At 46.9% G+C, this 56,249-nt stretch carries 61 protein-coding genes (1 of these 61 only partly in view); 36 read left to right on the forward strand and 25 right to left on the reverse strand.

Annotation, left to right across the window (positions count from 1 at the left end; genetic code table 11):
- Window positions 1–8: 8 nt before the first annotated feature.
- Window positions 9–722, reverse strand: coding sequence for a YebC/PmpR family DNA-binding transcriptional regulator (locus EXG77_RS06865; protein ID WP_035397006.1), 714 nt, complete (start codon window positions 720–722; stop codon window positions 9–11).
- Between the two features lie 194 nt (window positions 723–916).
- Here EXG77_RS06865 and EXG77_RS06870 point away from each other — a divergent pair, with 194 nt between their 5' ends.
- Complete coding sequence (locus tag EXG77_RS06870; RefSeq protein WP_035397008.1) at window positions 917–2,689, forward strand: glycoside hydrolase family 13 protein; 1,773 nt, start codon at window positions 917–919, stop codon at window positions 2,687–2,689.
- 55 nt (window positions 2,690–2,744) lie between these two features.
- On the opposite strand, the gene EXG77_RS06875 is transcribed toward EXG77_RS06870, so the two are convergent.
- The 6 genes from EXG77_RS06875 to EXG77_RS06900 all read right to left on the reverse strand — a co-directional run bounded on the left by EXG77_RS06875 (window position 2,745) and on the right by EXG77_RS06900 (window position 7,460).
- Window positions 2,745–3,947 carry a DUF1015 domain-containing protein gene (locus tag EXG77_RS06875; protein WP_035397010.1) on the reverse strand — a complete coding sequence of 401 codons (1,203 nt, stop codon included), beginning with the start codon at window positions 3,945–3,947 and terminating at the stop codon, window positions 2,745–2,747.
- Window positions 3,948–3,960: 13 nt separating this feature from the next.
- Window positions 3,961–5,118: a phosphoglycerate dehydrogenase gene (locus tag EXG77_RS06880; RefSeq protein WP_035397012.1), complete on the reverse strand. Its 1,158-nt coding sequence runs from the start codon at window positions 5,116–5,118 to the stop codon at window positions 3,961–3,963.
- On the reverse strand, window positions 5,119–6,183 hold the full coding sequence (gene serC / locus EXG77_RS06885) for a 3-phosphoserine/phosphohydroxythreonine transaminase (RefSeq protein WP_035397014.1): 1,065 nt from the start codon (window positions 6,181–6,183) through the stop codon (window positions 5,119–5,121).
- A gap of 124 nt (window positions 6,184–6,307) precedes the next feature.
- Window positions 6,308–6,673 carry a nuclear transport factor 2 family protein gene (locus EXG77_RS06890; RefSeq protein ID WP_023468530.1) on the reverse strand — a complete coding sequence of 122 codons (366 nt, stop codon included), beginning with the start codon at window positions 6,671–6,673 and terminating at the stop codon, window positions 6,308–6,310.
- Between the two features lie 82 nt (window positions 6,674–6,755).
- Window positions 6,756–6,956 carry a cold-shock protein gene (locus tag EXG77_RS06895; protein ID WP_023468529.1) on the reverse strand — a complete coding sequence of 67 codons (201 nt, stop codon included), beginning with the start codon at window positions 6,954–6,956 and terminating at the stop codon, window positions 6,756–6,758.
- A 243-nt stretch (window positions 6,957–7,199) separates the two neighbouring features.
- Entirely contained in the window at window positions 7,200–7,460 is a 261-nt protein-coding gene (locus tag EXG77_RS06900; RefSeq protein WP_035397016.1) for a hypothetical protein, read from the reverse strand.
- A 144-nt stretch (window positions 7,461–7,604) separates the two neighbouring features.
- On the opposite strand from EXG77_RS06900, the gene EXG77_RS06905 reads away from it, so the two are divergent.
- The 5 genes from EXG77_RS06905 (at window position 7,605) to egtD (ending at window position 12,159) form a co-directional block, all read left to right on the forward strand.
- Window positions 7,605–8,162: a GNAT family N-acetyltransferase gene (locus EXG77_RS06905; protein ID WP_035397018.1), complete on the forward strand. Its 558-nt coding sequence runs from the start codon at window positions 7,605–7,607 to the stop codon at window positions 8,160–8,162.
- Entirely contained in the window at window positions 8,149–8,655 is a 507-nt protein-coding gene (locus tag EXG77_RS06910) for an NUDIX domain-containing protein (RefSeq protein WP_052017109.1), read from the forward strand. The genes EXG77_RS06905 and EXG77_RS06910 overlap by 14 nt, the downstream gene beginning before the upstream one ends.
- A gap of 160 nt (window positions 8,656–8,815) precedes the next feature.
- Window positions 8,816–9,799, forward strand: coding sequence for a GMP reductase (guaC, locus tag EXG77_RS06915; RefSeq protein WP_023468525.1), 984 nt, complete (start codon window positions 8,816–8,818; stop codon window positions 9,797–9,799).
- Window positions 9,800–9,922: 123 nt separating this feature from the next.
- Window positions 9,923–11,203: an ergothioneine biosynthesis protein EgtB gene (gene egtB / locus EXG77_RS06920; RefSeq protein WP_035397020.1), complete on the forward strand. Its 1,281-nt coding sequence runs from the start codon at window positions 9,923–9,925 to the stop codon at window positions 11,201–11,203.
- A complete protein-coding gene (gene egtD, locus EXG77_RS06925; protein WP_035397022.1) occupies window positions 11,203–12,159 on the forward strand; it encodes an L-histidine N(alpha)-methyltransferase in 957 nt (318 codons plus the stop codon). The genes egtB and egtD overlap by 1 nt, the downstream gene beginning before the upstream one ends.
- A gap of 79 nt (window positions 12,160–12,238) precedes the next feature.
- Here the strand turns inward: egtD and EXG77_RS06930 are convergent, their stop codons facing one another.
- Both EXG77_RS06930 and EXG77_RS06935 read right to left on the reverse strand, forming a co-directional pair.
- Window positions 12,239–12,562, reverse strand: a complete 324-nt coding sequence (locus tag EXG77_RS06930) for a hypothetical protein (RefSeq protein WP_035397023.1) — start codon at window positions 12,560–12,562, stop codon at window positions 12,239–12,241.
- A 42-nt stretch (window positions 12,563–12,604) separates the two neighbouring features.
- Window positions 12,605–13,723 carry an FAD-binding oxidoreductase gene (locus tag EXG77_RS06935; protein ID WP_035397025.1) on the reverse strand — a complete coding sequence of 373 codons (1,119 nt, stop codon included), beginning with the start codon at window positions 13,721–13,723 and terminating at the stop codon, window positions 12,605–12,607.
- 284 nt (window positions 13,724–14,007) lie between these two features.
- Here EXG77_RS06935 and EXG77_RS06940 point away from each other — a divergent pair, with 284 nt between their 5' ends.
- From EXG77_RS06940 to EXG77_RS06950, 3 genes are all read left to right on the forward strand, one after another.
- Complete coding sequence (locus EXG77_RS06940; RefSeq protein ID WP_023468520.1) at window positions 14,008–14,556, forward strand: hypothetical protein; 549 nt, start codon at window positions 14,008–14,010, stop codon at window positions 14,554–14,556.
- Window positions 14,557–14,872: 316 nt separating this feature from the next.
- Window positions 14,873–15,823 (forward strand): magnesium/cobalt transporter CorA, encoded by a 951-nt coding sequence (gene corA / locus EXG77_RS06945; protein ID WP_035397027.1) that lies wholly within the window; start codon window positions 14,873–14,875, stop codon window positions 15,821–15,823.
- Between the two features lie 12 nt (window positions 15,824–15,835).
- Window positions 15,836–16,744 (forward strand): LysR family transcriptional regulator, encoded by a 909-nt coding sequence (locus tag EXG77_RS06950; RefSeq protein ID WP_023468518.1) that lies wholly within the window; start codon window positions 15,836–15,838, stop codon window positions 16,742–16,744.
- A 55-nt stretch (window positions 16,745–16,799) separates the two neighbouring features.
- On the opposite strand, the gene EXG77_RS06955 is transcribed toward EXG77_RS06950, so the two are convergent.
- Both EXG77_RS06955 and EXG77_RS06960 read right to left on the reverse strand, forming a co-directional pair.
- Window positions 16,800–20,387: a dynamin family protein gene (locus tag EXG77_RS06955; RefSeq protein ID WP_035397276.1), complete on the reverse strand. Its 3,588-nt coding sequence runs from the start codon at window positions 20,385–20,387 to the stop codon at window positions 16,800–16,802.
- A gap of 121 nt (window positions 20,388–20,508) precedes the next feature.
- Window positions 20,509–21,933 (reverse strand): NAD(P)H-binding protein, encoded by a 1,425-nt coding sequence (locus tag EXG77_RS06960; protein ID WP_035397029.1) that lies wholly within the window; start codon window positions 21,931–21,933, stop codon window positions 20,509–20,511.
- 159 nt (window positions 21,934–22,092) lie between these two features.
- Here EXG77_RS06960 and EXG77_RS06965 point away from each other — a divergent pair, with 159 nt between their 5' ends.
- Window positions 22,093–22,482, forward strand: a complete 390-nt coding sequence (locus tag EXG77_RS06965; protein WP_035397030.1) for a hypothetical protein — start codon at window positions 22,093–22,095, stop codon at window positions 22,480–22,482.
- A gap of 244 nt (window positions 22,483–22,726) precedes the next feature.
- Window positions 22,727–24,076, forward strand: a complete 1,350-nt coding sequence (locus tag EXG77_RS06970; RefSeq protein ID WP_035397031.1) for a phenylacetate--CoA ligase family protein — start codon at window positions 22,727–22,729, stop codon at window positions 24,074–24,076.
- Window positions 24,077–24,131: 55 nt separating this feature from the next.
- Here the strand turns inward: EXG77_RS06970 and EXG77_RS06975 are convergent, their stop codons facing one another.
- Window positions 24,132–24,986: an AraC family transcriptional regulator gene (locus EXG77_RS06975; protein ID WP_035397033.1), complete on the reverse strand. Its 855-nt coding sequence runs from the start codon at window positions 24,984–24,986 to the stop codon at window positions 24,132–24,134.
- A 172-nt stretch (window positions 24,987–25,158) separates the two neighbouring features.
- Between EXG77_RS06975 and EXG77_RS06980 the strand changes: the two genes are divergently transcribed.
- Window positions 25,159–26,511: a phenylacetate--CoA ligase family protein gene (locus tag EXG77_RS06980; RefSeq protein ID WP_035397034.1), complete on the forward strand. Its 1,353-nt coding sequence runs from the start codon at window positions 25,159–25,161 to the stop codon at window positions 26,509–26,511.
- Window positions 26,512–26,642: 131 nt separating this feature from the next.
- Here EXG77_RS06980 and EXG77_RS06985 read toward each other — a convergent pair whose 3' ends face one another.
- Window positions 26,643–26,993, reverse strand: coding sequence for a hypothetical protein (locus EXG77_RS06985; RefSeq protein WP_029341898.1), 351 nt, complete (start codon window positions 26,991–26,993; stop codon window positions 26,643–26,645).
- Window positions 26,994–27,102: 109 nt separating this feature from the next.
- Between EXG77_RS06985 and EXG77_RS06990 the strand changes: the two genes are divergently transcribed.
- Both EXG77_RS06990 and EXG77_RS06995 read left to right on the forward strand, forming a co-directional pair.
- The gene (locus tag EXG77_RS06990) at window positions 27,103–27,834 is read left to right on the forward strand and encodes a DUF5694 domain-containing protein (RefSeq protein ID WP_035397037.1); all 732 of its coding nucleotides are present in this window, start codon (window positions 27,103–27,105) and stop codon (window positions 27,832–27,834) included.
- Window positions 27,835–28,431, forward strand: a complete 597-nt coding sequence (locus EXG77_RS06995; RefSeq protein ID WP_035397039.1) for a hypothetical protein — start codon at window positions 27,835–27,837, stop codon at window positions 28,429–28,431.
- Here the strand turns inward: EXG77_RS06995 and EXG77_RS07000 are convergent.
- Window positions 28,413–29,339, reverse strand: a complete 927-nt coding sequence (locus tag EXG77_RS07000) for a zinc-binding alcohol dehydrogenase (protein WP_052017110.1) — start codon at window positions 29,337–29,339, stop codon at window positions 28,413–28,415. The genes EXG77_RS06995 and EXG77_RS07000 overlap by 19 nt on opposite strands.
- A 122-nt stretch (window positions 29,340–29,461) precedes the next feature.
- On the opposite strand from EXG77_RS07000, the gene EXG77_RS16305 reads away from it, so the two are divergent.
- From EXG77_RS16305 to EXG77_RS07015, 4 genes are read left to right on the forward strand one after another with little or no spacing between them, the layout of a single operon-like run.
- Window positions 29,462–29,629 (forward strand): hypothetical protein, encoded by a 168-nt coding sequence (locus tag EXG77_RS16305; RefSeq protein WP_023468507.1) that lies wholly within the window; start codon window positions 29,462–29,464, stop codon window positions 29,627–29,629.
- Window positions 29,630–29,641: 12 nt separating this feature from the next.
- Entirely contained in the window at window positions 29,642–30,055 is a 414-nt protein-coding gene (locus EXG77_RS07005; protein WP_035397041.1) for an RDD family protein, read from the forward strand.
- On the forward strand, window positions 30,045–30,770 hold the full coding sequence (locus EXG77_RS07010) for an alpha/beta fold hydrolase (protein ID WP_052017111.1): 726 nt from the start codon (window positions 30,045–30,047) through the stop codon (window positions 30,768–30,770). The genes EXG77_RS07005 and EXG77_RS07010 overlap by 11 nt, the downstream gene beginning before the upstream one ends.
- Entirely contained in the window at window positions 30,742–31,200 is a 459-nt protein-coding gene (locus EXG77_RS07015; RefSeq protein WP_035397043.1) for an NUDIX hydrolase, read from the forward strand. Before EXG77_RS07010 ends, EXG77_RS07015 begins: the two co-directional genes overlap by 29 nt.
- Window positions 31,201–31,253: 53 nt before the next feature.
- On the opposite strand, the gene EXG77_RS07020 is transcribed toward EXG77_RS07015, so the two are convergent.
- On the reverse strand, window positions 31,254–31,994 hold the full coding sequence (locus EXG77_RS07020; RefSeq protein WP_052017112.1) for an SDR family oxidoreductase: 741 nt from the start codon (window positions 31,992–31,994) through the stop codon (window positions 31,254–31,256).
- Between the two features lie 197 nt (window positions 31,995–32,191).
- Here EXG77_RS07020 and EXG77_RS07025 point away from each other — a divergent pair, with 197 nt between their 5' ends.
- A complete protein-coding gene (locus EXG77_RS07025; RefSeq protein WP_035397048.1) occupies window positions 32,192–32,581 on the forward strand; it encodes a thiol-disulfide oxidoreductase DCC family protein in 390 nt (129 codons plus the stop codon).
- A 158-nt stretch (window positions 32,582–32,739) separates the two neighbouring features.
- Here EXG77_RS07025 and EXG77_RS07030 read toward each other — a convergent pair whose 3' ends face one another.
- Complete coding sequence (locus EXG77_RS07030; protein ID WP_064299743.1) at window positions 32,740–33,045, reverse strand: hypothetical protein; 306 nt, start codon at window positions 33,043–33,045, stop codon at window positions 32,740–32,742.
- 371 nt (window positions 33,046–33,416) lie between these two features.
- Here EXG77_RS07030 and EXG77_RS07035 point away from each other — a divergent pair, with 371 nt between their 5' ends.
- On the forward strand, window positions 33,417–33,818 hold the full coding sequence (locus EXG77_RS07035; protein ID WP_035397050.1) for an Rrf2 family transcriptional regulator: 402 nt from the start codon (window positions 33,417–33,419) through the stop codon (window positions 33,816–33,818).
- A 327-nt stretch (window positions 33,819–34,145) separates the two neighbouring features.
- Window positions 34,146–34,574 (forward strand): hypothetical protein, encoded by a 429-nt coding sequence (locus EXG77_RS07040; protein ID WP_035397052.1) that lies wholly within the window; start codon window positions 34,146–34,148, stop codon window positions 34,572–34,574.
- A 44-nt stretch (window positions 34,575–34,618) separates the two neighbouring features.
- Here EXG77_RS07040 and EXG77_RS07045 read toward each other — a convergent pair whose 3' ends face one another.
- Window positions 34,619–35,002, reverse strand: a complete 384-nt coding sequence (locus EXG77_RS07045; RefSeq protein WP_238987922.1) for a VOC family protein — start codon at window positions 35,000–35,002, stop codon at window positions 34,619–34,621.
- Between the two features lie 129 nt (window positions 35,003–35,131).
- Here EXG77_RS07045 and EXG77_RS07050 point away from each other — a divergent pair, with 129 nt between their 5' ends.
- The 3 genes from EXG77_RS07050 to EXG77_RS07060 are packed head-to-tail and all read left to right on the forward strand — an operon-like array spanning window position 35,132 to window position 37,064.
- Entirely contained in the window at window positions 35,132–35,944 is an 813-nt protein-coding gene (locus EXG77_RS07050) for an MBL fold metallo-hydrolase (RefSeq protein ID WP_035397054.1), read from the forward strand.
- Window positions 35,941–36,435 (forward strand): AAA family ATPase, encoded by a 495-nt coding sequence (locus tag EXG77_RS07055; protein WP_035397056.1) that lies wholly within the window; start codon window positions 35,941–35,943, stop codon window positions 36,433–36,435. The genes EXG77_RS07050 and EXG77_RS07055 overlap by 4 nt, the downstream gene beginning before the upstream one ends.
- Window positions 36,432–37,064 carry an HAD hydrolase-like protein gene (locus EXG77_RS07060; RefSeq protein ID WP_035397058.1) on the forward strand — a complete coding sequence of 211 codons (633 nt, stop codon included), beginning with the start codon at window positions 36,432–36,434 and terminating at the stop codon, window positions 37,062–37,064. The genes EXG77_RS07055 and EXG77_RS07060 overlap by 4 nt, the downstream gene beginning before the upstream one ends.
- 230 nt (window positions 37,065–37,294) lie before the next feature.
- Here the strand turns inward: EXG77_RS07060 and EXG77_RS07065 are convergent, their stop codons facing one another.
- On the reverse strand, window positions 37,295–38,680 hold the full coding sequence (locus EXG77_RS07065; RefSeq protein WP_023468496.1) for an MFS transporter: 1,386 nt from the start codon (window positions 38,678–38,680) through the stop codon (window positions 37,295–37,297).
- Window positions 38,681–39,003: 323 nt separating this feature from the next.
- Here EXG77_RS07065 and EXG77_RS07070 point away from each other — a divergent pair, with 323 nt between their 5' ends.
- Entirely contained in the window at window positions 39,004–39,345 is a 342-nt protein-coding gene (locus EXG77_RS07070; RefSeq protein WP_023468495.1) for a hypothetical protein, read from the forward strand.
- A 92-nt stretch (window positions 39,346–39,437) separates the two neighbouring features.
- Here the strand turns inward: EXG77_RS07070 and EXG77_RS07075 are convergent, their stop codons facing one another.
- Together EXG77_RS07075 and EXG77_RS07080 are read right to left on the reverse strand one after the other, a co-directional pair.
- Window positions 39,438–39,893 (reverse strand): hypothetical protein, encoded by a 456-nt coding sequence (locus EXG77_RS07075; protein WP_023468494.1) that lies wholly within the window; start codon window positions 39,891–39,893, stop codon window positions 39,438–39,440.
- Between the two features lie 18 nt (window positions 39,894–39,911).
- On the reverse strand, window positions 39,912–40,622 hold the full coding sequence (locus EXG77_RS07080; protein WP_035397060.1) for a GntR family transcriptional regulator: 711 nt from the start codon (window positions 40,620–40,622) through the stop codon (window positions 39,912–39,914).
- Between the two features lie 163 nt (window positions 40,623–40,785).
- Between EXG77_RS07080 and EXG77_RS07085 the strand changes: the two genes are divergently transcribed.
- From EXG77_RS07085 to EXG77_RS07095, 3 genes are all read left to right on the forward strand, one after another.
- Window positions 40,786–42,678: a beta-glucoside-specific PTS transporter subunit IIABC gene (locus EXG77_RS07085; protein ID WP_035397062.1), complete on the forward strand. Its 1,893-nt coding sequence runs from the start codon at window positions 40,786–40,788 to the stop codon at window positions 42,676–42,678.
- Window positions 42,679–42,702: 24 nt separating this feature from the next.
- Window positions 42,703–44,160, forward strand: coding sequence for a 6-phospho-beta-glucosidase BglA (gene bglA / locus EXG77_RS07090; protein WP_035397067.1), 1,458 nt, complete (start codon window positions 42,703–42,705; stop codon window positions 44,158–44,160).
- A gap of 104 nt (window positions 44,161–44,264) precedes the next feature.
- The gene (locus tag EXG77_RS07095; RefSeq protein WP_052017113.1) at window positions 44,265–44,810 is read left to right on the forward strand and encodes a DUF402 domain-containing protein; all 546 of its coding nucleotides are present in this window, start codon (window positions 44,265–44,267) and stop codon (window positions 44,808–44,810) included.
- A 16-nt stretch (window positions 44,811–44,826) separates the two neighbouring features.
- Here EXG77_RS07095 and EXG77_RS07100 read toward each other — a convergent pair whose 3' ends face one another.
- A complete protein-coding gene (locus EXG77_RS07100; protein ID WP_035397069.1) occupies window positions 44,827–46,038 on the reverse strand; it encodes an MFS transporter in 1,212 nt (403 codons plus the stop codon).
- Between the two features lie 130 nt (window positions 46,039–46,168).
- Here EXG77_RS07100 and EXG77_RS07105 point away from each other — a divergent pair, with 130 nt between their 5' ends.
- Together EXG77_RS07105 and EXG77_RS07110 are read left to right on the forward strand one after the other, a co-directional pair.
- Window positions 46,169–46,738, forward strand: a complete 570-nt coding sequence (locus EXG77_RS07105) for a GNAT family N-acetyltransferase (protein WP_035397071.1) — start codon at window positions 46,169–46,171, stop codon at window positions 46,736–46,738.
- A 3-nt stretch (window positions 46,739–46,741) separates the two neighbouring features.
- A complete protein-coding gene (locus tag EXG77_RS07110; RefSeq protein ID WP_052017114.1) occupies window positions 46,742–47,365 on the forward strand; it encodes a zinc dependent phospholipase C family protein in 624 nt (207 codons plus the stop codon).
- Here EXG77_RS07110 and EXG77_RS07115 read toward each other — a convergent pair.
- Window positions 47,348–47,653, reverse strand: coding sequence for a hypothetical protein (locus EXG77_RS07115; protein WP_035397073.1), 306 nt, complete (start codon window positions 47,651–47,653; stop codon window positions 47,348–47,350). The two genes, EXG77_RS07110 and EXG77_RS07115, sit on opposite strands and share 18 nt — an antisense overlap.
- A 247-nt stretch (window positions 47,654–47,900) precedes the next feature.
- Between EXG77_RS07115 and EXG77_RS16605 the strand changes: the two genes are divergently transcribed.
- The 3 genes from EXG77_RS16605 to EXG77_RS07130 are packed head-to-tail and all read left to right on the forward strand — an operon-like array spanning window position 47,901 to window position 49,868.
- The gene (locus tag EXG77_RS16605; RefSeq protein WP_023468485.1) at window positions 47,901–48,119 is read left to right on the forward strand and encodes an AbrB/MazE/SpoVT family DNA-binding domain-containing protein; all 219 of its coding nucleotides are present in this window, start codon (window positions 47,901–47,903) and stop codon (window positions 48,117–48,119) included.
- Between the two features lie 24 nt (window positions 48,120–48,143).
- Window positions 48,144–48,644 carry a cation:proton antiporter regulatory subunit gene (locus tag EXG77_RS07125; protein ID WP_023468484.1) on the forward strand — a complete coding sequence of 167 codons (501 nt, stop codon included), beginning with the start codon at window positions 48,144–48,146 and terminating at the stop codon, window positions 48,642–48,644.
- Between the two features lie 3 nt (window positions 48,645–48,647).
- On the forward strand, window positions 48,648–49,868 hold the full coding sequence (locus EXG77_RS07130; protein WP_035397077.1) for a cation:proton antiporter: 1,221 nt from the start codon (window positions 48,648–48,650) through the stop codon (window positions 49,866–49,868).
- Window positions 49,869–49,918: 50 nt separating this feature from the next.
- Here EXG77_RS07130 and EXG77_RS07135 read toward each other — a convergent pair whose 3' ends face one another.
- Window positions 49,919–50,443: a dihydrofolate reductase family protein gene (locus EXG77_RS07135; RefSeq protein WP_035397079.1), complete on the reverse strand. Its 525-nt coding sequence runs from the start codon at window positions 50,441–50,443 to the stop codon at window positions 49,919–49,921.
- Window positions 50,444–50,526: 83 nt separating this feature from the next.
- Here EXG77_RS07135 and EXG77_RS07140 point away from each other — a divergent pair, with 83 nt between their 5' ends.
- Together EXG77_RS07140 and EXG77_RS07145 are read left to right on the forward strand one after the other, a co-directional pair.
- The gene (locus EXG77_RS07140; RefSeq protein ID WP_035397081.1) at window positions 50,527–51,435 is read left to right on the forward strand and encodes a YafY family protein; all 909 of its coding nucleotides are present in this window, start codon (window positions 50,527–50,529) and stop codon (window positions 51,433–51,435) included.
- 56 nt (window positions 51,436–51,491) lie between these two features.
- Window positions 51,492–53,507, forward strand: coding sequence for a Na+/H+ antiporter (locus EXG77_RS07145; RefSeq protein ID WP_023468480.1), 2,016 nt, complete (start codon window positions 51,492–51,494; stop codon window positions 53,505–53,507).
- Between the two features lie 85 nt (window positions 53,508–53,592).
- Here the strand turns inward: EXG77_RS07145 and EXG77_RS07150 are convergent, their stop codons facing one another.
- Window positions 53,593–54,036: an NUDIX hydrolase gene (locus EXG77_RS07150; protein ID WP_023468479.1), complete on the reverse strand. Its 444-nt coding sequence runs from the start codon at window positions 54,034–54,036 to the stop codon at window positions 53,593–53,595.
- 155 nt (window positions 54,037–54,191) lie between these two features.
- On the reverse strand, window positions 54,192–55,607 hold the full coding sequence (locus EXG77_RS07155) for an NAD-dependent succinate-semialdehyde dehydrogenase (RefSeq protein ID WP_035397083.1): 1,416 nt from the start codon (window positions 55,605–55,607) through the stop codon (window positions 54,192–54,194).
- Window positions 55,608–55,800: 193 nt separating this feature from the next.
- Here EXG77_RS07155 and EXG77_RS07160 point away from each other — a divergent pair, with 193 nt between their 5' ends.
- On the forward strand, window positions 55,801–56,249 hold the beginning of the coding sequence (locus tag EXG77_RS07160) for a polysaccharide deacetylase family protein (protein ID WP_238987923.1). The gene runs 799 nt beyond the window's last position; the window shows 449 of its 1,248 coding nt (coding positions 1–449); its start codon is at window positions 55,801–55,803; its stop codon lies beyond the right edge, outside the window.

Genomic DNA, 56,249 nt, shown 5'->3' on the forward strand with positions numbered 1-56,249 from the left:
TTNTTTGATTATAGTTCTACGTTGTGGTAGACCTGTTGCACATCCTCAAGATCTTCCAGTGCATCGATCATTTTTTCGAATTGGGCGACGTCGTCTTCAGACAACGCGACTTCGTTTTGGGCGAGCATGACGAGTTCGGCAAGTGAGAACTCAGTAATGCCTGCAACTTTCAACGCTTCTTGTACAGCATGGAATTGTTCCGGCTCAGCGTAGATGATGACAGATTCGTCTTCTTCGAGGATATCGCGCACATCAATATCCGCTTCCATCATCAATTCGAGAACGTCATCTGCAGTTTTACCTTCAAAGGCAAAGATTGCCGTCGCATCGAACATATAAGCGACGGATCCGCTCACGCCCATGTTTCCGCCATTTTTTCCGAACGCAGCACGAACGTCAGAAGCCGTCCGGTTAACGTTGTTCGTCAACGTTTCGACGATGACCATTGAACCGCTTGGACCGAACCCTTCATAACGCAAGACATCGTAGTTTTCTTCCGCTCCACCTTTTGCTTTTTCAATCGCCCGATCGACGATGGCACGTGGCACGTTGTATGTCTTCGCTCGTTCGAGAACGACCTTTAATGCTTGGTTTGATTCTGGATCGGGTTCACCTTGTTTAGCCGCTACATAAATCTCACGACCGAACTTTGCGTAAATCCGACTCGTATTTTTGTCTTTTGATGCTTTTTTTTCCTTGATGTTATTCCATTTACGACCCATTTCGTATCCACTCTCTTTCCGTAATGTCAGAAATCCGTGATTTCCTATGCGTTATCAGTATACCTTAAACTACCTGACAGACTGAACTAAAATGTCGGTGGAACAGTTGAATTTCTACTAAATACGTTTAAGCGATGCGGAAGAAAGGAACTTTACCGATAGAGAAATATCAATTTAAGGGAGAGTGGCAGAATTTGAATCAGGCTGGAGTAGTTCATCGCGCATTATCACCGTTCGTTTATGCCTATGATCAAGAAACCGTCCATGTCCGACTTATGACGGCTAAAGGAGATATTGAAAAAGTTGAATTGATATATGGTGATCCGTATGAATGGGAAGCGGAAAAAGAAGAAGACCGAGATTGGAATTTTGATCCGGAGAAAGAAAAATCATGGAAAGTGAAACGGACGCCGATGCAACACAATGGAAGTGATGCGACGTATGACTATTGGTTCATTGCAATCCGTCCAGAACGGAAGCGGGTACGGTATGGGTTTGAGGTTCATGGCGATAAGATAGCCGTTTTAACCGAGCGCGGCTGGTATGACGAAGCACCACTCGATCATCCAGGCTATTATTTTTCTGTGCCATATGTTCATGCGACGGATGTCTTTGATACACCGGATTGGGTGAAGGATACGGTCTGGTATCAAATTTTCCCGGAACGATTTGCGAATGGTGACCGGGCGAATGATCCAGCGGGAACGAAGGAGTGGGGAAGTGAAGCACCGGCTTTTCAGAATTTCTTCGGTGGAGATTTTCAAGGGGTCATTGATCACGTCGATCATTTACAACGTCTCGGCGTCACGGGTGTCTACTTCTGCCCAGTCTTTGAAGCACCATCCAATCATAAATACGATACGCTTGATTACTTGAAGCTTGATCCTGCGTTCGGTGACGAGAAAACGTTCCGCAAGATGATCGATGTGCTACATGAGAACGGTATCCGCGTATTACTCGATGCCGTCTTTAATCATATTAGTGAAGAGCACCCAGCATTTCAAGATGTCTTAGAAAAGGGACAAGACTCAAAATACGCCAACTGGTTTACGATTGATTCCTTCCCGGTCGATCCATCGATTCCAAACTATGAAGTGTTTGCATTTGAACGAAACATGCCGAAGTTGAATACTGCCCATCCGGACGTCAAAGACTATTTGCTTCACGTCGGACGTTACTGGGTCGAGGAATTCGGAATTGACGGCTGGCGTCTGGATGTCGCTAGTGAAGTCGATCATGCGTTTTGGCGTGAGTTTCGAAAGGAAGTCCGGGCTGCGAACGGAACATGTTATATCGTCGGCGAATGCTGGACGGATTCGCAACCATGGCTCCTCGGCGATCAATTTGATGCCGTCATGAATTACGGTTTGACAGAGAGCTTTTTGACTTGTTTTGCGACGGGCGAGACGAGCGTTCGTGATTTCTCACATGCAGTCAGCCGGAATTTAAACTGGCATTCTCAAAATGTCAACGAGGTCATGTTCAATTTGATTGACTCGCATGATACGCCGCGTGCTCTAACGCGTGCGAAAGGGAATATCGATCGAATGAAGTTACTCTTCACTACACTGTTGACGTTTCCGGGTTCACCCGTCATCTACTATGGCGATGAGATTGGAATGACTGGGGGGCAAGACCCGGCAAACCGTGCGTGTATGGAATGGGATGAGACGAAGCAGAACCGTGAGTTGTTCGATCACGTTGCACAGTTGATCGCTCTTCGAAAACAGCATCCGGTTTTAGCAAATGCCGGAACGTATCATTTCCAAAGGATCGATGATACAAAACAGACATTTGTCGTCGAGCGACGTCAGGGTGAACAGATTTACTTGCTCGTGGTCAACGTAAGTGAAGAGGCACAATCTCTTTCGCTTGAGGGAACGTATGAAAGTCTGTTAAATGCAACGACGTTGTCGGGAACTATTCAAGTAGAAGCTGTGTCGGCTCTTCTTTTGCGACACGTATAAGAAAAAGCAAGTCGTGGATATCGCATCCGCGACTTGCTTTTTTAGTGCGTGTGCATTATGAATCAAACGGATGGATCAGTAAACCGCTCCGAAGCTTCGGTTCGAACCAAGTCGACTTCGGCGGCATCACTTCTCCCGCATCAGCCACAGCCATTAAATCTTCGATCGAAGTCGGATGCAAGTGGAAGGCGACAGCGGCATGTCCAGAGTCCACGATCTGCTCAAGACCGGCATACCCCTTATGACCACCGACGAACTGGATCCGTGCGTCCGTCCGTGGATCTTCGATACCGAGTAACGGTGTCAACAACTCTTCTTGTAAAATCGAGACGTCGAGATTCGCTTTCGTCCCGATTCGTTCAGAATCGTACGAAAGGATATACCATTGCCGGTTGAGATACATCTCGATTTGGTGAGGCTTCGTTTGTTCGGCACGTCCTTTTGTGATCGTAAAGCGATGGGCTAATCGCTCGAGGAAATCAACGACGGATTGACCGTACAAATCTTCAACGACACGATGGTAACCGAGAATCCGTAATTGATCCTGCGGGAAGGAGACGCCAAGAAAACGTTGGGCTTCCTCCTGGTCCGTCCGACTGGCAGCGATGGCTGCTGCTGCAGCGCGGTGGTGACCATCAGCGATATAGAGAGCATCGTGACGGGCGAACTGGCTCCCGATCGTCAATAGATGATTGCGATCGGTGATTTTATAAATTCGATGCTTCACTCCATCGACGGTGAAATCATATAGGGGATCGCCAGCAGTAATCGTCGTGACGATTGCTTCGAGTTGTGCATCGGTTTGATGCGCAAGTAAAATCGGACCCGTATGTGCTTGTAACTGTTCGACGTGTCGGACACGGTCGCGCTCTTTATCAGGACGTGTGAACTCATGTTTACGAATTTGATTCGTCTCATAATCACTGACGGCAACACATCCGACGAAACCGGATTGCGTATGTGTCCCGTCTGACAACTGATAAATGTAATACGTCTCGTCTGCATCGAGCTGTAAGATGCCGTTTGTTTGACTCTCTTCGAAGGCAAGCGCTGCTTGCTGATAAACGCGTGGGTCATCTTCAGCGATTAATGACGGAAGAGTAGCTTCTGCTTTATCGATCCGTAAAAAAGACAGCGGATGACGTCGGATCTCGGAACGTGCTTCTTCGCGCGAATAAACATCATACGGTAAGGCGGCAAATTCTGCCGCATATTTTGAGTCCGGTCGTAACGCCGCAAAAGGTTCGAAAGTTGGCATGGGGTTCACTCCTTTAGAGTAGGCGTGTTTTCAAGACGCCAGGAATCTGATTCAGTCGGTCGAGCGAAATCATCTCGTCCGCATGGTTATCGATATCGATGATCGTATAGGCAATCGCATCTTTACTACCATTGATCATATTCGCGATATTGATCGACTCTTGCGCTAACACGGAGGCGATTTGACCGACCATGTTCGGAATGTTGTGGTGAGCAATCGTAATTCGTCGTTTTCCAGTGAACGGTAACTCGACGGCTGGGAAATTGACCGCATTGCGGATGTTTCCTGTCTCAAGGAACAGACGCAGTTGATCGACCGCCATGATGGCACAGTTTTCCTCCGCTTCACTTGTTGATGCCCCGATATGTGGTAAAGCAATGACCCGGGGGAGGGACAAGATGAAGGCGTTCGGGAAATCCGTCACATAATTCGCCAGGCGACCGGACCTGAGCACTTCGGCTAGCGCTTGTTCATCGACGAGTTCACCACGCGAGAAGTTGAGTAGGGTCGCGCCGTGTTTCATTTTTGAAAAGAGTGACGCATCGAGTAAACCCGTCGTCGCATCAACGAGCGGGAGATGCAACGTGATGTAGTCGCTTGTCGCGAGGAGATCCTCGAGCTGTGTTGCCCGCTGAATCTGATTCGAGACGCGCCAAGCGGACTCAACGGACATATGTGGATCATAGCCTGTGACGGTCATGCCGAGCTCGTGAAGGGTGTTGGCTAAGTTTGCCCCGATCGCCCCAAGTCCAACGATCCCGATTCGTTTCCCGAGTAACTCCGTTCCGACGAATTGTTTTTTGTTCGCTTCGATCCGCTCCGGAATATCCGGTCCGCGCAAGTTGTTCGTCCAAAGCAGACTCGGGACGAGTTTTCGCGCCGTCAGGAACAAACTACCGATGACAAGTTCCTTGACGGCATTCGCATTGGCACCTGGTGTCGAAAAGACGGGAATCCCGCGGTTCGCGAGTTGATCGAGTGGAATCGTATTGACACCGACGCCAGCTCGGGCGACGGCTTTGAGACTATCTGGAAAGCGCATGTCATGTAAATCCTTGCTGCGGACGAGAAAGGCGTCTGGTTGCTCCGTTTCTCGCTGGACGTGATAGTCGTCTGTAAATCGTTTTAATCCTTTGTCTGATAGATCATTCCATAGTTGGATGTGATACATTTAACGTTCCCCCTGTTCAAAACGGTGCATGATATGAAGCAGTGCCGTAACCCCTTCGGTCGGCATCGCATTGTAAAGACTCGCGCGCATTCCACCAATCGAGCGGTGACCGGCAAGATTGATCAAATCGTGACGCGCAGCGAAGTTCAAGAAAGCAGCGTCTTCCGATTCGCTTCCAGTCGAGAATGGAATGTTCATCCGGCTTCGATCCTTGACGGCTACATGGTTATGAAATAGATCGGATTGATCAATTGCTTCATATAACATGCGCGCTTGTGAGACGTTTCGTGCCGCGATCGTCTCGAGTCCCGTCTCTTCAATCCAATCGAGCACTAATTTCGTCATATAAAGACTAAACGTCGGTGGCGTGTTATAAAGAGATCGCTGTTTTGCATGGATGTCATACCGTAAGTAGGCACCGATCGTGTCAGGAACACGATCAAGCAACTCGTTCTTCACGATGACGACCGTTAAACCAGCGACACCAAGGTTTTTTTGAGCACCAGCATACAACACATCGAATGACTCGATTGGCAATGGTTCAGACAAAATCGATGACGAGACATCAGCGACGAGTGGCACACCGACATGAGGCGGTGTCTGATAAGTCGTCCCTTCGAGGGTATTGTTCCAAGTGATGTGCAAATAGTCGGCTGTTGACGTGAACGGACCTTCTGGAATGAAGCGATACCCGTGATCAGCGGAAGAGGCGAGCACGTTGACCGTGGCGTACAGTTTGGCATCTGCAATCGCCTTCGTCGACCAGCCGCCGGTATCGATGAAATCAATCCGTCCGGTCTTCGTCGCCAGATTTTGCGGTAACATCGCGAACTGAAGTGTAGCTCCTCCTTGAAGAAACAATACGGAGTACGAATCAGGAATCGACATCAGTCTCCGTAAGGATTGTTCAGCTGCCTCCCGAATCGATTCGAAGATTGGCGAACGATGACTCATTTCAAGAACGGATTGTCCTGAATTTTCATAATCGAGTAGCTCGGATTGAGCCTTCAATAGGACCGGGGCAGGAAGGACTGCTGGACCGGCAGAGAAGTTATAAACCGTCATGAGGAACACTCCTTCTTGAATTTTCAGAAAATATGTACCACTCAAGTGTAACGGAATGAAAAATGAGAAGCAATTCCAACTGACGATGAATGGAAAATGAAAACAAAAACATCCCTTGAATCCGTTACGACGGATCAAGAGATGTCAATTGACCAAAGTGCCATTTCCAACCATCTGACGTAGCACGATAGATGGATACGATCCGGAAACGACCAACGTATTGAGTTGTCCCGTATTCAAATCGGTCTTCTGTCAAACTATACTGGATTGCCGTATCTTCGAAATGATCAATGTATGAAAAATCATCGGTCCGGGATAACCAGCGGATGTTTGCAGGATCCACGTAATGATCGAGGTAGGTCTCGGCATCAAATGACCGCCCTAATGCATCGATGAACGTAAATTCGGGAGATAATAGATGCGAGACTTGTGATAAATCTCCTTTTAGCATAGCATCTTGAAGGTGTTGCATCGTTTGTTCGAGTGTCATGTTACATCTCCTTTCTTCCTGAATCGCTAGTGTAGCATATATAAACAAAAAAAGACCCTGCGTGAGCAGGGTCTAAAAGAAATTAAAGTTTTACAACGTTAGTTGCTTGTGGTCCACGTTGACCTTCTTCAACTTCGAAAGAAACCTCTTGACCTTCGTCAAGTGATTTGAAACCTTCAGATTGGATTGCTGAGAAGTGTACGAATACGTCGTCTCCGCTTTCGCGCTCGATGAAGCCGAATCCTTTTTCTGCGTTAAACCATTTTACTTTACCTTGTTCCATGTGTATTGCCTCCTGCGTGTGACTGGCACACTGATTATTACTACCGTGATCAATTTCATCGAATATAAAGTGAAACACTTCGTATCTCCACCGAACAACAATAATTACTTAATAATATAGCATGCCTGAATCGAAAAAGAAAGGACAAAACAAAAAAAGAACAAACGAAGCTGTTCTTCTCTGAATAAAGCATGCAATTAAAGGGTTCATTCTACTTGTGTCGAAAGAGTATAACTGATTCTTTCAACGAGTCGGAATATGTTCTCTTTTACTACTGAGTTGTCGTAATGTATGCAAAATGAATCCTTGGAAATTCGGATAACGTGTCGGTTGTTCCCAAACGGTACGAAACAATTGCGTCATCGCGGCATGAATGAGTGCATCCTCGACTTGTGTGCGACGGAATAGAAGAAAGAGTGTTTTTTCGTAACGATCGTATAATCGTTCTAACGCGACGGAATCGCGTTGTTTGATTTGATTGAGCAAATCAATGTCTGAATACATAGGTCACTCCTTCTTCGACAGTTTTCTCTATAGTATGCTGTCACTGTAATGTAATGAAACTATTATGTAGATTCCCGCTATATGAATTATGAAACACCCAAACTTCTTGAACTAAAGATAATAATGGAAATGGAGGAACGTTATATGTTTCCTATATACATTCGCCCGTACATCTTGGAGGATGCAGCGGCGATCCTTGATGTGAATTTGCGAAACCGTGATCACTTTGAATACTGGATGCCTATCAAGCCGTCACCTGAACAATACACGATAGAAGGGCAACGAGAACGGATTCATCGTCATCTAGAGTTGATGCGTCAAGATGCTTATTATGCGTATGGTGTTTTTTTATCCGAGACGGACCAGTTGATTGGGGATGTTTCGGCGATGTTCGTTCAACGTGGACCAGCGGAGACGTGCATGATTGGCTACCAGTTGGATGCCGCCTTTTCAGGACGAGGATATATGGCACAAGCGGTCGGATTGTTCGTGGATCATTTATTTGATGTCCACCAGTTCCACCGGATCCGAGCTGAAGTCATGCCAGAGAATATCGGCTCGATCCGTGTCCTTGAAAAAGTCGGATTTCGTAAAGAAGGAATCGCGAAACAAAATCTCTTCATCAACGATGCCTGGGAAGACTTTGTTTTGTTTGCCCTATTAAAAGAAGACCGAAAGGAGTCACGTCATGCCAATCTCTAATTATTATGCCAATCTGCGCCAACTTGTCGGAACGCAGCGTCTTTTTACACCATGCGTCGCAGCGATCATTCGAAACGAAGCAGGTCACATCCTCTTTCAGGATCCAGGAGGTCCGTTTTGGAGTTTGCCTGCTGGAGCAATCGAACTGGGGGAATCACCGGCACAGGCAGTCATTCGCGAAGTCTATGAAGAGACGGGTCTATTCGTCCGACCGGTCCGTCTGATTGCGACCTTCGGTGGAGAGTCGTTCCGTTTGACGTACCCAGATGGAAACGAAGTTGAATATGTAGCGACGGTATTCGAGTGTAAGGTAGTCGGCGGAACGCTCGAAGCCATCGATGGCGAATCAAAGCAACTGGCGTATTTTCCGAAACAGGATCGTCCTCCTTTAGCACTGCCTTATCCTGATCACGTGTTTGAAGCATCCGAAGCAACGAGCTATTTTGACTGGGAAGAGCACTGGTTGACAGATTTACAACAACAAAATCGGTAAAAACCGAACATTAAATTGCTGATAACGGAATAAAGTTCTTGAAAAACCTTAAAAACGCGAAAATTTCTTTGACACTATGATGACAGTTCGTTATAGTAGTCAAGGGGCGAATGATTATCGCCAATATATTAAAAAATATTCGTAATTAGAGGTGTTATTCATGGATGTAGTATTCGATTATGAAGATATTCAATTAATTCCAGCAAAATCAATCGTTGGTAGTCGTTCGGAATGTGATACGTCAGTCGAGTTCGGTGGTAGACGTTTCAAGCTTCCGGTCGTACCGGCAAACATGCAAACGATCATTGATGAATCGATTGCTTTGTTCTTAGCGGAAGGCGATTATTTTTATATCATGCATCGATTCGAACCGGCTCGTCGTTTGGCATTCGTACGTATGATGCAAGAACGTCAACTGTTCGCTTCAATCAGCGTCGGTGTCAAGGAAGAAGAATATCAGCTGATCGAACAGCTTGCGGCAGAGGGCCTAACTCCTGAATACATCACGATTGATATCGCACACGGTCATTCGGAAGCCGTCATTCAGATGATTCGTCACATCAAGTCGCTTCTACCAGCAAGTTTCGTCATCGCGGGTAACGTTGGTACGCCAGAAGCGGTGCGCGAACTTGAGAATGCGGGAGCCGACGCAACAAAAGTCGGGATCGGACCAGGTAAAGTGTGTATTACGAAGATTAAGACAGGATTCGGTACAGGTGGTTGGCAACTTGCGGCACTTCGTTGGTGTGCAAAAGCAGCAAGTAAACCGATCATCGCTGATGGCGGGATTCGGACGCATGGCGATATCGCGAAGTCGGTTCGGTTCGGTGCTTCGATGGTCATGATCGGTTCACTCTTCGCAGGGCACGAGGAATCGCCTGGTGAGACGCATGAAGTAGATGGGGTGCTCGTCAAGGAATACTTCGGTTCTGCTTCTGAGTTCCAAAAAGGGGAACGCAAGAACGTCGAAGGAAAGAAGATGTTCGTCGAGCATAAAGGAAGTCTAGCGGATACGTTGATCGAGATGGAGCAAGATTTGCAATCGGCAATTTCGTACGCTGGCGGGAACAAATTGCAAGCGATTCGGACGGTCGACTACGTCGTCGTCAAGAACTCGATCTTCAACGGCGATAAAGTATATTAAAGTGATCAGTTCGCTCTTAACGGAGCGGACTTTTTTTGTTTCTTTAGCATAACTCTTCCATAGGAGGGGTATACATCAAATGGACCAAAAGATTCGGAATATTTTGGATAGGGAGTGATTGACATGCTATTTGAAACGACATCGTACTTAATCGAAAAATTTGCCACTGTTCGTAACCAAACAATTGCCTTGATTGAACCGCTCGAAGCAGAAGACTTCATCATTCAAGCGAGTTCGGACGTGAGTCCGCCGAAATGGCATATCGCCCATACGACTTGGTTTTTTGAACGGATGATTTTACAAGAATATAGTAAAGGCTATCGAGTTTTCCATCCGAAGTACAATTATCTATTCAATTCTTACTATAATTCAATCGGTCCTTACCAGCCTCGTCAACAACGGGGAATGCTGTCGCGTCCGACCGTCGAAGACATCATTGCTTACCGGTCATATGTCGATGGACAAATGGTCGAGTTCTTGAAAGAAGAACGGACTCCAGAAGACCAACGGAAAATCGAAGCGTTAGTCGAGATGGGACTACAACACGAGCAACAACATCAGGAATTGATCTTGATGGACGTGAAGTATAACTTTTTCACGAATCCACTGTTACCTGCTTATCAGTCAAAGTCGCTGGCAACAGATGTGCCTGAAAATGCAGTCAAGGAAACATCGTTTATCCAATTCGAGGAAGGACTCGTCGAAATCGGTCATACAGGAGACGGTTTTGCGTTTGACAACGAGAGTCCACGTCATAAAACGTGGTTACATCCGTTTGAATTAGCGATGCGTCCTGTCACGAACGGTGAGTATTTGGCGTTCATTGAAGCGGGGGGCTATGAAAAATCAGAGTATTGGCTATCTGACGGCTTTGCGACGGTGCAAAAAGAAGGCTGGAAAGCCCCGTTATATTGGATGAAGGATGACGCGGGAGAGTGGACGATCTTTACGATGAACGGTGTCGAACCACTTCGTCTCGATGAACCGGTCTGTCATGTCAGTTTTTATGAGGCGGACGCTTATAGTCGCTTTATAGGGAAACGCTTGCCGACAGAAGCGGAATGGGAATGGGCTTCTCGCCAAGTCGATTCTGTTACGAAGCGTAATATGATGGGAAGCGGGACCTTCCATCCGGTAGCCGTCGAAGAGTCAGAGACGACGCTTGCGAGCATGTTCGGAGACGTCTGGGAGTGGACGTCGAGCGCTTATAGTTCATATCCAGGCAGTAAACCGCTCGAAGGAGCGCTTGGAGAGTACAATGCGAAGTTCATGTGTAATCAAATGGTACTGCGTGGAGGAGCGTGCGTGACGCCTGACGATCACATTCGCGAGACATACCGCAACTTCTTCCCGCCGGATAAACGTTGGTTATTTGGCGGCTTCCGATTGGCAGGTGACATGTGATGCGAGAGACAGTCATTGGGTACGATTTATATACGCCGCAACAAAACATGCGTTTAGAAGTCATTGAAGGTCTGATGCGAGAACAAAAGGTCTTACCGGCAAAATATTTTTATGATCATATCGGATCGCAGTTGTTCGAACAGATTACGCAACAACCGGAATATTATCCGACACGGACAGAACTTGCCATCTTGGAGCAGCATCGAGCGGAGATCGCACGAAGTATCGGCGATGTGCATACACTAATTGAATATGGAAGTGGCAGCAGTCGAAAAATCCAGATGTTACTGGAGACATTTACACATCTAGACACGTATATGCCCATTGATATCTCAAAAGACTTCCTGATGGAATCTGTACGCCAATTGTCGGAACGGTATCCTGCGTTGCATATTAAAGCGGTTTGTGGGGATTACTCACAATCGATTTCTTTACCGGTCGAGGAGTCTCAAAAACGAGTCATCTTTTTCCCGGGTTCGACGATTGGTAACTTTGAACCGGAGGAAGCGATGCGCTTCTTACGTCATTCCTCACGAATTCTTGAAACAGGAGATGGATTCTTGATCGGCGTCGATCTGAAAAAGTCTGTTGATGTGCTTGAACGGGCTTATAATGATGCAGCCGGTGTCACAGCAGCATTCAATTTGAACATGTTGACGCATTTGAATCAGATGCTCGAGGGAACGTTTGATGTGACACGATTCGAACATCATGCTTTTTATAATGAAGAAAAAGGACGAATCGAAATGCATCTTCGGAGTCAACTCGATCAACTCGTGCAAGTTGGAGATGTGACGGTTCCGTTTAAACAAGGGGAAACGATTCATACTGAAAATTCCTATAAATACAGTAAAGAAGAGTTTGAGACACTCGCCCTTAAAAGTGGTTTTCATCCAGTCAATTGCTGGATCGATGACGATGAACGATTCAGCGTGCATTATTTAGAAAAAATGTAACGGCACATCTAAAAACACTCCCACATGTAAGCTTCCGTTACGAAGCGACACAGGGGAGTGTTTTTCTAAATGATATGCCTTATTCGACACGTGCTCCTTCCGGAATCGGATGTTCCGGTACGACGAGAATCGGCATCCATTGTTCCGAGCGACCGATCTCAAGCACCCGACCGGACTCTTCAGGCGTACGACCAGGTATATTGAGTACGGCAATCGCTTGTTTTCCAAGCAACTCATGGACATCCGGGCGAAGCGATTCCCAAGCGAGTGAAAAAGAACGCGTAAAGCCGTCGAATTGTAGTTCAAGCTGAATTGAGCCATCGGTAAGATCCGAAAGCGACTGGATTGTACCAACACGTATATCTAAAGCATCGAATAATTCAAGAGGAACGATTGGTTTCATGGACAATGGTGTACTTCCTTTCAAAGTGAAGCATAGAGTTGGTCAGGAGTCGAGAGAGACATAGGTCGGCTCATAAGTCGTCCATTCGATATCAGGCGCTTGATGACGTGCAAGCTTCGCTAATTGGCTACCGAGATACGGTCCGATCGTCAAACCAGATGCACCAAGTCCGTTCGCTAGGAACACGTTCGGATGATTTTGAAGCGGTCCGATCACCGGCAGGGAGTTTTTCGTATACGGGCGTAAGCCGATACGCAGTTCATCAATCGTTGTTTCTTCGAGACGCGGTAAGACAGGTAAAGCCCGATTCAATAAGGCATACATCCCCTTAACGGTTGGTTTCAAGTCGTAGTCGGTCTGTTTTTCGTGTGTTGAACCGACGATCAGTTTCCCTTCGTGGATTGAGACGAGATATAATCCGCGTTGTCCCATGACGACGGGCCAAGTCGTTGATGTAGAATCCGTCAAATCGAGTTGCAGGATCTGTCCCTTCTCCGGATGCAAATCGATTTTAAGCTCAAGTGGACGTAGTAGGTCATTTAACCAAACACCCGCCGTTAAAATGAACTGTTCTGCCGAGTACTGTTCATTTTCCATGGTTATACCAGTGACGACTCCCTTGTCTACGACAAGAGTAGCATCTCCTTCTAGGACGGTCGCACCGTGTTCGACAGCACCACGAATCAATGAGGCACACAAGGCACGTCCGTCAACGCGGGCACCACCGGAAACGAATAAGGCATCCTCGATCTGTTCGACGAGTGGAAAGAGCGTTTTGACACGATCTTGGTCCAGTCGTTCGATACGTTCGATGGCAGGCGCTTCCGGAAAACGGTTTTGCGCAATCGTCTCCATCTTTTCGATTTTTGATGTTTCGTGTAAGGCGATCGTGCCAACTTGCTGATAACCCGTACTCGTCTCACCGAGTGCTTCCAGTTCAGGAATCAATGTCTTATAAAAATGAGCCCCGTTATTCGCTAATTTGTACCATGCCTTATTTCGCCGCTGTGTCATCCATGGACAGATGATGCCGGCTGCCGCATGAGAGGCTCGACCGGGTTCCTTCCGATCGACGAGTAAGACGCGTTCACCAGCCTTCGATAAATGATAGGCAGTCGAGGCACCGAGAATTCCGGCGCCAATGATGATATGGGTGTACATGAAAGATTCAACTCGATTCTGTTCAATTGGAATATCTTTTATTGTAGCAGTAGAAGATCCGGACGACTAGCAAGAGCGGGTTTCCAATCTGTAGCACATCGAATGATGGGAAATGATGGGGAAAGTGAACCATTTAGCGCGTCATGACGTATACTAAATATACAGTTTCTAAAAACTGTGAATTAGACGATTAGAAACAGCTGAATTCGGAAACATACCCTTATAGGCATCATGTCCTGTCATCATCGACTTTGAAACGGTCCATCATGAAGGAGGGGAAGGCAATGAATATGAGTCAAGCCATCGTACGCAGACGCTACACGGATCATACTTTATTTTATTCCGCCATCCTAATCTGGAAATTGCTATTCTTCCTGCCACTGCTCATGTTCGTCAACAGCGGCACGGACCATGTGTTTCAAATGTACTTCGTACCGTACCTCACGGTCATCTTCCTATTTCGTGTGATGACCTACTTTGCGACCTATAAAGCATCTTTCATGGAGATGACGGAAATGGGTCTCTCGTTATCCTTGCTGATCGCAGATGTATATTTGATTGCGTTGTTCGATATTCCACTTCCGTTTGCTTTAATTATCCTTGCGCTTGCCTTACTCCACTTCAGTGCGGCATTCAGTCGTTTTCGTTGGTTCCGCCGTCGTCTTTGGTTGAATCGGCATCTTGAGATCCTCAATTATTTGACGGATCACGGTGAAGTACCCATTAAAATTGCCGTCATGGCAGAAGATGAGATGCTTGTGACGACGAAGAGTGGAAAAGAGTTTACGTATCGTCAGGTTTATTGGAGCGGATTTTATATTGAACATGGTTGATTGCTATTTGAAACGGATTTCTCTTTGGGGAAATCTTTTGAGACTGAAGACAAGTGCAATTGTTCTCTAACGAGAAGGATTGCGCTTTTTTTGTTCGACTCGCATCGTTTTCCTGGGACAAGCATCGCGCCGCTTCGCTTTGCTGCAGGGTCGCTCTGGCTTGTGTCTCGCCTGAGGAAAGGGCGTGAAAAGGTGTGTCATTTTTTGAGTCAGTTCATTTGTCTACAATCTGAAAGGATTTCTCTTCGAGGAAATCCTTTTTTTGTTGCATACGAAAAAATATAGTACGCTTACATAGGAAAAGGGGGAGAAAAAGTTGATTCGTTGTATACTGATCGATGCGAATGACACAATCATTTTGACCGATGATGTAAGTCGGATACAGGAGTCAGGCATCACACGTTATTTCGTTGATTTCGATCAACCGACAGACGCAGAGAAGCAAAAATTGATTGATGTCTTTGATTTTCATCCACTGGCGATTGAAGATTGTTTTCATTACTTGCAACGCCCAAAGCTTGAATATTATACAGAACATAGCTTTTTTGTCCTTCATGCGCTCGATGAAGGAACGTTGACGAGTCGTGAAATCAATTTGTTCGCAAGTGATCGGCATCTCGTTAGCTACCATGAGCAATCTTCACCAGAAATTGATATCGTGTTTGAACAGTGTAGCCAACGCCTCGACAAACAAGAAACAGTCGACCTCGTACATAAAATCATGGATAAGATCGTCGACGGGTATTTTCCGATCGTTCATGCAACGGAAGATGAATTGTTTGCGCTTGAGGAACGCTACCGAACGCGTGGCAATGATCGTCGGTTGATGGAGGAGATTTTCGAACTACGCGCGCGGTTACTTCGAATCTCGCGGACGGTCATGCCGATGCGGGACTTACTGTATCGTGTCGTCGAATCAAAGCGTTTATCGATTCATCCAAAGAAACAGGCATTCTTTCGTGATCTATACGATCACTTACTGAAGTTATCGGAAATGATTGAATACAACCGATTGATGACATCTGAGTTTCGGGATAACTTCATCTCTCTTAACTCGTACCGGATGAATAGCATCATGAAGACATTGACGATCTTCACGACGATTTTCATGCCGTTGACGTTCATCGCAGGTATATATGGTATGAACTTCGAACACATGCCAGAACTGACGACCCAGTATGGTTATTTCGTAACGTTAGGGGCAATGGGACTCCTCGCTTTAGGAATGATTCTGTTCTTCAAAAAAAATCGCTGGTTTGATGAATAAGGGGGGATGTAAGTGGATATTCGACAATTGCTCTTTTTTACGACGATCGTCGAGCAAGGCTATAATTTAACGCGTGCTTCGAAGCACTTGTCAATCTCGCAACCGGCGCTTAGTCAGATGATCCGCGACTTCGAACAGCTGGAGCAAGTAGAACTGTTCATTCGAAAGCACGGACGGTTGACAGGATTATCGGAAACAGGACGTCAATTGTATGAGGATGCGAAGATCGTTCTGACACGTCATCAAGCATTGATGGGTCATCTGCGTGAACGTTCGAACGTCGTCCGAGGAAAGGTCCGTCTCGGCATCCCACCCGTCATCCTCCCTGTTTTATTTTCGCAGTTGATTCCGAAGTTCATGGCGGAACATCCAGGCATCGAACTCGAAATCATCGAAGAGGGGGCGTTTGAACTCAAGCGTCGACTGTTACTTGAAGAACTCGACTTGGCCATTTTGATTGAACCGGGCGAATCCTATGGTATCGAACGTTTTCGATTGATCGAAGATGAGGTCGTCGTCGCCGTGCGTCCGAATCACCCGTTTCAAGCCAAAGAAGCGTTGTCGTATCGTGATATCGGAAATGAACCACTTGTCATCTTGAACGATCGATTCATGTTACATCATCAAATACTATCGGAGTTTCGTAAAGTGCAGCAAGAGCCGAATATCTTCTTCATGTCAGGGGCATGGGACTTGTTGATCGGGATGGTCCAAGAACTTGACGTCATCTCAATCCTACCGGAGCCGATACTACGGTTTCATCATGCGGATGACATTAAAATCATCCCGTTCGACCCACCGATGTTATGGGATGTCTCGTTGAACCGACTCGTCGGGACGGAATTACGTCCTGTTGTCCGGCACGTCCACCAATATATCGTCCACTATTTTCAGTCGTATTGGCCAACGCCTGCGCGATGAAGAAAAAAGACCGGAACGCATCGCGCTCCGGTCTTTTGTGTTGAACGATTGTATTTTATGAAGTGACGTGTTGCGTCAGACTGCGAATCTGCTTTGCTGCTTGTTTATAAGGAGTCAGCGTCTCTTGTGCCTGTAACGTCGCGCGTTCACTCTCAAGTTGCTCGAGTGTTTGGCGTAATAGGTGCTCTGAAACGGCTGTCAAAGAAGTGTCCAGATGTGCCGACGCGACTGCAAGCAAGCGTTCTTCTTGAGTGGCAGTATACGCGAGTGCTTCTTGCTTAGTTAATGTCGCAAGCTCCTCCTTCAACTGCTCCTTCTCATTTTTCTCAAAGAAGGCTTTCGCATTCCGGAAGTGGCGTTTGACGCCGACATAAGGCGTTGCATCTTCGAATGGACCATCGAACGTCATTTCGTTTAATCGAGAGACCGTAACAGGAGCGAGCTGGAAGGATTCGTTCCATTGCTCTAGCAACTGTTGCTCCTCTTGTTGACGCCGGATCAAGGACGCTTCGAGCCATTGATCGACACGGAAATGCGTGACACGGAGCTCTTGTTCAAAATCGAACCGAAGGAACGTCAACAGTTCCGTTAACGCATCTTGTAATGCTGCTCCTTTGCCAGTTTGAGCAAAACGAACAGGGTTATAGGCTTCCTTGAAAAAGTCAGGGAAACGGTAATAAATGCGTTGTACGACATGGTGCAACAGCTCATGGATCTCTGCTTTGAGTGCAGGTTCGATCACAGCGGCGCGATTGTCTTCGAAACGATCCGTGACCTGCTGTTCTAGAGCAGATAGCTCAGCCAACCGTTCTTCTTTTCGCAATAGATTCGCTTCAGTCGCAGCGATAAATCGTTCGAGTCGCTGGACGGTCTTTTCCGTCTGCTCAGACAACGAGATTTTGGCAAGACCGGTCAAATCCTCTGCAAGGAAGTGATGGAATGCCTCCTCGAATTCGGGTAGACCGGAAGTTGAATCCGATCGCTCTTGTTGCTTTTCGGTGAGTCCTTGTAAGCTCGAGACTCCATACAGTCGGGGCGACCGAATCCCGAAGCGTTGCAATTCCGTCGCGACATAGTTCAAGACATCTTGACGTTCGCTATCTGAAGCAGCGAGATCAATCGCATTGACGAGGAAGAACATCTTATCGAGTTCGAAGGCGTCTTTGACACGACCGAGTTGAATCAAGAATTCACGGTCAGCGCGGGCAAAGGCATGATTGAAGTACGTGACGAATAAGATCGCATCCGCGTTCTTGATGTAATCAAAAGCGACATCAGTATGACGGGCATTGATTGAATCTGCTCCTGGCGTATCGACGAGCGTCACGCCGAGACGTGTTAACGGACTATCGTAATAGAAATCGATGACATCTACGAAACAGCTTCGTTCTTCCTGCGCGACATACTGTTTAAAAGCGTCTTGATCGACCGTCTGAGCGGTACCGATGAAGGATTGGACGGTAGGGAATCCTTTCAAGAAAGCACGCAAGAACGGGTCCGTCAGTGACGCGGCACGTGATAAGAGCATATCGTATGCCTGTTTCGTTGACTCGAACGTCATCGTTCCGACCATCGCTTCATTTAAGTCCTCAAGCATCGCTGCTTCCGACTTGAACGTGACTTCTGCCACGCCGTGCGGGTGTGCAGCGTCAACAGGGTGAATTCGGTTGATTGATGCCGTCGTCGGATTCGGAGAGACTGGAAGGACCTTATCTCCGAGTAAGGCATTGCAAAACGATGATTTTCCGGCACTGAAGGCACCGAATAAGGCAATCGTGAACGATTGGTGTGTCAGTCGGTCCAATTTGTCATTCAAATAAGTGACGGCATCTTCAAAACCTTGAAGACCATTCAGATGATGACGGATTCGAGCGACGTCTTCCGGTGCATAACGGACGGCTTGTTGCTCACTGATCGTCGTCGCAATTTCAAACGCAGTAGTTTCTATCACTGATTCGTACCCAGTAAAGGAAACGATCGCCGCTTCTTGCTGAATCAATTGCTCCTCCCAGATTGAAACTTGCGTTCGAGCCTGTTCGAGTTGTTGATCGGATGGACTCGCAACGCCATGCTCATATCGTTCGAGTGCTACGGTAGCCTGTTGCCATGCTTGAACGCTATTCCATTTATGCTGTAGTAACGTCTGTTGCTGCAATAGCTCAGCTTGCTCTTTCGGGAAAGTTGCCGTCAACTCTTGACGAATAAGCTCACGCCATGCGTTCGTTTCCTTGACGAACCACGCTTGTGTCTGTTCGGCGACACGATTCGTGAACTGGAGCACTGATTCACCTGTGATCGTAATACCGGTTGGCAAGGCACTTTCGAGTACGGAAAGCGGTGGGTCGAGTGAGAGCTGATCGATTGCGACGATATGCGTATCCTGTAGGAGACCAAGGTCACGTAACGATTGTTTCATCAAGTTACGTAAATGAAGCGAAATTTCAGAAGCGGTCACTGTCTGATAGGCACGGAGCACGTCTTGTTCGATCTCTGCTTGAGCCGCTTCCGTTTTTTTCGCGCTACGGAATAATCCAATCTTGAAATCACGCTGACGTGACTCGAGGAAGCGGCGCATCTTCTCGCGTAATTCAAACGGCATCAATGTCGCATTTTTCAAAAGTTGATCCCGATGAAGCGAAAACGTCTGTACCCAGCGGTCCGGTTGACGTGCTTCTAACTGTTGCGAGACACGCGCTAATTCGGTTTCGATTTTCGCCGGATCCCGTCGTTCAGTGTCATTCAATTGCTCAGCCATCGTCTCGTAGGTTTCTGAGACGAGACGTGTGAGATAACATGTATGCTCCTGGTGAAGACTTTCAAGTGTCAGAGCGGCAGAAGTCAACAACTTCGGTTGAGCGTCGCGAATGCTTTGTTTGACGAGTTGTTCGACTTCCGTGAAATCGTTATGCGGATGGGCTGGGTCCCGTAGGCTCGTAAAGAAAATCCCTTTCGGTACGACACCGTGTTCGGCGAAGGACGCATGAACCGAACGACGGAAGGCGTCGAATGATAGTTCATCGTCACGATGTTTATCGATTTGATTGACGATTAAATATAATTCCGGCACGGCAGCTTGTAATTCATCCGTCACCATGAAGTTCAATTCGGATTGAACATGATTGTAATCCATGACGTAAAACAAGATGTCAGCCAAGTGAAGGGCAGACTCCGTTGAGACCCGGTGGGCATCATCGACCGAGTCGACGCCTGGCGTATCCATCAAGACGAGACCAGGAGGCAGCGCGGACGCGGCATGCGTCAAATCGATTTGTCGGACATCACCACTTTTCCCAAGCGATTGAAGATGCTCCTCTTGCTCTGTTGCTGTCAGACGAACAGAGGGCTGTTCATGAAAGTGAACGATTGCTGAATCCGTCTCACCTTGCTGAAGTGTCACGATGTTCGCACTCGTCGGAATCGGACTCGTCGGTAAGACCGATTCACCCGTCAAGGCGTTGATCATGCTCGATTTTCCAGCTGAAAAGTGACCGGCAAACGCAATCGTGAACTCTCGTTTTAATAGTTTGCTAGCGAATTTATCTAGTTTATCTAAACGGAGTTGATCCGTTGAAGGTTGAATCAATGTGGCGAGTGAAGCCGTCGCCTCGAGTTGGTTCGATAATCGTTCCTCAAATGAGCGCATGCGATGAAACCCCTTTCTTTCAGTCATCGTCCAGTGTATCACGATTTTTTCCATTTCGTCATCCTTCTGTAAACGTCAAAAAACGATTCGCCAAGGAAGAGGCGAATCGTTTTGATTGGCATTAAGAGGACGGAACGATTTCGTCCGCACGTGTCGATTCTTGTTCCGTCGAATGAATCCGGCGCAACAAGTGTAATTTGAAGAGATACATCACGAGCAGGTGAACGTTCGCCTGTGTTGCCTTGTAGAGTATCCACGGTAGCGCAGGGACGAATTCATGGATGGCGATGATACATTCCTGCGTACCGGGAATTTGCCGGAATTCAATCCGACCACGGCTGTCTTGCTCGACTTTTGCGAACAATCCGCCGGTAATCCGGTACGTCGCCATGTGTCGATCGTGAACCGGTTCCTTCGTCAATTCCAGCAGCGGTTGTTCGTAAAACGGAATGTGGATCCGAACGACTTGATCTTGCACGGTTGACGATAGGAAAGGGCGAGCAAATGATGACAACCAGTTCATATAATCTTCAGCTGCCCAGTCGGCATCGCGATCCTTTGGCAAAAGAACACGTTGTACCGATCGGACGTCAAGGACGTCTGGTGTCGAAGACGACGAGGAAGAAGATCCTTTTTGTTCCTCCTCCTCTTTTAACGCATCTCGGACTGATTGTTCGAATGTGATTTTGCCGTCACTGATTCCGGGAACCATTTTTTCTGGATCCGCAACCATCTCATGGACCATGCTTTCAACGAGTGGATAGACGGTTTCTTTTGGTTCTCCGGACACGAGTGTCACCCAAAGGCGGGATAATTTAACGGTCAATAAAGGAATATCGATCGTCGGTTGTCGTTTACCCATGATGTCGGCTGTTTGAAGGATCATCTCTTTGTAGGTCATCGCTTCCGGACCACCGATATCGATGGCCAGGTCTTTGACATCATCGCGATCGACACTTTCACCAAGAGCATGAATGACGTCGGGTAAGGCGACAGGATGTGTCTTGTTACGTGTCCATCGTGGGAGTGCCATGACGGGTAAGCGTTTGACGAGTTTCGATAATATTGGGAACGATGAACCTTTAGGACCAACGATTAACGCAGCACGGATCGTCGTCACCGGTGTTCCGTACGCACCGAGAACGCGTTCGACTTCAAGTCGACTCTTTAAGTGACGCGATAGATTTTCTGTTTCCTCGGGGATGATACCACTTAAGTAGATGATTTGCCGGATGCCGTTTTCTTTTGCGGCACGGGCGAAGTTATCGGCTAACAATAAGTCCATATTCTCAAACGATCCTTGTGTCAATTTAGCAGAAGGCATCATTGAGTGGACGAGGTAGACAGCGATGTCCGCTCCTTTCATGCCTTCGATCGTATCGTCTAGAGAAAAGAGGTCGCACGATCGCCATTCGACGCGTTCCTCATTGTCCTTGTCGTCACCATTTCGTGAAAGGGCGATGACGTCATATTTTTTCTTTAGTTCGTTCAGTAAATTGTGACCAATGTATCCGGTGGCTCCGGCTAAAGCTAGGCGCGTTGGCATGGATGTAAACTCCTCTCTTATATCTGTTGTAATGTACCCCCAATCGAGTCGGTTCAATCGCAAGAGGATATGCTGAGACGATTCAGTTGAATGGAATAGGGAATAGTAACATATGGAAAAGAACCAACAGGAAGTATGAAAACAAAGGGGGCTTCAACCATGCAGACGATACAATTCATGCAAGAGGGACATGAACGACGATTCGATCTGTTGTGGAGACGATTAAAGCCGAAACAACGAGAAGATGCAGCGATGGTCTCGATGCTGTACCTTGCGACAGGACAGCCAGAAGTGCTCGAACGGTTCTCGGATTACTTCTTTCCGGATAGTGGTGAGTTTTTTGATCGTGAATTTCTGGCTGAACCCTATCCGAGTCCAGCGTTAGAAGCAATCATCCACTTGATCGTCCAATTGTATAATGGACGAACGACGATCACGATCATCGAGCTGATTGAACGATTGGATGAGCAACAGATGTCGCTCGTACTCGAAGCGATTAAATTGCGGGCTTACGGATGTCAGATGCTACAAAAAGGTGCGAAATCGTAATGCCACTCGTATGAATCCGATTGATGAAGAACTCCTCTTCATCAATCGGATTTTTTGTGAGGGAAGAAAAGTTGTAAGTTCAAGAATCGGTAAGAAGATGTTCGTGAATCAGAGTTCATTAAAATAAATCGCCATGAAAATAAAAGCTAAGTTTATTCACGAAGAACTAATTGAGATGGGCGGCGACTGGAAATAAGATGAAAGTATCAGTAAAAGGTGGTCTAACTATGGAAGGAGTGACATCATGCAGCTCAAAGAATCGATCTACTTTCACTCACCGATTTTCATCCAAAACTTGTTGACGACTTTACAAGGACGTCGCCTGTTCCATGAACGATACGGTCCCGCCTATCAGCAACGTTTACAAGAACTGAAACAGAAGTTAGGACGACCGCATGACGTTCGAGCAGAACAATTGCATCGATTAAACGACTTCCTTTCTTTTTGCCAAACACATAGTCCATACTATCAGCAATTGTTTTCTACCATCGCACTAGAGCTCCCGCTAAAATCGATTGATGAGCTAAAACAGATTCCCCCTTTGACGAAAGAAATCTTACGGCAACAAAATGAGGACGTCCATGCGCACGTCCATGCCCCGATTCTCGGAAAAACGGGCGGTACGACCGGTAAATCGATTCAAGTGCATTATACAAAGGAAGACATGCAAATCCGGATGGCACATCTTGACTTCTTCAAGTGGACCCATGGAGTCGATCAAGGGATGCGCCGTGCAAGTTTTACCGGTCAAACGCTTGCTTCCCCGCAACAAAAGGCACCGGTTTATTGGCGGACGAATAAAGTCATCAATCAGATGTTGTTCTCGATCAAAAACATCAATCCGAAAACCGCCGCTGCATACATCGAACAACTGAATCGGTTTCAGCCGGAATCGATTGATGGTTTGCCTTCAGGAATGATCGAAGTCGCACGATATGCTAAAAAATATGGGATGACCTGTACGTTTCGTCCCAAAGCAATCTTCCCGACGGCTGAGATGATGACGGCAGAAGAACGAACGCTCGTCGAAGAAGTCTTCCATGCGCCAATCTATGATCAGTATGCGTCGTCAGAAGGGGCGCCGATCGTCGCCGAATGTCCGTATGGGAAAAAACATTTACATTATGAGATGGGAATCATTGAACGTGATGAGGACGGTGAAATCCTTGTGACGAGCTTCGATACGCATGGTACACCACTTGTCCGTTACCGCGTTGGCGATCGGATGACGCTTAGTCAGGAAACGTGTCCCTGTGGTCATCAAGGTCCGATCATCGCTTCGATCGACGGACGGGGGAGAAGCTTCATTCAACTCAGAAACGGGCACCGTGTCTTTGAAGGCGAACTTGCGGGAATCGTTCGAGCGTTCCCGAACTGTATCGAACGCGTGCAATACATTCAAGAGACGCGGGATGAGATTGTTTTATTATATGTTCCGGATGAACGATGCTTCGAGAAAGAACATGAGAAGAAACTCTTTTTCGTTCTTGACCGACTGTTTGACGGACAATTGAATGTCGTCATGCGCGCGGTACCCGAAATTCCGAAAGAAATCAGTGGAAAAACGTTACTGATTAAACAACAGTATGCATGACACATGAAAAGGCGAGGTCACCGATGATCTCGCTTTTTCGTATGTCCTGAAACTGTCAGTCGCGTGGCCGCACCGGAATCCAGATGGCAGATTGATAATCGGCGGCAGACGGGTCGCCTGCCGAATAAACTTCGAGTTCAGCGTGAGGTAGAGGATCATATCCATGCGATGGGATCCACTCTTGATAGATACGCTGCCACATCTCTTGAATGGCATGCGGCATCGGGCCAACGACCGGAAACGTCGCCCAAAGACTCGCCGGAATCGTCATCGTTTCCTGACCGGGCAGAACTTCCGTTGTCGTCGTCGCGATCCAATAATCCATCGATGCTTCGGTGAAATTGGAGCAGACACCAATCACACCTTCAATCTGACCGTCATTTTGTTTAAACAAGGTAGCATCTTGACCAGAATGATTCACATCATTCCAAAACAACGGAATCAGTTGTTGTTGGGCACCATCTTGCGTCGGGAAATGTTTTCGCCATCCTGAAATTTGTAAAGCCGGTCGTTCGATGAGTTGGTAATCCATTTGCTCCAGTCCCTTCAAGGTCACCTGAATGCTCAGGCGGTTATAGGCGTGAATCGGACGTCGCTCGCTTCGCATCAACGTTGGCGAACAACCATGCTGACGTTTGAAAGCTTTTGTGAAAGCTTCCGGCGTCTCATAACCAAAACGTAAGGCGAGATCGATGATTTTTTCGTCCGTCTGTGTCAATTGTTGGGCAGCGAGCGTCAGACGTCGCCCCCGAATGTATTCCGGTAAGGTCATCATCGCAAGTAACGAAAACGTCCGTTGTAAAGGATACGTTTGCATCTGCGCCACCCTTGTCAAAACGTTGAGATCGAGCGAATCTTCTAAATGATCTTCGATATAGTCAATGACGCGTTGAATTGATTCGAGCCACATCTTGTCACCTCCTTGTTTTTAGTATAATAGAGCGATGATCGTCGGACCTGTCCAAGGCGATAGTAATTTGTCAGGATGCATGTTCCCTTATTTTTGTCATATTCTTGTCAGGTACATAGGCTATCGTAGAGACATCGAAACCGTTACTTCCCTTGCGAAAGGACGTGATGACATGGGTATCAAAGAGCAGATCTACAATCGCTCTCCTCTATTTCTCCAGCACCTCTTCACAACCCTCTATGGGTATCAATTGCATCGCGAACGTTATGGACCGGTCTATCAAGAACGGTTCCGGATGCTCCTCGAACGAGAACATACGACGATCGACGTCAAAGCGGAACAACTTGATCGTTTAAATGACTTCCTTCACTTCTGTACGGAACACAGTCCCTATTACCGTCAACTCTTCGCTTCACATGGCATTCGCCTACCTTTAACGGACTTATCCGAACTAAAACATATTCCTGTACTATCAAAAGAAATATTACGAACGCACATGGAGAACATTCAAACAGATATCGCTGCGCCAATCATAGGGAAAACGGGCGGAACGACAGGCACGTCACTACAAGTACGATATACGATACCGGATATGCAAATTCGCATGGCCCATCTGGATTATTTCAAGGCGACCCACGGTGTCTACCGTGGCATGCGACGAATCAGCTTTACGGCACAGGATCTCGTACCCGAGCGTCAACAGGTGGACGTCTATTGGCGAATGAATCGAGCGGCGAATCAGCTCTTGTTCACGGTAAAACGATTATCCCCACGGACGATGGCAGCGTATCTTGAAGCCATCGAACGTTTTCAACCAGAAACGATCGATGGTCTTCCGTCAGCGATGATTGAGCTCGCCCGGTTCGCGAAGCGAGAAGGGATCCGCTTGACGTGTCAACCGATTGCGATTTTTCCGACGGCTGAACGGATCGATGCGGAAGAGCGCCAAGTCATCGAAGAAGTGTTTCGCGGACCAGTCTTTGATCAATATGCATCGTCTGAGGGGGCACCAATCGTTTCGGAATGTCGGTTTGGTCAAAAACATCTGCATCATGAGATGGGGATCATCGAACTCGATACAGACGGGGAGATTCTCGTGACGAGTTTTGATACACACGGGACCCCCCTCATTCGCTACCGGGTCGGAGATCGGATGACGCTCAGTCAGCGCATCTGTTCCTGTGGTCATCCGGGACCAATCATCGAATCGATTGACGGCAGGGGGCGGGCATTCATCCAAAAACCGGATGGACAAAAGATTTTTGAAGCGCAACTGGCGAGTCTCGTCAAACATTTACCAAACAGTATCGAACGTATTCAATATGTCCAAATGACGACAGATAGCGTATCGATTTACTACGTTCCGGACGCAGAGCGGTTCAGTCAATCAGACGAACGACTTCTGATGGAACGGCTGTACCGTTTGTTCGGTCGTGATATCCATCTCGATGTGCAAGCCGTTTCTTATATCGATGCTGAGGAAAGTGGTAAGATCTTGCTCGTCAAATCAAGCTTAACAGGATAAAAGAAAGGAGACAGATGGCGCCATCTGTCTCCTTTCTAAATTCTTCTCACCATACCTCGTGTAAAAGTACAAAACATCTCCGTTGTTAGTACTTCTAAAGAGGTACCACGTTAAAAGTGTTAAGTACCTCATTAATTCAAATGGTTTTTGATATCTCTTACCTTTTGTAAAAGCCATTTTTTATTTTCTTTGTCTTTTACGATGATAAAATCTTCTGTTCCTTTAACAGAATAGATGGTGGACCCGACTGAAAAAAGATTCGATTGACTGTTCGCTTGGGGCATTTCATATGCTTTTGTTTTCTTTAGTATCGTGCTAATTTTTTCTCCTTGTTGCTTAGATGCATCCAATTCTGCTTCTGTTCCGTTATACTCTTTGTTATTCACAATGACGATCATGGCATAACTAGCTTCGTCCTCTGTACCGGTTTGACTGCATCCGAATAAAAATCCAATGAATACAATGACAAATATCTTTTTCATCGGAACCTCCTTATATGAGTATGTGTTGAATAGGAACGTAAATTCATGATAGGTAAAAGTAGCTTCCCTTACCAAATATAAGGTAAAATCAGGAAAAGGAGGGGGATAGATGAAACCTCAGATTTTACTGCTAGGCATGTTCCATCTCGATCGCCCGGCCAATGGAGACCTGATTCGTCCGTCGATATTTGATGTCAGATCAGAACGACGGCAACGAGAAATCCAAGAAGTCGTTGCTCGATTGAACGCATTTCGACCGACAGGCGTTGCTCTTGAGACGGTAGCCGAACGCATGAATGATTTGCAACATACATATGAAACCTGTCAATCCGAGAGCGACTTAACCGATAATGAACGGCAACAAATTGGTTTTCGCTTAGCCCGGATGGCAGGATTAGCACATCTCCATGGGGTCGATTGGAACGAAGTCGTACCTGGCGTACCGGATTTAGGAATCGTCCGTTCACATCATCCGGAAGCCTTTGAGACGATCGTCGCGGCTGAGATGAAGCGGACAGAACAGTTAGAGCACGCGATGGAGCAGTTATCCTTCTCCGAATGGCTCGATCGATTGCACGCTGAAGAAACGATTGCAGCGTCGGCTAGAATCTATGATCAAATCGAACGACTGGAGAGTGGTCGGATTTGGGTTGAACGCTACTGGCGAGTCCGCAATCAAAAGATTGCAAATCGTTTACTGCACCTCGCTCAGGCGAACGAACGAATCGTCTGTTTGTACGGTGCTGCGCACCTCCCGTTATTACGACAATATTTGAATGAATCGAACCAAGTCGAAGTGATGACGTGGAACGATTGGAACAACAAAAAGGAGTGTATTTAAATGCTATTTCACTACCATATTTGGACACCACATTTGGAAGAAACAGAGGCTTGGTACACGGCACGCGGATTTCACGTTTCCCAGCGCATCGGGAAGAAAGACGGAGAATTTTCGTCGTTTAATCCACCTCTATCATGGGATGATTTTCGAGCAGATCAAATTTTATTCCGAATCATTGAAATGAAACGGGGAGCGGTCAATGTGACGATCGGATTCGGAAAAACGGTTCGCTTCGATCACATCGGATTTTTGATTCAGCCTGGTGACGTGCAAACGATTCTTGATCGCGCAGAAACGTTATCGTTCAAGGTCCAAGCGAACGAGCGGCGGACGTTCTTACAGACACCATACGGATTACGGATTGAACTGCAAGTCCATGAAGATGCGATTGCGGATACTGATGGAACGACAATTGAGCGTTTAATTCTAACGACACCGCGCGAAGGATTAGAGGCGGATTTAACGAAACTGTTCGATCGATCGATTTCACAAATCCAAACCGTCCGCGGGGAGAAGACCGTCTTACAAGAAGCAGTCTTTTCCGACGTATCGCTCGTAGGTACGGATCCGAACGGTGTTCAGCTTGTCTGCTCATAATCAACGAATACTTTGATCGGGAGATCTGGTGTTTCCATTAAGCTAGCGAAGCAACTGGCAAGCTCCGAAAACGAAGTCTCGTGTTCGAACAAAGCGGGCAATGTCGCGTGACGATCGTCTGAAAAGAGCCAGTCTGCATGTTTGCGGTAGTCCCAGCCGTCACTCGATGCAATGATCCGAAGTTCTTTTGCGTGAAACGCGGGCGTCAACGTCAATGCTTCCCGGTTGCCGTCCGATAAGACGCAGATTGCACCATGAGGACGGACAGCAGACTGAAGTTCGGCAAAGGCCGCTTGGCGTCCAGAACATTCGATGGCGGCGTCATACATACTTGAATCCGGTGTGACGACACGTGCACCTAATTGACGCGCTAACTCCGCTCGGGACGTAAGCGGCTCGAGGATATCAATCTGACGAACGTTGACGTAATGCCGTAAGTAATGTACCGTCAGCAAACCGAGCGTACCCATTCCAGAAACTAAGACGCTTGTGTCGGGTGTCAATGTCAGCTTTCGGACGCCTTTTGCCGCGTCACAGGACAGAATCAACAGTAGGGCTTCGCGCGGTGAGATATGAGCAGGAACCGGGATGACCTTCGATACAGGAACGATCGCCTGATCTTGATGACCATAGAAGCTGACGACCCGATCACCGGGCTTGACGATTTGGACGGCGTCACCAACTGCAAGCACTTCGCCGTAGCTTTCATATCCGGTCTCGAGCGGATAGTCATAGCTGGTTTCGGTCATATCTTGTTCCAGCCATTGGGGAAGTTCGGCACCAATACTGATGGCACCGGCTAGAGTGCGGACGTAGACGTCATGGATGCCAAGCGGCGGCAGTTCCCGAACAAGATAACCAGATGTCTTCGACTCCACAAGACAGCAAATCGTTGTAGTGTTCAACATGTAAACCTCATTTCATTGTTGGATTGATGTCATATGGATCAAGCATATACCACTTTACTTGTAAAATATAACAATTCGAAACCAGAAATGATGTAGAATAAGAAAGAAAAGGAGGGAATCGAATGGAACCATTATTGATTTTGGCATTGCTCGTGTTCGCATTCTTGACGTATCGGTATAGTAAGATCCTCGTCCGAAAGGATATCTCTGCTGCAAACAAACGACTCGCAATCGTCTTTTATTTGATTGCCGTCAGTGGACTTGGCGCTGTCGTTTATTTCAACGTATAAGGAGGACCACCCATGCATTCAACGACTAAACGACGAATCGGTGCGTACATCATCAACCAAGCTGTTTATTTCGGACTTTCCGCCTTCATCGAAAAAACGGTGTTACGACGTGTGAAGTCAGAAGTCGTTCACGCCGTCGTGACACAACCGACAATCAGTTTTCTAGGAGAAGTCGCGCAATTAAAACTGTTGAACGGAAAAACGATTGGTGGTCGGATTTGCGGCATCCAGGTTGAAAGCGAGAACGGATTGCCGTTGACGACAGAACAAATTGTCCGCCGAACAGTCTATCGTGATACGGTCTCGCTATTTAAGATTCGACCGTATTGGAAACCGTTTCTTGAGAACGGACACCGATTACCGGAAGATGACTTCGCGAGAACGATCGTCCGCTTGAATCAGGAGAAGCTAAATAATGAAGCTTGATTTTCATGTTCATTGTGTCCGTGCCTCTCAACCTACAGGAGCCATTCTGCTTTATCATGGTTGGGGCGGAACGGCTGTTTCTTATCTAGAGTTTGCGCGACAATTATCTGACGAAGGATACGATGTCTTCATCCCGGAACTTCTTCGACACGACCAGCGTGAACCGCTTGATCATCCATTTGATCCAGAAATAACGACGACCTATTTTTGGTCCGTCGTCGAACAATCGATTACGGAAGCGACAGCTATCATCGAACAATCAGGCTGGCATGTTTCAGACGTGATAGCGATCGGCGTCTCGATGGGTGGGTTCATTGCCCACGGGATCATGTCGCGTCAGCCGATTAAAGCACTCGTTGCGATCAATGGGGGCGGTGCCTATCTTGAAGCAGAACGTCAATTCCGCGTTCGTGACGGGCGACCTGCCATCAAAAAGGAGGATGTACCATGGAAGCTTGATCCAATCAGCGTGATGGATGAGCGTCCGCGATTACTCCTGCACGGCGATGCCGATGACATCATTCCACTATCGATCCAGCAGTTTTATCACGGGACAGCTGTTCAAGCAGGTATGGCGCAAACGACCGTATTAGACGTTTTTCCAGGTGTCAATCATACCGTGACCGATGCAATGATCAAGCAACTGATCACATGGCTGAAGCACGTCAAACTTCAAGGGGCGACAGATGGACTACATACGTTTTCTTCGCAGTAAGGTCGGTCAAGAAAAAGTGATGTTGAACTTTGCGGGTGGCATCGTCTTCGACGAGGAGGGGCACATTCTTCTTCAAAAACGGCGAGAGCAACAAGCATGGGGCTTTCCCGGCGGCGCACTGGAACTGGGAGAGTCGATTGTCGAAGCCGCACAGCGTGAGATTTTCGAAGAGACCGGTTTTCATGTCACGATTGAACGTTTGAGTGGTGTCTATTCGAAGTACGAAGAGATGTATCCAAACGGGGATGTCGCCCAACCGATCGTCCATTTTTTCGTTTGCCGAATCAATGGGGGGCAATTGACGATTGATTCCGATGAATCACTCGATATTGCTTTTTTTGAAAGAGACCAAATGCCAGAACTCTATAGCGATTTGCATCAAACAGCCTGGAACGATTTTTTGACGGAACTGGGTCCGGTTTTTCGATAACGCAAAAATCCCCCCTGATGTAAAAATCAGGGGGGATTTTATGTTCTCCATGTTCAGCGTTCAAAGCCGCCTTCGGAATGAATGATCTGTCCGGTCACCCAGCTACCGTCAGGACTCACGAGGAATTGGATCAATCGTGCGACGTCTTCTGGCGCACCGATTCGCCCGAACGGAAAACTAGGTTTAAGCGCTGTCCGTGTTGCTTCATCCATCCAAGTCGAGTCTGTCGGACCCGGATTGACCGCATTAACGGTGATGCCAAGCGGTGCTACGGCTGCCGCGTAAGTCTTTGTAAATGTCGACAAGGCACCTTTTGTCGTAGCGTAAGCAATCTCGTCAGGCATCGGACCGAGATCTTGTCCGGACGTCAGTTGAATGATACGACCGGACGTTAGATGTGCTTCAGCGAATCGTTTCGTGAAACGTGTCGCGAGCAACAACGGTGCCCGGAGATTGACGGCATAGTGTTGATCAAGACTGGCTGCATCAAGTGTTCGCCAATCCGTCATCGTCGAATGGGCAGCGTTGTTGATCAGGATACTTGGTGTTCCAAAGTCTTCAATGCGTGCGAATAAATCGTCAGCAGCATCTGCTTGACCTAAATCTAGCTCGATCGCAAGGACGCGGGCACCTTGATTTTCGAGTTCGGTCGTAAAACTAGCCGCCCAATCCGCTGTTGCTTTAAAATAAGTAAAGACCAGGTCATGTCCGGACGAGGCAAGCTGGCGGCAAATGGCAGCTCCGATGTCGCGTGTCTGACTGGCGCCGGTTACGATGGCAATAGGTCGAGTCATATGTATTCTCCTTTATGTAAATACATTCATAAAAACCAGATGTTTACAGAAATTAGTATAGCGTATGGAGGACTGAGAAAGAAAGCGTTATCAATATTTAACATCATGACATCACGCCTATCAAAAAAGAGTGTAGTAAAGGTAAAGTGTAAGTAACACAGTAATTCGATAAACAGTACGGGAAGGATGAATCACTCATGAAAGCAATCGTCTTATTTGATGGAGAGTGTAATCTCTGTGACGCAAGCGTCCAGTTCATCTTAAAACGAGACCAAGGGTACCATGATTTTGCATCGTTACAAGGAAAGACCGGACAAGAATTCGTAAAGCGTCATCATCTCCCGGCAACGATCGACAGTGTCGTCGTAATTGAACGAGGAGTACCCTATATCAAATCGGACGCAGCGTTACGAATTGCTGGTCATTTACAGGGTGGATGGAAACTGTTGACTATTTTACGTATTTTTCCACGGTCATTCCGAGATTATGTGTATGATGTTGTCGCCAAAAATCGACATCAGTGGTTCGGTGTAAAACAACATTGTGCGCTCCCTTCATCAGAGACGCGTGCTCGATTTCATGATTGAAATAGGAAAAAACCGCCTTCATCTAAATCGCGGTTTTTTGTCGTTTAACTAAAATAAATACTATATTTTTGGTTGGGCCAGATCCGAGTGATATAAAATCAACTATTCAGCTTAATATTGGATCTTTCTTCTGATCTGAACGGTCGGATTACACTTGTTCATAAAAATGTGACTAAATAATGATAAGGCGAGTATAACTGAGCTTTGGAAATAAAAATCTCGGAAGGTGAGACGGATTCACGTGCTCCTCGCACATCGATCAAACATCGGTAAATCAACGTTTCTAGTTCTACAATAAATTCTGGATATTGATACAGCGCATCATTCATTTGCCTATGAAGATGATCTTCCATTAAGACGATACAGGGATTGGTTTCTTTCAAAGTCAATGCACTAAACACAGTTCGCTGTTGTCTGAAATCTTGATTCAAACAGCAGACGATTTGATTTAAATCACCTTCCACTTTTTTCACTTCCTAGTTCTATATTATTCATATCATTTTCATACATGTTATTAATTGTGTTCCACTATTCATCGATTCGTAAACAGAAGAAAAATCTAAACGCTTTTCATTTTTAAGAGTGGACGACCATTCAATTCGTTTAGATATTCGTGATAGGAAACAAGAGTTACAAATTTCTAAAATATCATTTTGCCTTTTTACGAAAAAACAACTAGATTTTCGCACTTCTTATCCTATAAGATAGGCTATATATTATGTGCAAAATCACTGTTGATTATTTGTTGCTGCACTTGAAACCACACTATCAATTGTGAAAGCGAGAGAGCTTTTGTACTATTTCTGTAAGAGGAATTAAAAAGAAGGTGAAATGGATGAAAATGACTCGCTCTACGGACTATGCTATTCGTGTGCTAATTTATGCAGCGTCGCATCCGACTAGACTTGTACAAATTCAAGAAGTAGCAACACATTACGATATTTCTAAAAACCATCTAATGAAGATTGTCCATTCTTTAAGTAAGTTCGGTCTCATAATCTCCGTACAAGGTCGCAATGGTGGATTCAAGTTAGCGAAATCGCCAGATACGATTACATTAGGAGAAATCGTCCATTTATTCGAAGAAGTGTCTTATCTCGAAAATGTGACGGTTCCAAATAAAAATGGTAGTTTACAGAACACACGACAAGCGTTCGATCAAGCATTCACGTCCTTCACGGACGCACTTCAAGCCTATACGTTACTAGACTTAATTGCGCCACCGATCAATGATTGAAGTAAAGAGTCAGAGACAAAGGATTGCTCTCTGGCTCTTTATCCTTGTACATAATGAAAACAGACACTCATAATTAATTATGATCCGTTTATACTAAAAACTAGTATCTCTTATGTTACTATAAACAAGATTCGGATGCTATTCGAATCTTATTTTTACAACTAAAACATGTTCAATTTGTACTTGTTTATTGTATTAGCTATATTGAAGGGGAATTGTACCTTCATTCTGTTCACTGTCTAGATTATAATAAGGGACTTTAATCCCATTCAGATAAAGGATTAAAGGCATCCGTCCATTGATCCATGTAAAAGGGAGGTTTTTGCAATGTCCGAAATGACCATCGGAATGTTCGTTCACTTCATTCAACGCTTAGTGCAATCCCCGCGATTCATCGTTCAACAATCCGGGGTAGACGAGAACGCCTATACTTTCGAAATCCGCGAATTGAATCTTTTAAGTGTTTCAAAGACCGAACTGCTCCGCAAAACGATTCATCTACTTCGTGAAAAGACATCAGAAGGTACACGCGAAACGTTGACGAATGAACTGGTCACTCTATCACAAAAGACTTTAATGAAGTCGGATACGATTGCTACGCTTGAAGTGAAGTCCACAATAGAAGGGTCACTGCATCTTACATTTTCGGAAGACAAAAAGATCTGGTTTTTAGGTATTTTAGACACGGAAGAGGCAATCATTCGGTTCACAGAACGTTTTCAAAGCGTCATAAATGACGATCGAGCATCTCGTTAAACAAGGCAGGTCGAACCACTAATGTGGCTCGACCTGCTTTTGTCTTATCCTGTACAGAGCATCAAGACGTTGCCGTCGGGATCTGCAAACGTAAAGTAAGCAAAGTCATCGAAACGTTCGATGTCTCGAATGATGGGTGCGTGTAGTGACCGCACAAACTGATAGGATGCATCGATGTCCGTCGTATAAAAATTAAACAAGGCATGGGGAGAAGGGTGATGTCGGTACGTTGCGTCATTCGTATGATCATCGAGCGTCAAACTCGTTGGACCCTCAAGTGGAAGATTGTAGACAGGTGACGAGACGCGCGACTCATCAAACGGCAGCTGCAGTAACTGGTGATACCAAGCGGCGGCACGTTTCACATCCTGAACATGCAAAAAGACAGCGTTCAAGCGAGGCGCAATGAGGTGGGTCGAAATTGACATCAGAATCTCCTCCTTTGATTTCATACATGTTCCTTTCGATAACAGCCTCTTAATTCCTCTAATCCCTATAAATGGAATATGGTATGATGTATCAGGAAAATCATTTACGAATTGGAAAGGAATGATGATATGGAAACCATCATTTGTACGACGTGTGGCGTCGAGCAAATCAATCCAGAGCGCGAAACGTGTCCGATTTGCTTAGAGGAACGACAGTATGTCAATCCAACTGGTCAAACGTGGACGACGCTCGCTGCCATGCAAACGTCAGGAACGTATCAAAACGTCATTAGCGACGACGGAGCAGGCGTCTATTCGATTCAGACGACACCGGCGTTCGGTATCGGTCAGACGGCATATCTTGTAAAAGGAAAATCGTTCAACCTGTTATGGGACTGCATTACATATCTTGATTCAACAACGAAAGAGCAACTTAACGAGTTAGGCGGGATTCACGCGATTGCTTTATCACATCCGCATTATTATGCGACACAAGTCGAATGGGCGGAGACTTTTGACGTACCGATCTATATTCATGAAGATGATGCGTCGTTCGTGACACGACCAAGTGAGCGCATCGTCTTCTGGAGTGGTGAACGCTTGGAGTTGGCGGAAGATTTGATGTTACATCGCGTAGGTGGTCACTTCAAAGGAGCAGTCATTTGTGAACGAAAAGACGCATCAGCGGGGCTGTTGTTGACAGGAGACATCATTCGGATCGTTGCCGATCGGGCATGGGTCAGTTTCATGTACAGCTATCCGAATGTGATTCCGCTTCCGGCAAAGACGGTCGCGCGAATGGCAGAAACGTTACGTCCGCTTCATTTTGAAAAATTATATGACGCCTTTCATCGGAAAATCGAAACCGGTGCGTCTGAAGCAGTAGCGCGCTCTGCAGAGCGGTACATTGCTGCCTTAAACGGGGACTGGTTCACGACATGAAGTCGCGCTTGATCGTCATCCGTGGGAATTCTGGTAGTGGAAAAACGACGCTTGCAAAAGCGTTACGATCGGTCTTACCGGATAGCATCTTATTCTCGCAAGATGTCATCCGCAGGGAGATGTTGAACGTAAAAGATGGACCAGGAAATCCGGCGATTCGCTGGATCGAAGAGTTGATCGGACTTGCTGACGGACGCCACGCGACGATTCTGCTGGAAGGAATTCTTGCACAGGACTGGTACGGTGAGATGATTGACCGGTTGGAACGACGCTTTACTTCACGGTACGCGGCGTATTATTTTGACGTCTCATTTGAAGAAACGGTTCGTCGCCATGAAATGCGCCAGCCCACGGAGTTTTCTGTGACGGATATGAAACGCTGGTGGATTGATCAGGATCACCGCCCGACAGATCGTCTAATTGCTGAGGATAGATCGATAGAATCCGTGATTCAAATGATAAATCAAGAGCAAAAAGGGGAGAGCGAATGACACACTACATTTTTGACATGGATGGAACGTTGTTTCAAACGAATGCCGTGCTGTCGCATGCGCTAGAAGAGGTCTTTCAAGAGTTGCGTCAAACGGGACGCTGGGAGGGGGAAACCCCACTCGCCCTCTATCAGCAGATCATGGGCGTCTCGTTACCGGAAGTCTGGCAGACGTTACTACCGGACTTTTCAGCCACAGATCAACAGGCTGCGGATCAAAAATTTCGAAACAGCCTGGAGCAGGCAGTCAAGGCGGGGCACGGTTGCTTATATCCAGGAACGGTCGAGTTGCTAAGTCGTTTGAAACAAGCGGATCACTCTGTCTATATCGCCAGTAATGGGTGGCCATCCTACTTGTCAGCGATCGTGACGACGTATGGACTCGAAGCCTATATCGATCATGTCTATAGTATCGAAGACATCCGTTCCGGTGATAAATCGGCACTCGTACGGGAGATTTGTAAGACGCACGACATCTCGTCGGGCTACGTTGTCGGTGACCGCTTATCTGATTTCAAAGCGGCGCATGCGAATGGACTCGCTGCAATCGGTTGTCAGTTCGATTTTGCGCAAGAGCAGGAACTCGCAGTCGCGGACCGCGTCGTAAAAGAGTTGAGTGCTGTCTACTAAAAAAGGGGGCTGACTCCAAAAAAAGAATGACACGTCTTTTCACGCCCTTTCCTCAGGCGAGACACAAGCCAGTTTTCCTGCTTTGTTGAAGCAGGAAAACGGGTCTTGTTCGTCTCTTACAACGCATAAATGCGTTTTTCCTGTAGGAGTGGCGTGTGACGCGTCATTTTTTTTATTACGAGATAAGGGAGGACAGATTGATGATCTGTCCTCCCTTTTACTTATAGCAATTATTCTGCCCACCAGAGGGCGTCGTCTGGTTTCTTCGCGATCGACGCGACTTCTTTTTCACTCGATACAGTCGGATGCGATCCTTTCAGTGCTTTTCCGGCTGTATTTTTAAAGAAGAAGAAGAACGTAACGAAGCCGATGACGCTGACTGCTGTTAGATAGAAAGCAGGAGCGAGCGGATTTTGTGTCGTATGGACGAGCCACGTCGAAACGAGTGGCGTCGTTCCACCGAAGATCGAGACCGAGACGTTGAACGTCACGGATAGTGTCCGATAACGGACATCCGTATAGAAGATACTCGGTAGAAGACTTGGCATCGTTCCTTCAAAGATCGCCAAGAAGAAGCCAAGGATGAAGATCCCGATTCCGACGAACAAGAGTGGTTTAAGACCAATCAAGAAGAACGACAGGATTGAGAGCAACGATAGTCCGGCTAACGCGAAAAGGACGATATTACGATTCCCTTTTTTATCACTGAGCTTCCCGAAGAAGTAAGCGAGCGGAATCATGATCACCATGACACCAGTAATTAGAATCGTACTTGTCGAACTTGACATGCCGATGACTTCATCGAGGTACGATGGCATGTAGGACAAGAGCATGTAGTTCGTAATATTGAAGAAGGCAACAGCGATGAAACAAACGATGATATCACGTTTGTGGTCGCGAAGAATTTCGCGGAATGTCGCAGGCTCTTCTGTGTTTTCATTAATCTCATTTTCGAAGATCGGTGATTCATCCAAGTGACGACGTAAATAGAGACCAAATAAACCGAGTGGTGCTCCAAGAATGAAGGGAATCCGCCATCCCCAAGATGCCATTTGATCATCCGATAAGGTGACGAAAAGTGTTGTAGCCAGTAATGAGGCGAGAATATATCCACCGAGTGTACCGATTTCAAGTCCACTTCCGAGGGCACTCCGTTTGTTATCTGGTGATGACTCAGCGATGTAGACCATTGCGCCGGCATATTCACCGCCAGTCGAGAATCCTTGTAAGATCCGGGCTAACAATAATAGGATCGGTGCCCAAATTCCGATTTGATCGTAGGTCGGTAATAATCCAATGATGAGCGTGGAACCAGCCATCATGACGATCGTCGTTGTTAAGACGACCTTCCGCCCGAGTCGATCTCCGATGCGTCCAAAGACGATTCCGCCGATTGGTCGCATTAAAAAAGCGATCGCAAACGTCGCAAAAGTAAAGACGAGCTTCAGTTCATCATTTTCAACAGCGCTAAAGAAGTTTTGACTGATGATGATTGCGAGATAGGAATAAAGACCAAAATCGAACCATTCCATCGCATTCCCAATTCCGGTCGCGTAGACACTCTTTTTGGTTTGCTGCATGTCAACGACATTGACTTTTTCTTTTCTGAATTTCATAAGTTCTGTTCACTCCCTTTGATAAGTTCGTATCGTACCATAGCAGGAAATGAAGTCAAGTTGCTAATGCGCTTAATCAATTGAAAACGACTGAAAACGGCTCTGTGCCGGGAGTTGTCAAACCGTTGCTACTCTAAGGACGAACAGGGGGTGTGCATTTTTTATGAAAAAAATTGAAAATTTTTTGGGTGTTTTCATAAATTCGAAACAATTTTCATATGTTTTCACAACTAAAAAATCAGTAATCCGCCTTTAGGATGGGGGAAGTTAAACTATTTTTTGGTAATTTTTAAAATGAGGGTGGAAAGTAAAGGAGAATGCTTATGAAGAAGAAATGGATCGCCATTGTATGTCTTGGGCTCATTGTAGTCGTCGGTGGTTGGTATGCTGGATTTCAAGAATCAAAAGTATCCGGTTTTCCGATGCCGCGATTTGCTACGGCAGTTGAAAAACAAGGCGAGTGGAAAATCAAAACCCGTCTAGTCTCTGAAACTGACGGACCGGGTTTACTCTATGGGACTCGGATTCGCCAAGCCGGTTGGAAAGAACTCGATCGTGAAGGAACGACGGCGTGGTATGAAAAAGACGGGAAAGTGATTGCCTTGACGACGTTTGATGGGGAACTGTATCTCGAAAATTCGAGTAAAGAAAAGATTCGGTTATAACACAATGAAATGAGACAACGATTGGCTTGTCTCATTACTGTAAGCACTTCAAAAGGATTGCATGGGCATCAGCTCATGCAATCCTTTTTGTTTTAATCATCTTCGGAAGAGGAGAGTTGTTTATGTGTCTTAGAATCGTAAATTTTATAGGAAATCGGAAATCGATGGTTCTTTGTTGAAATGACGCGACAGAAATAGGGCACGTCTTCTCCGTACGCTCCTAATTCCGGATAATCTTGAAAGGTAAAATCCTCATAATCTTCGGTTGAGTCGAAAATAATAGACATGGATTGTGTCTTTCCTGAGTTTTCCTCTACATAACAGTCACCTTTGATGACAGCGTAGTCCTTGAAGACGATTTGCGATAGGCTAGGGACCGTCCAGTAAAGTAGTCCAAATCCAAGTAACGTGATGAAGATGAACTGAAGTTTGTCTTTAAATGTTTCTGTCGAGTCTTTCCATGTATCAATCGTAAAGAAGATGCCACCAAAAAGTGTAATGATTCCGAGTATAAGCATTCCGTAATACAGAATGAGTTCACGATTCATTTGATTTAGCTCCGTTCTTCATAAATATAGTCCATTCGCCTGAACGACGAAATGCGAATGTTCATAATGGTATGTGATGACGGAATAGTCGAACGGACGACCGTTCGTCAAATGAAATACTGTCTCGATCGTTAATCCAGGATCGCCCTCGGTGAGATCCAGATGATGAGCCGACTCAGCGCTTAACTTCCCGACGTGCATGTACATATCCGAGAACCCAATATTCAATTGGAGTGCCGTCTCTAAGTATTCGAAGATCGACTGCTCGACGATTTCACGATTTAAGTACGGAACGATTGATTGGCGATAGTAAGACTCTTCGAGACAGAGGATCTTGCCGTCGATGTAGCGGATTCGCTTGACGTAATAAACCGTCTCACCTGCCTCGATCCCGAGATTCTTCGCGATGTTATCGGTTGCAGCGATTGGTTCGAGTGCGAGAACGGTCGACTCAATCGTATGACCGACGAGATTCTGCTTGAATCCTTGGGTCGAGAACAGGCGAATATAGCCGGTGCGATTCGTCTTCCGGACAAAAATTCCGCTTCCGCGGACTTGAAAAATGATTCCTTTTCGTTCGAGTAACTCAAGTGATTTTGTCATCGTCGTCTTACTGACGGCGAACTGCCGGATCAACTCTTCGAGAATCGGTAGTTTGTCTCCTTGTTTCAACTCATGTTGTTCTATGTACCGTTCGATTTCATCAGCCGTCTGTTGGTATTTCAGCATAGGACACCTTCTTTTCTTGCGAACTTTTTCTTTCTTTAGTATAGCATAAGCCATCTCCTGATTAATAACATGTTAAATTTAATTATTTATGTATTGATTAATTGTGCATGTACAATTAAAATGAAAGGGTATTCAAGCGTCATATTCAGGGGAGGGACACGATATGGGCAAGGTTCGCGATTATCAACAATTGGCGCATTCGATATTAGAAGCTGTCGGTGGCGAATACAACGTCATCAGCGCCGTCCGATGTGCAACTCGACTTCGTCTTGTCTTGAAACGATCGGATTCGTCAGCTAAGGAAACAGTCAGTGCACTACCTGGCGTCATTACGGTCGTTGAGTCTGGCGGGCAGTTTCAAGTCGTCATTGGTCAACACGTTGGGGAAGTCCATCAAGAATTTGTGAAGCTCGTCGATTTGGAACAATCGGAAACGGAAGAGGCGCCGAAAGGGACGGTCCTCAACCGAATCATTGCGACGATGTCAGCCGTCTTTGCACCGTTCGTCTACATCTTAGCTGCAGCGGGGATTCTGCAGGGAACTTTGATTTTGACGACGCTCGCTTTTCCAGCATTTGCGAAGACGGGTACTTATGAAGTCTTTAGCTTCATCTCATGGGCACCGTTTACGTTCTTGCCGATCTTCATTGCTATCACGGCAGCGAATCATTTTAAGGTCAACGCCTTCATCGCGGTCGCCTGTAGTGCGGCACTTGTCAGTCCAACATGGGCAGATATCGCAGCACGCATCACTGCCGGTGAATCCATCACGTTCCTAGGAATCGCTTTATCCGGTACGACGTATACGTCATCGGTCTTACCGCCATTATTCCTCGTCTGGATTTTGTCCTATGTTGAGCGATTCCTGAACAAGACGATTCATGAAGTCATTCGTCCGTTGTTCGTTCCATTCTTCAGCATGGTGTTGATGGTGCCGCTTACGATTCTCTTGATCGGACCGATCACGACACTTGGTGCAGAAGGGATCGCAAACGGGTATAACTACTTAGCGGAGAATGCTCCTGCGGTAGCTGGTCTCATCATCGGTGGCTTCTGGCAAGTCATCGTTATCTTCGGTGTCCACTGGGGTGTCACGCCGATGGTGCTCGCAAACTTTGAGCAATATGGTCGCGACTCGTTCCAAGCCTACCAAACGATTGCCGTCATCGCCCAAATCGGTGCTGTCATCGGGGTCATCTTGAAAGCACGTAACAAAGAAACGAAAAAAGTCGGGGTCTCAGCCGGACTGACAGGCATCTTCGGTATCACGGAACCAGCCATCTATGGGGTGACGCTCCGTTTTAAAAAACCGTTCATCTATGGCTGTATCTCGGGAGCAATCGGTGCTGTCACGGCAAGTTTCTTTAAACCGTATTACTTTGCCTACGCCGGATTACCGGGACCATTGACGCTCGTCAACGGCATCGATTCCGACTATCCATCGTCGATCATCGGCTTATTGATCGGAACGGCGATTGCCTTGATTCTACCGATCGTCTTGATTCAAGTGTTCGGTTTCGGGGAGCAGGTTGCTCCGGTCGTAGCACCTGAAAGTACAGCGACACCAGTTGCAAAACAGGAAGTCAGCGCAACTCTGACAAACGAAGAGACGCTTCGCGCACCACTTGAAGGAACGATTGTTGCTTTATCAGATGTACCGGATCCTGTATTTGCTTCCGGTGCGATGGGACAAGGGGTAGCGATTCGTCCGACGAACAACCGGGTCACGGCTCCGTTTGACAGTACCGTCGTCATGGTCGCTCCGTCAGGTCACGCGATCGGATTACGCTCGACGAGTGGTGTCGAAGTTTTGATCCATGTCGGTCTTGAGACCGTGACGCTCGACGGTAAACCGTTTACGCTTCACGTCAAAGAAGGCGAATCCGTGACGACAGGCGATCTACTCGTAACGTTTGATGCGACAGCGATTGAAGCGCATGGACTCGAGACGATCACGCCAATCATTATCACGAACACTCAGAGTTATGCACAAATCCTACCGACGGACGAGACGGTCACGACGGCAAATACACAGATTTTGACGATCATCAAGTAAGAGAAAAAGAAGGAGGACATGAAGATGAAGACATTACCAAACGATTTCTTATGGGGCGGTGCGTTAGCAGCGCATCAATTCGAAGGTGGCTGGAATGCTGGTGGAAAAGGACCGAGCGTCGTTGATGTATTGACGGCAGGAGCACACGGCGTTGCACGACGTATCACGGATCAGGTAGAGGAGAATGAATTTTATCCGAATCACGAGGCGATTGATTTTTATCACCGTTATAAAGAGGACATCGCCCTGTTTGCTGAGATGGGACTAAAGTGTCTCCGGACGTCAATCGGTTGGAGTCGGATTTTCCCAAACGGAGACGAAGCGGAACCGAACGAAGAAGGACTGAAGTTTTATGATGACGTCTTCGACGAATTACTGAAATACGACATCGAGCCGATCATCACGTTGTCGCATTTTGAGATGCCACTCCATCTTGCGCGTGAATATGGCGGTTTCCGCAACCGGAAAGTAGCGCTGTTCTTCGAAAAATTCGCGGAAGTCTGTTTCACGCGTTACAAAGACAAGGTCAAGTACTGGATGACATTCAATGAAATCAACAACAAGATGGATGTCAGCAATCCATTATTCCTCTGGACGAATTCCGGTGTCCTCCTTGATCCGGAAGAGAACGCGATGGAAGTCATGTATCAAACGGGTCACCACGAGTTGCTCGCGAGTGCACTTGCCGTCGCGAAAGGGAAAGCGATCAACCCGGACTTCGAAATCGGAGCAATGGTCTCACACGTACCGATCTATCCGTACTCATCGCATCCGGAAGATATTCTGCTCGCTGAGACATCGATGCGTCAGCGCTACTTCTTCCCAGACGTCCAAGTCCGCGGCTACTATCCGTCTTATGCGTTGAATGAGTTCAAACGGGAAGGGTATGATATTCCGATTCTAGACGGTGACGCAGAAATCTTGCGAAACGGAACGGTCGACTATCTTGGATTCAGTTACTACATGTCGACGACCGTCAAACATGATGCTGTCGTCAATAACACGGGCAACATCGTCAACGGTGGTCTCGCAAACGGCGTTGAGAACCCATACATCCAGTCGAGTGATTGGGGTTGGGCAATTGATCCGGTTGGTCTCCGATATGCGATGAATCGTCTATACGACCGTTATCAGATTCCATTGTTCATCGTCGAAAACGGCTTTGGTGCAATCGATACGATCGAGGATGGTCAGATTCATGACACGGCGCGAATTGATTACTTGCGTGCGCATATCGAAGCATTCAAAGCAGCTGTACTCGAAGATGGTGTCGAGTTGATTGGTTACACGCCGTGGGGCGTCATCGACATCGTCTCCTTTACGACAGGGGAGATGAAAAAACGCTACGGCATGATCTACGTCGATCGGGATAACGAAGGTCACGGATCGATGGAACGGATGAAAAAGGATTCGTTCGATTGGTATCGTCACGTCATCGAGACAAATGGTGCTGCGTTACACGGTTCAGAGACGGCAAAATGATGAAGTAAGGGGTAACGGAAAAAATCCGTTGCCCCTTTTTAAAAGAATTAGAATGAAAAAGAAGTTGGGTATGGCACACTAAGGAAAAAACGGGGGACCGGTAAATGATCAAGAAACGCTATGCCGATCGACGTGACTGGCGTCGCATCACACAACGACACTATGTTCATGAACAGGTAGACAGCGAAGTGTTCGTAGGACATGTGACACTCCTTCAACTCATTGAAGTCGCTTCACCGTTAGACGTCCGTTATGGTGACGAAACGATTCGAATCGCTGACGCTGGTTACGTCTGGGTACAACAATTCCCAAGCGATGCCCATCATGCCGTGACCTCGATGTTTGACGCCGCAGGTCAGTTGGTACAAACCTATATCGATATCTGTCTTCGTACCGGAGTGGAGGACGGACGTATCTACTGGGAGGATTTGTTTCTCGATCTGATCTCCTTGCCATCGGGACAAGTTTTGTTAATCGACACGGACGAACTAGAAGCAGCACGAGATCAAGGGGATGTCTCACAAGCGGAATATGCGCTCGCTTGGGCAGAAGCGAAGCGACTGCAAAAACAACTACAAGATGGATCTTTTCCGCTCGTCGCACACGCAGAAGTGATGAAACAGCAACTTAAACAGGGAACACCGCGTTGACGGGGTTCCCTGTTTTTTAGGCGTGTCGCTCTGCTTTAACTTCGTTCGTCGTAAAGTACCGTTGCTTGCGCGGGAGGAGAACCAATCCGAGAAAACAGATTGTCACGATCACGAGGAGGCAGGCAAATAGAATCGTACTGAAACGAATCGACCAGATGTCACCGAGCAGACCGATCGCGACGATCGCTAGAATCTGTAGCAGACTGACGCCGACACCGTATAGACTCGTAAAGCGTCCCATTAAGTGGAGTGGAATATTCGTTTGTTGGAACGTCAAGAAACCGGTTCCCGCAAATGCGTGGAAACAACCGAGCAACAAGAAACCGATACAGACGATTGAAAACGAATTCGCACTTGCATACAGCATGTAACCGACAGCGACAAATACATAGCCGATCGTCAGCATCGTCCGAATGGAGAGGGTTTTAGCGTAGCGGGCGACGACCCAGCTGCCGGCGACGGAACCAATCCCAGTCAGACTCATCAGTAAACCATAGTCGGTTTCCGATAACCCGATGCTCCGCTGTAAAAAGACGACTTCTTGTGTATCAAGCGCAAGTGTCGCGATCATCATCAGCATCGCGAGGATATACAATCCGGTCACGTAGCGTGCGCTTTTGCTGAACTGATAGACAAGCCGCCAATCGGATATAATGTCTTGCAGCCGCATCCCTCGTTCGACCGCAGCAGTAAAACGCGGCAAGCGCATCAGCAGGACAGCTGATCCGAAAAACGAGACAGCGTTGAACCAAATGGCAACGTCAGCAGAAGCAACATAGAGCAGTCCTCCAGCGAGAGCAGGCCCGATCAAAAAGGCACCAGACGTGATCAGACTACGATAGGCATTGAACGACGCCCGATCATTTTGAGGAACAAGCGTCGTGATGTAGGTCAACGTTGCCGGTTCAACGACCGCTTTGATGATGGCTAAGGCGATCAAGTCGATGTAAAGCAACGATAGTGGTAGAAATGGCATGATACCGATTAAGAAAGCACGCAACAAATCAGTCTGAATCAATAGTCGACGTAAGTCGGATCGGTCGACCCAACTTCCCGCGAACGACTTGATGACGAGAGAGACGACCGGACTGATGATCCAAAGCGCAGCAACGGCTGACGCAGAGCCGGTCAAGCGATAGATGTATACGTTGATCGCAACGAGATAAATGAAGTCACCAAACTGTGAAATACCGAGCGCACTTAAGAGGATTCGTTCCCGAGAAGACATGATAGCATCCTTTCTTACATCATTTTCCAATAGTATACCAGAAAATTCAGATAACGTTTTCGTATATCTCTATACTTTTTATGGAAGAGTGGGTATACTTGGAAAAAATCAAAGGAAGAAGGGTTCAATCATGTTAACGACCATCGATTTATATCAAGCTTTGCCTGTACTTGAAACGGAACGACTTCGTTTGCGACCGGTTCGCACAGAAGATGCAGCAGATATCTATGCCTACACGAAAGATGAAGAGACGGCGCGTTATGTCAGCTGGCATGCGCATAAAAGCCTCACGGATTCTGAACAATTCGTCGATCACATCCTTCGTCAATACGAACAAGGGAATCCGGCACCTTGGGCGATTGAAGACAAAACGAACGGACGAGTCATCGGAACGATTGATTTCATCAAAGTCTCGTTTGAGCAACAGCAAGCAGAACTCGGTTATGCGCTGTCGCGCGAGTACTGGGGGAAAGGTTTGATGCCGGAAGCGGCAGCGCGTCTCGTGCAGTACGGCTTTGAGACACTCGGACTCGAGCGCATGCAAGCCCGTTGTTTTGTTGGAAATGATGGATCTGCTCGTGTCATGGAAAAGATCGGTATGACGTTCGAAGGGATCTCGCGGAGTGCTTTATTCGTTAAAGAGCGTTTCTGGGACTTAAAAATTTACGCGATCACGCGTAGCGATTACGAAGGGAAGTAAGCGATGGGTTCACGACTAATGCATGCCTACATCGGACAACGATTGATTACGTTACTTCCGGAACTAGACCCTGCTCGATTCCTTATAGGTACGATCGCTCCTGATGCACGCCACGACGAGAAGGAGCAAGCCCACTATTATACGGGTGAATTAGCGAGCGGAACACGAGCGATTGACTACGAAGCGTTTTGGAGAGACTCGGCGTCTTGGAATCCATCTTTTCGAAGTGGCTATTACGTCCATCTGATAGCGGATGATATTTGGTTACGCGGTTTTTATATGGGGTGGTTACGGCAAGCGATCATAGCTGACGCCTCGATTGGTTCAAGGTATCATGATGACTTCAGGCGGTACAATACACGCATTGCTCCGTTCGTGAACTGGAATGAACAAGCGATCAACGGAGCGCTTCATGAAGTGAGTGTGCAGTCGAGATGGAAAGCACTTCCGCATTTCATTAGAGAGGTAGAGGAGGATCGACGAACCGTTCTGCCACAAGAATATGATATCTTGTTGCCGTGTCAATTGGATGGATATATCGAAACAGCGATTGAACGTTCCTTCCATCACTTAGGTGAAAAAGGGCTAAAGATTGTTCCGACCAAAGAATCATCTCCGAATCATTGAAATGACCCATTTGACGATCCCGAATAAGATGTAGCAGCATCCGTTCAGCAGACCAATCCACATCAGGTTAATCAGACTTTCTAAACCTTCAAACCAATCCATGACTGGTGTAACGAATAAAGCGAATACAAAAAGTACCATGACGGTCCAACTGACGGTTGGAATCAGGAAGAGAATTGTTAAGCCGGCGACTACAGCTGGTACGATTCGTTTATAGATAAGATAGATTGCTGCCACGTTCAACGATAAAATATAGATTACAAACGCAATTAAAAATAATTGCGACATAAAATCACCTCCGAATAACAATAAGACGAAGAACGCATCCCTTTAGATTAGGATGCGTTTTTCTATGTTTATTGTAAGATGTCTTGAAAATAATCGTATGCATACGGTTGAACAAAAAGAAAATCGATTTTTAAATTTTAATTCAAAGCAAAACACTCGGAATAAGTTTAGAACTATGTTATATTGGAAATAAGAAAAGTAAGGAAGTAAGGAATACAAGAAAAACACAGAAAGAAGGAAGTACGTGATGGAGCTATCAAAGTTAACGTCAAAAGGACAGATCACCATCCCCAAAAAAATTCGGCAGGCCTTGCAAGTGGAGGAAGGAGATCGCGTGGCATTCATTGAGGAGGACGGGTTTGTCATCATGGCGAAAGCGGATTTGAAACAGCTGCATGACCTTCAAGATATATTGAGCGATGAGACGTTCAAGACGCTCATCCACAAAGCGAATCATCATTTGTAAAAAATAAAAAGGAGGAAATAACAGATGGATATGCGCGAAGTAGATTTACCAGGAATCGGACGGAAGTTCGAAGGCATCACGACACGAGGAGATAAGGTGGTCGTCATCGTCCATGACGACGGACGACGCGAAATGCATCATTATGATGACGATGATTTTGATGAGAGCATCTCGAGCGTGACGTTCAATGATGCAGAAGCTCGTCAGATGGCAGGGATTCTCGGAGGATTATCTTATAAGCCAAAGGATCTTGAAAAAATTGAACTCGCGTTTGATGATCTCGTCATCGAGTGGTTCAAAGTCGGTCAGGATTCAAAGGTCAACAATCGAACGATTGGGGAACTCGATGTCCGTAACCAATATGACATCTCGATCATTGCAGTGCTTAAACATGACCGTTCGAAATCGTTAAATCCTGGACCAGAAACGCGCCTTGAAGCGGGAGATACGATTGTCCTGTCAGGAGAACGTCAAAACGTCCGTCACATCACGAAAGCATTATTCTCAATCGAAGGAGGCGGATAATATATGGATCATCTCATATTTGAAGTCGGTACCGCGCTTATCTTAGTGGCGATCGCGGCAGTGCTCGCGAACAGACTCAATTTCTCAATCATCCCGTTTCTGATTATTCTCGGGATGATTGTTGGACCGCACGCTCCGACAATCGGGATACTAGACTTCAAGTTCATTGAAAGTGCTGAGTTCATCAGTTTCCTCGGACGAATTGGCGTCCTATTCCTCTTGTTCTATCTCGGACTCGAGTTCTCGATCGGTAAGTTGATCCGGTCTGGAAAATCGATCGTCACGAGCGGAACGATCTATTTATCGATTAACTTTACAGGTGGTTTACTCTATGGATTCATCGCCGGATTCCCACTCTATGAAGTACTCGTCATCGCCGGAATCATTACGATCTCCTCGAGTGCGATCGTGGCGAAAGTCCTCGTTGATCTCCGCCGGACTGGTAACACGGAGACGGAATTGATTCTTGGAATCATCATGTTCGAGGACATTTTCCTCGCTGTCTACTTGTCGGTCTTATCGGGACTGCTTCTCGGTGGTGGGACGACATTACTCGCATCCCTCACATCGATCTTGATCGCCCTCGGCTATATGTTGTTGTTCTTCATCGTCGCTCGGAAGGCAACACCGCTTTTGAATAAGATGCTGAAGATCGCCTCGGATGAAGTCTTCATCATCGTCGTCTTTGCTGCCTTGTTCTTCATCGCCGGATTCTCGGAAACAATTCATGTTGCGGAAGCGATCGGGGCGTTGTTACTCGGTCTCGTCTTCTCGGAAACCGATCAAGGCGAGCGGATTGAACATCTCGTCGTCCCATTCCGTGATTTCTTCGGTGCGATCTTCTTCTTCAGTTTCGGATTGAGTATCGATCCGACGATGTTGCTTGACGCCGTCTGGCTCGCACTCGGTGCCGTCGTCATCACGATCATCGGGAACTACGTGGCCGGTATGATTGCGGGGCGTAAAGCAGGCTTGTCACACAAAGCATCCTCGAACATCGGCTTGACGATTGTCTCGCGTGGGGAATTCTCGATCATCGTCGCGAATCTCGGAATCGCTGGTGGGTTGATGGACATCTTGTCACCATTCTCAGCCTTGTACGTCTTGATTCTCGCCATCCTCGGACCGTTGATGACGAAGGAATCAAAACGGATTTACAACGTCATGAATAAAATCTTTAAGTGGACGGAACCAAAAGAGAAAAAAACGAAGAAAAATGCCTGACTGATATAAACGAACAACCGGTTCGCTTTCCCGAACCGGTTGTTGTTGTTTTAAGTCAAGACTTCATACGTCGCCATCAGGAATTGTCCCGAATGGCGACTCGCTATTAAACGAAGATTCGTTTCATTCGTCCCTTCCGGAAACAGTGGGATACCTGTTCCGAGAATGACAGGGGCGATTGCCAGTTCAATCGAGCGGATGCGATTTAAGCGCAATGCTTCTTGAATCAATTCGCCACCACCGATCAGCCAAACGTTACCTTCAATCGTTGGCGTGATCCGGTCGAGCAGTTGATTGAGCGGTTCATCCGTATAGGTGACCGTCTCAGACGTTTGCTGCGTCCGGCTATAGATATAACTCGGAATATCTGCGTAAGGGTACGTCTCGCTGAGTTGTAGGACTTCATCATATGTTTTTCGTCCCATGATGACGGCACCGACTTGATCATAGAACGCTTGATAACCATTATCCCCGTCTCCGGCAACGGCAAATAACCAATCAAGTGAACCGTCGAGTCTAGCAATTTTCCCGTCAAGACTACAAGCGATATAAAGAACGGTCGTAGGTTGTGACATCCATAATTCCTCCTTTTGCATCGTGTGACTTCATCTTAGCGTATAATGACGACAAAAGATGTCGTCATTTAAGGAGGAACTGTATGAATACGAGACAGTGGCGTTTAGTACGCTTGTTAAACCGGGGCGAACACTTCTCTGCACGGATGCTCGCGGAAGAATGTCAGGTGTCGATCCGGACAATTCAACGAGACATGACGGTACTTGAAGCAAATGGTTATCCAATCTACAGCGAACCTGGCGTAGCAGGGGGTTACCGGATGTTGCCACATCGGAACATGCCGCCACTCGTTTTGAAGGATGAAGAGACGATTGTCTTCTTCATCCTTCTGGAATGGATTAGTCAGATTCCTGATTTTCCATTCGGAACGATTCGTCAGGAAGTCGCTGAACGTTATGCGAACGAGTTACCGAAGATGACGGAGCAACAGATCGTAAAATGGAAAGACCGCTTTCGCCTTCAAGCGGTCGATACACCACCGTCGCCGCAAAATCCTGCGTTACTCGACTTGTTAGAGAGCGGACGGATGGGGAATATTCTCTATGAGACGACAAAAGGACGACGCATGATCGTCGTAGATCCGATTGGTTTATCGTTCGAACAGAATCGCTGGTACTTCTATGGACAGACGAATCGAGGGTATCGCCAGTTCCGTGTTGATCGGATCAAAGACGTGACGCTTCATGAGTTGCCAGCAACCGAGTTAACCTTTTCAGATTTGGAACAAGACATGACACGTGTACCGATGACGACGGTGAAACTGGAAGTATCACCATTAGGCGAACGGTTGCTAGAGGGGATTTTACCGATTCAGTCGGAACGAACATGGTTGGTTCCGGAAACCGAACTGCCGTATCTCGGACGCCAATTGATGCGGCTCGGTCCGGAAGTGCGAGTCCTTGAACCACTCGAACTCCGGGAGCAGTTGATTCGTCAAGCAGCAGAAATGATTGCTGTGCAACGGTCCGATAAGGCGCTCGGACAGGATTGATTAAAAAACTATGTTAGGATATAGGTAGAAAGAAACAATAGAGGAAGGGGTCTTCCATGGAAACACTATCATTGATTTTATTGATGCTTGCGCTTATTTTATTGACGCAAGTCATCGGACATTACATCCGTTTCATCCCAACGGCTTTGATTCAAATCATTGCCGGAACCGTCGCCGCTCTCCTGATGAGTGGTTTGACGATCGAGGTCGAATCCGAGTGGTTCCTCCTCTTATTCATCGCACCGTTACTTTACAACGATAGTTCTCACTTCCCACGAGAAGATTTATGGCGGATGCGGACAGCGATCTTCGGGAACGCGATCATTCTCGTCTTGTTGACGACGATCGTCGGAGGATACTTCATCAACTGGTTGATTCCAGTTATTCCAGTCGCTGCTGCCTTTGCTTTAGCTGCGATTTTATCGCCGACCGATCCGATTGCCGTCAACGGGATTGCGAAACGTGTCCAGATTCCAGAACAGATTCTGACGCTCGTCCGTGGAGAATCGCTGATCAATGACGCATCGGGACTCGTTGCGTTCAGTTATGCGGTCGCTGCTGTCGTCACAGGGTATTTCTCGCTTCAAAGCGCAACGACTGAGTTCTTCTACATGTTCATCGTCGGAGCATTGATCGGATTGACGATTTCACTCGCGATGAACTTTCTCAAGGTTCGCTTGCGTCGCGCCGGCATTGAAGATGTTGTCTTTTATGCCTTATTGCAAATTTTAACGCCATTCATCATCTTCTTCATCGCCGAAGAAGGGTTTCACGCGTCAGGCGTCATCGCCGTCGTGACAGGTGGTATCTTGCATGCCTTGATCAAAGAACGGACGGAAACGTTCTTTGCACAAGAGCAGACGTTGACGGATAACATCTGGACGATGATTGCGTATACGTTAAACGGGATTATCTTCTTATTGCTCGGTTTGACGTTGCCGGAAGCGACACGCGAGATTTTTGCAGATGATGCGATCAACAACTGGCGTCTCATGCTATATGTCATCGAAATCGGTTCATTCATTCTCGCGATCCGTCTCGTCTGGACGATGTTCTTCAATTGGTTCGATCATCGGTTCTTTAAAAAAGAGGACCGCGATCATCGTCGACCGTCCTTCAAACAAGATTTAATCACGACACTGGTCGGGGTTCGCGGAACGATCACGATGGTCGGGGTCTTGTCATTACCGTTCTTGACGGAGTCCGGCGAAGCCTTCCCGGAACGCTCATTGATCATCTTCCTTGCAGCGGGAGTCATCATCTATACACTCGTTCTCGCAACGATTCTCTTACCGGTCTTGAACCGGGGAGAAGCGGCTACACCGATCGCACTCGACCTGAATGCCCAAAAACAACGGATGATTCGCCGTGCAATCTCAGAAATCAAACAAGTGACGGACGAAGACAATGCGGTCGTTGCGTTTGATCTCCTTAATGAGTATCATGTCATGCTTCGGTTGCTTCGGGCACAGGAAAAAAGTCAGGAAGAGCTCGATCAATTCAATGATCAATTGAAAGCACTGCGACTGGAAGCCGTCCAGTGGGAAAAGGAAGAATCAAAACGTTTCGTCGCTGAGCACAAGGTGCCGGATCTGTTGAAGAAGGATGTCTTCCGCTCGATCGAAAACCGTCGTAAGGCGATCGGCAAGGATTCGCGTTTCCAAATCGTCCAACCGATTCGAAAATTGTGGTGGAAGCGGAAACGATCGAACATGTCATCTGACGCGTTGATTCAAATGACACAAGTCGAGCATGAACTGTATGAAAAGGTAATGGGCACAGTGATCGAACGTCTCGAGAATTGCCGCTCATCGTACCCACCAGACGTCGTTCAAAGTGTGCTGGAATTCTATAAACGACTTCGCTTCAAACATACGCGTTGGTCGTCACCAATCGGTGGCAAGGACGTCGATCAGCAAAAAGAAGAACTTTGCTTGAAAGCGATCGAAGTTCAGCGTCTTGAAATCGCGAATATGTCGAAAGAAGGGGATCTCTCGAACGAAGAGGAGAAGGAATTACGTCGCTTCATTCACTACATCGAGAGTGTCGTTCTCTACGAATACGTCGAATAACAACGAGACTGTTCGTTTGTCACATATTTAAAAGGAGCACGTTTTCTCTGAAAAAGAGAATCGTGCTCCTTTTGTGCGTCTTGATTTAAATCATGTATAGCGTCTTTTGGACTGCGTAGCGTTGATGGTCGTGAAATAGATGTTCGATTGCTTCAACCGGGTCGATCCATCGTAAGGCATGATCATCCTCAATCGGATCTTGTACTTTCTGCCCAGCATCACAACGATAGAACTGCCCTTCGTTCAAATAATATGCTGTTTCGTTTTGTGAATAGAAATGTTGATTGGCTCGTCCGATGAAATCACCGATTTCGATGTCCATCCCCGTTTCTTCTAGTACCTCTCTTTTAAGACAGTCTTCATACGTCTCATAGGTCTCGATACCGCCACCTGGAAGAAACAACTTACCGTCCTTTTTTTGAATGACGGCAATTTTACCTGTTTGAGAGTCGCGCATGACCGCATAAACAGCAGGTCTTGTTATGTAGTGTTGGTTCTGTTCTTGTTGCCCGAAGGTGATGACATCCATTCTTAAATCACTCCTTTTCGTATAATCATTTGAATTCAATCATACCTTACAAAATAGTATGTAAGCATGCCAAACAAAAACCCCTCATTTCACTCAAGAAATGAGGGGTGACCTATGGGTAAAGATCGTTTGTTTCAAACGAAATGTTTAATTGATTAACCGAGCGACAAGTATTTGACTTCGAGATAATCTTCGATGCCGTAGACGCCACCTTCACGGCCAAGACCACTCTCTTTATAGCCACCAAATGGAGCTTGTGCAGCAGATGGTGCGCCATCGTTCAGACCGACGATCCCGTATTCGAGTCGTTTTCCGAGCATCAATGCTTCATCGATGCGTTCAGAGAACGCGTAAGCTGCAAGTCCGTATGGTGTGTTGTTCGCCCGTTCGATGACTTCATCGAGTGTCTCAAAGACAGAGATCGGTGCGAGCGGACCAAACGTTTCTTCCTGCATGCAGAGCATGTCTTCTGTGACATTTGCAAGCACGGTTGGAGTGACGAAGTAGCCGACAGATTCGTCAATCGTACCACCAGTCAGGATCGTTGCCCCTTTTGCGACAGCGTCATCGATGTGTGCTGTGACTTTTGCGACGGCTTTCGCATTGATTAATGGACCAACTGTCGAGTCGGCGTCCATCCCGTTACCGACTTGCAGTTGTTTGACGGCAGCTGTGAATTTTTCCGTAAACTCATTAAGGACAGATGCTTGCACGTAGAAGCGGTTCGTCGCGACACACGCTTGACCACCGTTTCGGAATTTCGAGCGCATCGCGCCTTCGACAGCTTTGTCGAGATCCGCATTTTCCGTGACGATGAAGGGTGCATGTCCACCGAGTTCAAGTGACAATTTTTTCATCGTATCAGCTGCTTGACGCATGATCAATTTCCCGACGGCTGTTGAACCTGTGAATGTGATTTTCCGGACGCGAGAATCCGCTTGCCAGACGCCACTGATTGTTGCTGCGTCACCTGTTAGGACGTTGATGACCCCTTTAGGGATACCTGCTTCTTCTGCTAGTTCAACGAGGCGAAGTGCCGTAAACGGTGTCTCTTCTGATGGTTTAAGGACGATTGTACAACCTGCTGCAAGAGCCGGTGCGAGTTTGCGTGTGATCATTGCTGCTGGGAAGTTCCATGGTGTGATCGCTGCGACGACACCGACCGGTTCTTTTTCGACGAAGAGTCGTTTCCCTGGAACAGAAGCCGGAATCGTTTCACCGTAAATCCGACGTGCTTCTTCAGCGTACCAACGGACGTATTGATTGCCGTAATCGACTTCGCCAAGTGCTTCGACGTACGGTTTCCCTTGTTCCGTCGTCATGATGCGGGCGAGTTCCTCGCGGTTTTCGTTGATCAAGCGATACCAGGCGTCGACTAAATTCGCGCGTGTGTCTGCTGTTTCATTTGACCACTTAACGAATGCTTCGCTCGCTGCGTCAACGGAACGTTGTGCGTCTTCCGCTGAACTTGCTGGAACATGTCCGAGCAATGCTTTCGTTGCTGGGTCGTAGACCGGAATCGTTTCTGTCGTATCGTACCATTCACCATTAATTAAGTTCTTTTCAATCATCTTGTTGCACCTCCGTGAATTTCATTACGTCCTTTATTAAACACCTCAAGACGAGTGAGCGGAAGTTCCGCTTTGGATGGACAGTCATAACGAAACGGAATGACTCAAAAAAGTAGTTAATCGACTGAACAATCGGGAACAGTTAGAATAGAGGGGAATGAAAACGTCAAAATTGATGAAGGAGTCTAAAAACATGAGACGGAACTGGATCATTGGCGGTGTGGCGCTGAGTCTGCTACTAAGTGGATGTGGGGAAAGCGAAGTCAGCGAGAAAAAGTCGGAAAAAACACGAGAGACACAGCAAAAAAGACAAGCTTCGCAACAGGCATACATAGAAAAGACGATACAGCGTGCTGATCGTTACGCTGCCCAGTACGATTATGACCGGGCGATCAAAGTGTTGAAACCCGTCCGCGCAAAAGAGACGAAACAGAGGGAAGAGGAATACGAACAGAAAAAGCAGGCGCTCCTGCCTGTGACGAAACCTGTACCGCATCTCTTCTTCCATTCATTGATTGCTGATCCAAACCAAGCATTTGATGGCGACCGGAAGGAAGCAGGGTACGATGATTACATGGTGACGCAACAGGAATTCGAACGGATCTTGGATGCGTTGTATAAAAACGATTACGTGCTCGTCCG

This window comes from Exiguobacterium sp. OS-77, assembly GCF_000414195.2.
GTDB classification, from domain to species: domain Bacteria; phylum Bacillota; class Bacilli; order Exiguobacteriales; family Exiguobacteriaceae; genus Exiguobacterium_A; species Exiguobacterium_A indicum.

Bases quoted from the DNA above. Each gene is read 5' to 3' on its own strand.
- EXG77_RS06865 (WP_035397006.1), bottom strand. From the start codon at position 722: ATGGGTCGTAAATGGAATAACATCAAGGAAAAAAAAGCATCAAAAGAC.
- EXG77_RS06875 (WP_035397010.1), bottom strand. From the start codon at position 3,947: ATGCCAACTTTCGAACCTTTTGCGGCGTTACGACCGGACTCAAAATAT.
- EXG77_RS06880 (WP_035397012.1), bottom strand. From the start codon at position 5,118: ATGTATCACATCCAACTATGGAATGATCTATCAGACAAAGGATTAAAA.
- serC (WP_035397014.1), bottom strand. From the start codon at position 6,183: ATGACGGTTTATAACTTCTCTGCCGGTCCAGCAGTCCTTCCTGCCCCG.
- EXG77_RS06890 (WP_023468530.1), bottom strand. From the start codon at position 6,673: ATGACACTCGAACAAACGATGCAACACCTTCAAGATGCTATGCTAAAA.
- EXG77_RS06895 (WP_023468529.1), bottom strand. From the start codon at position 6,956: ATGGAACAAGGTAAAGTAAAATGGTTTAACGCAGAAAAAGGATTCGGC.
- EXG77_RS06900 (WP_035397016.1), bottom strand. From the start codon at position 7,460: ATGTATTCAGACATTGATTTGCTCAATCAAATCAAACAACGCGATTCC.
- EXG77_RS06905 (WP_035397018.1), top strand. From the start codon at position 7,605: ATGTTTCCTATATACATTCGCCCGTACATCTTGGAGGATGCAGCGGCG.
- EXG77_RS06910 (WP_052017109.1), top strand. From the start codon at position 8,149: ATGCCAATCTCTAATTATTATGCCAATCTGCGCCAACTTGTCGGAACG.
- guaC (WP_023468525.1), top strand. From the start codon at position 8,816: ATGGATGTAGTATTCGATTATGAAGATATTCAATTAATTCCAGCAAAA.
- egtB (WP_035397020.1), top strand. From the start codon at position 9,923: ATGCTATTTGAAACGACATCGTACTTAATCGAAAAATTTGCCACTGTT.
- egtD (WP_035397022.1), top strand. From the start codon at position 11,203: ATGCGAGAGACAGTCATTGGGTACGATTTATATACGCCGCAACAAAAC.
- EXG77_RS06930 (WP_035397023.1), bottom strand. From the start codon at position 12,562: ATGAAACCAATCGTTCCTCTTGAATTATTCGATGCTTTAGATATACGT.
- EXG77_RS06935 (WP_035397025.1), bottom strand. From the start codon at position 13,723: ATGTACACCCATATCATCATTGGCGCCGGAATTCTCGGTGCCTCGACT.
- EXG77_RS06940 (WP_023468520.1), top strand. From the start codon at position 14,008: ATGAATATGAGTCAAGCCATCGTACGCAGACGCTACACGGATCATACT.
- EXG77_RS06955 (WP_035397276.1), bottom strand. From the start codon at position 20,387: ATGCGCTCATTTGAGGAACGATTATCGAACCAACTCGAGGCGACGGCT.
- EXG77_RS06960 (WP_035397029.1), bottom strand. From the start codon at position 21,933: ATGCCAACGCGCCTAGCTTTAGCCGGAGCCACCGGATACATTGGTCAC.
- EXG77_RS06965 (WP_035397030.1), top strand. From the start codon at position 22,093: ATGCAGACGATACAATTCATGCAAGAGGGACATGAACGACGATTCGAT.
- EXG77_RS06970 (WP_035397031.1), top strand. From the start codon at position 22,727: ATGCAGCTCAAAGAATCGATCTACTTTCACTCACCGATTTTCATCCAA.
- EXG77_RS06975 (WP_035397033.1), bottom strand. From the start codon at position 24,986: ATGTGGCTCGAATCAATTCAACGCGTCATTGACTATATCGAAGATCAT.
- EXG77_RS06980 (WP_035397034.1), top strand. From the start codon at position 25,159: ATGGGTATCAAAGAGCAGATCTACAATCGCTCTCCTCTATTTCTCCAG.
- EXG77_RS06985 (WP_029341898.1), bottom strand. From the start codon at position 26,993: ATGAAAAAGATATTTGTCATTGTATTCATTGGATTTTTATTCGGATGC.
- EXG77_RS06990 (WP_035397037.1), top strand. From the start codon at position 27,103: ATGAAACCTCAGATTTTACTGCTAGGCATGTTCCATCTCGATCGCCCG.
- EXG77_RS06995 (WP_035397039.1), top strand. From the start codon at position 27,835: ATGCTATTTCACTACCATATTTGGACACCACATTTGGAAGAAACAGAG.
- EXG77_RS07000 (WP_052017110.1), bottom strand. From the start codon at position 29,339: ATGTTGAACACTACAACGATTTGCTGTCTTGTGGAGTCGAAGACATCT.
- EXG77_RS16305 (WP_023468507.1), top strand. From the start codon at position 29,462: ATGGAACCATTATTGATTTTGGCATTGCTCGTGTTCGCATTCTTGACG.
- EXG77_RS07005 (WP_035397041.1), top strand. From the start codon at position 29,642: ATGCATTCAACGACTAAACGACGAATCGGTGCGTACATCATCAACCAA.
- EXG77_RS07010 (WP_052017111.1), top strand. From the start codon at position 30,045: ATGAAGCTTGATTTTCATGTTCATTGTGTCCGTGCCTCTCAACCTACA.
- EXG77_RS07015 (WP_035397043.1), top strand. From the start codon at position 30,742: ATGGACTACATACGTTTTCTTCGCAGTAAGGTCGGTCAAGAAAAAGTG.
- EXG77_RS07020 (WP_052017112.1), bottom strand. From the start codon at position 31,994: ATGACTCGACCTATTGCCATCGTAACCGGCGCCAGTCAGACACGCGAC.
- EXG77_RS07025 (WP_035397048.1), top strand. From the start codon at position 32,192: ATGAAAGCAATCGTCTTATTTGATGGAGAGTGTAATCTCTGTGACGCA.
- EXG77_RS07035 (WP_035397050.1), top strand. From the start codon at position 33,417: ATGAAAATGACTCGCTCTACGGACTATGCTATTCGTGTGCTAATTTAT.
- EXG77_RS07040 (WP_035397052.1), top strand. From the start codon at position 34,146: ATGTCCGAAATGACCATCGGAATGTTCGTTCACTTCATTCAACGCTTA.
- EXG77_RS07045 (WP_238987922.1), bottom strand. From the start codon at position 35,002: ATGTCAATTTCGACCCACCTCATTGCGCCTCGCTTGAACGCTGTCTTT.
- EXG77_RS07050 (WP_035397054.1), top strand. From the start codon at position 35,132: ATGGAAACCATCATTTGTACGACGTGTGGCGTCGAGCAAATCAATCCA.
- EXG77_RS07055 (WP_035397056.1), top strand. From the start codon at position 35,941: ATGAAGTCGCGCTTGATCGTCATCCGTGGGAATTCTGGTAGTGGAAAA.
- EXG77_RS07060 (WP_035397058.1), top strand. From the start codon at position 36,432: ATGACACACTACATTTTTGACATGGATGGAACGTTGTTTCAAACGAAT.
- EXG77_RS07065 (WP_023468496.1), bottom strand. From the start codon at position 38,680: ATGAAATTCAGAAAAGAAAAAGTCAATGTCGTTGACATGCAGCAAACC.
- EXG77_RS07070 (WP_023468495.1), top strand. From the start codon at position 39,004: ATGAAGAAGAAATGGATCGCCATTGTATGTCTTGGGCTCATTGTAGTC.
- EXG77_RS07075 (WP_023468494.1), bottom strand. From the start codon at position 39,893: ATGAATCGTGAACTCATTCTGTATTACGGAATGCTTATACTCGGAATC.
- EXG77_RS07080 (WP_035397060.1), bottom strand. From the start codon at position 40,622: ATGCTGAAATACCAACAGACGGCTGATGAAATCGAACGGTACATAGAA.
- EXG77_RS07085 (WP_035397062.1), top strand. From the start codon at position 40,786: ATGGGCAAGGTTCGCGATTATCAACAATTGGCGCATTCGATATTAGAA.
- bglA (WP_035397067.1), top strand. From the start codon at position 42,703: ATGAAGACATTACCAAACGATTTCTTATGGGGCGGTGCGTTAGCAGCG.
- EXG77_RS07095 (WP_052017113.1), top strand. From the start codon at position 44,265: ATGATCAAGAAACGCTATGCCGATCGACGTGACTGGCGTCGCATCACA.
- EXG77_RS07100 (WP_035397069.1), bottom strand. From the start codon at position 46,038: ATGTCTTCTCGGGAACGAATCCTCTTAAGTGCGCTCGGTATTTCACAG.
- EXG77_RS07105 (WP_035397071.1), top strand. From the start codon at position 46,169: ATGTTAACGACCATCGATTTATATCAAGCTTTGCCTGTACTTGAAACG.
- EXG77_RS07110 (WP_052017114.1), top strand. From the start codon at position 46,742: ATGGGTTCACGACTAATGCATGCCTACATCGGACAACGATTGATTACG.
- EXG77_RS07115 (WP_035397073.1), bottom strand. From the start codon at position 47,653: ATGTCGCAATTATTTTTAATTGCGTTTGTAATCTATATTTTATCGTTG.
- EXG77_RS16605 (WP_023468485.1), top strand. From the start codon at position 47,901: ATGGAGCTATCAAAGTTAACGTCAAAAGGACAGATCACCATCCCCAAA.
- EXG77_RS07125 (WP_023468484.1), top strand. From the start codon at position 48,144: ATGGATATGCGCGAAGTAGATTTACCAGGAATCGGACGGAAGTTCGAA.
- EXG77_RS07130 (WP_035397077.1), top strand. From the start codon at position 48,648: ATGGATCATCTCATATTTGAAGTCGGTACCGCGCTTATCTTAGTGGCG.
- EXG77_RS07135 (WP_035397079.1), bottom strand. From the start codon at position 50,443: ATGTCACAACCTACGACCGTTCTTTATATCGCTTGTAGTCTTGACGGG.
- EXG77_RS07140 (WP_035397081.1), top strand. From the start codon at position 50,527: ATGAATACGAGACAGTGGCGTTTAGTACGCTTGTTAAACCGGGGCGAA.
- EXG77_RS07145 (WP_023468480.1), top strand. From the start codon at position 51,492: ATGGAAACACTATCATTGATTTTATTGATGCTTGCGCTTATTTTATTG.
- EXG77_RS07150 (WP_023468479.1), bottom strand. From the start codon at position 54,036: ATGGATGTCATCACCTTCGGGCAACAAGAACAGAACCAACACTACATA.
- EXG77_RS07155 (WP_035397083.1), bottom strand. From the start codon at position 55,607: ATGATTGAAAAGAACTTAATTAATGGTGAATGGTACGATACGACAGAA.